This is a genomic window from Cytophaga hutchinsonii ATCC 33406 (assembly GCF_000014145.1).
Classification (GTDB): Bacteria; Bacteroidota; Bacteroidia; order Cytophagales; family Cytophagaceae; genus Cytophaga; species Cytophaga hutchinsonii.
This window is the reverse complement of the sequence record NC_008255.1, coordinates 4,364,529-4,422,199: the sequence shown is the minus strand read 5'-3', so window position 1 is coordinate 4,422,199 and position 57,671 is coordinate 4,364,529. Positions and strand designations below refer to the sequence as shown.

General features: G+C 39.2%; 62 protein-coding genes (2 of these 62 cut by a window edge). 19 read left to right on the top strand and 43 right to left on the bottom strand.

The features are described 5' to 3' along the window. A protein-coding gene (locus tag CHU_RS18635; protein WP_011587174.1) for a DUF4270 family protein crosses the window boundary here: on the bottom strand, positions 1-695 show its 5' portion. The gene continues 679 nt to the left of window position 1, outside the view; the window shows 695 of its 1,374 coding nt (coding positions 1-695); its start codon is at positions 693-695; its stop codon lies off the left edge, out of view. Then, positions 652-1,470: a glycogen/starch synthase gene (locus CHU_RS18630; RefSeq protein ID WP_011587173.1), complete on the bottom strand. Its 819-nt coding sequence runs from the start codon at positions 1,468-1,470 to the stop codon at positions 652-654. The genes CHU_RS18635 and CHU_RS18630 overlap by 44 nt, the downstream gene beginning before the upstream one ends. A gap of 135 nt (positions 1,471-1,605) precedes the next feature. Between CHU_RS18630 and panC the strand changes: the two genes are divergently transcribed. From panC to CHU_RS18595, 7 genes are all read left to right on the top strand, one after another. Then, positions 1,606-2,457, top strand: coding sequence for a pantoate--beta-alanine ligase (gene panC / locus CHU_RS18625; protein ID WP_011587172.1), 852 nt, complete (start codon positions 1,606-1,608; stop codon positions 2,455-2,457). Between the two features lie 22 nt (positions 2,458-2,479). After that, the gene (gene panD, locus CHU_RS18620; protein ID WP_011587171.1) at positions 2,480-2,827 is read left to right on the top strand and encodes an aspartate 1-decarboxylase; all 348 of its coding nucleotides are present in this window, start codon (positions 2,480-2,482) and stop codon (positions 2,825-2,827) included. Between the two features lie 6 nt (positions 2,828-2,833). Continuing rightward, a complete protein-coding gene (locus CHU_RS18615) occupies positions 2,834-3,862 on the top strand; it encodes a lysylphosphatidylglycerol synthase transmembrane domain-containing protein (RefSeq protein WP_011587170.1) in 1,029 nt (342 codons plus the stop codon). Positions 3,863-3,864: 2 nt separating this feature from the next. Next, a complete protein-coding gene (gene rfaE2 / locus CHU_RS18610; protein ID WP_011587169.1) occupies positions 3,865-4,350 on the top strand; it encodes a D-glycero-beta-D-manno-heptose 1-phosphate adenylyltransferase in 486 nt (161 codons plus the stop codon). A 4-nt stretch (positions 4,351-4,354) separates the two neighbouring features. Continuing rightward, a complete protein-coding gene (locus tag CHU_RS18605) occupies positions 4,355-5,053 on the top strand; it encodes a zinc metallopeptidase (protein WP_011587168.1) in 699 nt (232 codons plus the stop codon). A 99-nt stretch (positions 5,054-5,152) separates the two neighbouring features. After that, on the top strand, positions 5,153-5,350 hold the full coding sequence (locus tag CHU_RS18600) for a hypothetical protein (RefSeq protein ID WP_011587167.1): 198 nt from the start codon (positions 5,153-5,155) through the stop codon (positions 5,348-5,350). Between the two features lie 145 nt (positions 5,351-5,495). Next, entirely contained in the window at positions 5,496-5,687 is a 192-nt protein-coding gene (locus CHU_RS18595) for a hypothetical protein (RefSeq protein ID WP_011587166.1), read from the top strand. A 78-nt stretch (positions 5,688-5,765) separates the two neighbouring features. Here the strand turns inward: CHU_RS18595 and CHU_RS18590 are convergent, their stop codons facing one another. Beyond that, positions 5,766-6,194 carry a PRC-barrel domain-containing protein gene (locus CHU_RS18590; protein WP_041932500.1) on the bottom strand — a complete coding sequence of 143 codons (429 nt, stop codon included), beginning with the start codon at positions 6,192-6,194 and terminating at the stop codon, positions 5,766-5,768. A 159-nt stretch (positions 6,195-6,353) separates the two neighbouring features. Between CHU_RS18590 and CHU_RS18585 the strand changes: the two genes are divergently transcribed. Then, positions 6,354-7,493, top strand: a complete 1,140-nt coding sequence (locus CHU_RS18585; protein ID WP_011587164.1) for an acyl-CoA dehydrogenase — start codon at positions 6,354-6,356, stop codon at positions 7,491-7,493. 173 nt (positions 7,494-7,666) lie between these two features. Beyond that, positions 7,667-8,590, top strand: a complete 924-nt coding sequence (locus CHU_RS18580; protein ID WP_011587163.1) for an AraC family transcriptional regulator — start codon at positions 7,667-7,669, stop codon at positions 8,588-8,590. Between the two features lie 69 nt (positions 8,591-8,659). Here the strand turns inward: CHU_RS18580 and CHU_RS18575 are convergent, their stop codons facing one another. The 10 genes from CHU_RS18575 to CHU_RS18530 all read right to left on the bottom strand — a co-directional run bounded on the left by CHU_RS18575 (position 8,660) and on the right by CHU_RS18530 (position 17,764). Next, positions 8,660-9,424: a geranylgeranylglyceryl/heptaprenylglyceryl phosphate synthase gene (locus tag CHU_RS18575; protein WP_011587162.1), complete on the bottom strand. Its 765-nt coding sequence runs from the start codon at positions 9,422-9,424 to the stop codon at positions 8,660-8,662. Next, positions 9,425-9,799 carry a phage holin family protein gene (locus CHU_RS18570; RefSeq protein WP_011587161.1) on the bottom strand — a complete coding sequence of 125 codons (375 nt, stop codon included), beginning with the start codon at positions 9,797-9,799 and terminating at the stop codon, positions 9,425-9,427. Positions 9,800-9,869: 70 nt separating this feature from the next. Further along, positions 9,870-10,715, bottom strand: a complete 846-nt coding sequence (locus CHU_RS18565) for a hypothetical protein (RefSeq protein WP_011587160.1) — start codon at positions 10,713-10,715, stop codon at positions 9,870-9,872. Positions 10,716-10,799: 84 nt separating this feature from the next. After that, positions 10,800-11,471: a phosphate signaling complex protein PhoU gene (phoU, locus tag CHU_RS18560; protein ID WP_011587159.1), complete on the bottom strand. Its 672-nt coding sequence runs from the start codon at positions 11,469-11,471 to the stop codon at positions 10,800-10,802. A gap of 60 nt (positions 11,472-11,531) precedes the next feature. Further along, a complete protein-coding gene (gene pstB / locus CHU_RS18555; RefSeq protein WP_011587158.1) occupies positions 11,532-12,281 on the bottom strand; it encodes a phosphate ABC transporter ATP-binding protein PstB in 750 nt (249 codons plus the stop codon). A gap of 97 nt (positions 12,282-12,378) precedes the next feature. Continuing rightward, positions 12,379-13,275: a phosphate ABC transporter permease PstA gene (pstA, locus tag CHU_RS18550; protein ID WP_143144069.1), complete on the bottom strand. Its 897-nt coding sequence runs from the start codon at positions 13,273-13,275 to the stop codon at positions 12,379-12,381. Positions 13,276-13,280: 5 nt separating this feature from the next. Beyond that, positions 13,281-14,168: a phosphate ABC transporter permease subunit PstC gene (gene pstC / locus CHU_RS18545; RefSeq protein WP_011587156.1), complete on the bottom strand. Its 888-nt coding sequence runs from the start codon at positions 14,166-14,168 to the stop codon at positions 13,281-13,283. Positions 14,169-14,183: 15 nt separating this feature from the next. Then, entirely contained in the window at positions 14,184-15,206 is a 1,023-nt protein-coding gene (locus CHU_RS18540) for a PstS family phosphate ABC transporter substrate-binding protein (RefSeq protein WP_011587155.1), read from the bottom strand. A 111-nt stretch (positions 15,207-15,317) separates the two neighbouring features. Further along, on the bottom strand, positions 15,318-16,613 hold the full coding sequence (locus CHU_RS18535) for a porin (RefSeq protein WP_041932499.1): 1,296 nt from the start codon (positions 16,611-16,613) through the stop codon (positions 15,318-15,320). Positions 16,614-16,750: 137 nt separating this feature from the next. After that, positions 16,751-17,764: a DUF2490 domain-containing protein gene (locus tag CHU_RS18530; RefSeq protein ID WP_011587153.1), complete on the bottom strand. Its 1,014-nt coding sequence runs from the start codon at positions 17,762-17,764 to the stop codon at positions 16,751-16,753. Positions 17,765-17,968: 204 nt separating this feature from the next. Between CHU_RS18530 and CHU_RS18525 the strand changes: the two genes are divergently transcribed. Then, positions 17,969-18,211: a T9SS type A sorting domain-containing protein gene (locus CHU_RS18525; RefSeq protein WP_011587152.1), complete on the top strand. Its 243-nt coding sequence runs from the start codon at positions 17,969-17,971 to the stop codon at positions 18,209-18,211. Here the strand turns inward: CHU_RS18525 and CHU_RS18520 are convergent. Together CHU_RS18520 and CHU_RS18515 are read right to left on the bottom strand one after the other, a co-directional pair. Continuing rightward, positions 18,203-18,526, bottom strand: coding sequence for a hypothetical protein (locus CHU_RS18520; protein WP_011587151.1), 324 nt, complete (start codon positions 18,524-18,526; stop codon positions 18,203-18,205). The two genes, CHU_RS18525 and CHU_RS18520, sit on opposite strands and share 9 nt — an antisense overlap. A gap of 1 nt (position 18,527) precedes the next feature. Further along, complete coding sequence (locus CHU_RS18515; RefSeq protein ID WP_011587150.1) at positions 18,528-19,424, bottom strand: UDP-2,3-diacylglucosamine diphosphatase; 897 nt, start codon at positions 19,422-19,424, stop codon at positions 18,528-18,530. Positions 19,425-19,771: 347 nt separating this feature from the next. Between CHU_RS18515 and CHU_RS18510 the strand changes: the two genes are divergently transcribed. From CHU_RS18510 to CHU_RS18490, 5 genes are all read left to right on the top strand, one after another. Next, the gene (locus tag CHU_RS18510; protein WP_011587149.1) at positions 19,772-20,812 is read left to right on the top strand and encodes a glycosyltransferase family protein; all 1,041 of its coding nucleotides are present in this window, start codon (positions 19,772-19,774) and stop codon (positions 20,810-20,812) included. 2 nt (positions 20,813-20,814) lie between these two features. Next, on the top strand, positions 20,815-22,203 hold the full coding sequence (locus CHU_RS18505; protein WP_011587148.1) for a GH1 family beta-glucosidase: 1,389 nt from the start codon (positions 20,815-20,817) through the stop codon (positions 22,201-22,203). Positions 22,204-22,418: 215 nt separating this feature from the next. Further along, positions 22,419-24,404 carry an amylo-alpha-1,6-glucosidase gene (locus tag CHU_RS18500; protein ID WP_011587147.1) on the top strand — a complete coding sequence of 662 codons (1,986 nt, stop codon included), beginning with the start codon at positions 22,419-22,421 and terminating at the stop codon, positions 24,402-24,404. A 293-nt stretch (positions 24,405-24,697) separates the two neighbouring features. After that, positions 24,698-25,594 carry a DMT family transporter gene (locus tag CHU_RS18495; RefSeq protein ID WP_011587146.1) on the top strand — a complete coding sequence of 299 codons (897 nt, stop codon included), beginning with the start codon at positions 24,698-24,700 and terminating at the stop codon, positions 25,592-25,594. 71 nt (positions 25,595-25,665) lie between these two features. After that, positions 25,666-26,274 (top strand): DUF2306 domain-containing protein, encoded by a 609-nt coding sequence (locus CHU_RS18490; protein WP_238379316.1) that lies wholly within the window; start codon positions 25,666-25,668, stop codon positions 26,272-26,274. A gap of 228 nt (positions 26,275-26,502) precedes the next feature. On the opposite strand, the gene CHU_RS18485 is transcribed toward CHU_RS18490, so the two are convergent. From CHU_RS18485 to CHU_RS18465, 5 genes are all read right to left on the bottom strand, one after another. After that, positions 26,503-26,712 carry a hypothetical protein gene (locus CHU_RS18485; RefSeq protein ID WP_011587143.1) on the bottom strand — a complete coding sequence of 70 codons (210 nt, stop codon included), beginning with the start codon at positions 26,710-26,712 and terminating at the stop codon, positions 26,503-26,505. A 6-nt stretch (positions 26,713-26,718) separates the two neighbouring features. Beyond that, positions 26,719-28,263, bottom strand: coding sequence for a hypothetical protein (locus CHU_RS18480; RefSeq protein ID WP_041932498.1), 1,545 nt, complete (start codon positions 28,261-28,263; stop codon positions 26,719-26,721). An 83-nt stretch (positions 28,264-28,346) separates the two neighbouring features. After that, on the bottom strand, positions 28,347-28,640 hold the full coding sequence (locus CHU_RS18475; protein WP_011587141.1) for a chaperone modulator CbpM: 294 nt from the start codon (positions 28,638-28,640) through the stop codon (positions 28,347-28,349). Further along, the gene (locus tag CHU_RS18470; protein ID WP_011587140.1) at positions 28,637-29,518 is read right to left on the bottom strand and encodes a DnaJ C-terminal domain-containing protein; all 882 of its coding nucleotides are present in this window, start codon (positions 29,516-29,518) and stop codon (positions 28,637-28,639) included. Before CHU_RS18470 ends, CHU_RS18475 begins: the two co-directional genes overlap by 4 nt. Before the next feature lie 153 nt (positions 29,519-29,671). After that, positions 29,672-32,062, bottom strand: coding sequence for a M6 family metalloprotease domain-containing protein (locus CHU_RS18465; protein WP_081428671.1), 2,391 nt, complete (start codon positions 32,060-32,062; stop codon positions 29,672-29,674). Positions 32,063-32,674: 612 nt separating this feature from the next. Here CHU_RS18465 and CHU_RS19640 point away from each other — a divergent pair. Continuing rightward, a complete protein-coding gene (locus tag CHU_RS19640; protein WP_011587138.1) occupies positions 32,675-32,848 on the top strand; it encodes a hypothetical protein in 174 nt (57 codons plus the stop codon). Positions 32,849-32,866: 18 nt separating this feature from the next. On the opposite strand, the gene CHU_RS18460 is transcribed toward CHU_RS19640, so the two are convergent. From CHU_RS18460 to CHU_RS18400, 13 genes are all read right to left on the bottom strand, one after another. Beyond that, the gene (locus tag CHU_RS18460; RefSeq protein ID WP_011587137.1) at positions 32,867-33,469 is read right to left on the bottom strand and encodes an alpha-ketoglutarate-dependent dioxygenase AlkB family protein; all 603 of its coding nucleotides are present in this window, start codon (positions 33,467-33,469) and stop codon (positions 32,867-32,869) included. Then, positions 33,469-34,317, bottom strand: a complete 849-nt coding sequence (locus CHU_RS18455) for a methylated-DNA--[protein]-cysteine S-methyltransferase (protein ID WP_011587136.1) — start codon at positions 34,315-34,317, stop codon at positions 33,469-33,471. Before CHU_RS18455 ends, CHU_RS18460 begins: the two co-directional genes overlap by 1 nt. Before the next feature lie 113 nt (positions 34,318-34,430). Continuing rightward, positions 34,431-34,820 (bottom strand): DUF1398 domain-containing protein, encoded by a 390-nt coding sequence (locus CHU_RS18450; RefSeq protein WP_011587135.1) that lies wholly within the window; start codon positions 34,818-34,820, stop codon positions 34,431-34,433. A gap of 81 nt (positions 34,821-34,901) precedes the next feature. Further along, a complete protein-coding gene (locus CHU_RS18445; RefSeq protein ID WP_011587134.1) occupies positions 34,902-35,675 on the bottom strand; it encodes a helix-turn-helix domain-containing protein in 774 nt (257 codons plus the stop codon). A 47-nt stretch (positions 35,676-35,722) separates the two neighbouring features. Beyond that, positions 35,723-36,856 carry an NAD(P)/FAD-dependent oxidoreductase gene (locus CHU_RS18440; RefSeq protein ID WP_011587133.1) on the bottom strand — a complete coding sequence of 378 codons (1,134 nt, stop codon included), beginning with the start codon at positions 36,854-36,856 and terminating at the stop codon, positions 35,723-35,725. Continuing rightward, complete coding sequence (locus CHU_RS18435) at positions 36,843-37,535, bottom strand: methyltransferase domain-containing protein (RefSeq protein ID WP_011587132.1); 693 nt, start codon at positions 37,533-37,535, stop codon at positions 36,843-36,845. Before CHU_RS18435 ends, CHU_RS18440 begins: the two co-directional genes overlap by 14 nt. After that, the gene (locus CHU_RS18430) at positions 37,528-38,616 is read right to left on the bottom strand and encodes a type III polyketide synthase (RefSeq protein ID WP_011587131.1); all 1,089 of its coding nucleotides are present in this window, start codon (positions 38,614-38,616) and stop codon (positions 37,528-37,530) included. Before CHU_RS18430 ends, CHU_RS18435 begins: the two co-directional genes overlap by 8 nt. A 10-nt stretch (positions 38,617-38,626) precedes the next feature. Then, positions 38,627-39,502, bottom strand: a complete 876-nt coding sequence (locus CHU_RS18425) for a UbiA family prenyltransferase (RefSeq protein ID WP_011587130.1) — start codon at positions 39,500-39,502, stop codon at positions 38,627-38,629. 124 nt (positions 39,503-39,626) lie between these two features. Next, on the bottom strand, positions 39,627-39,845 hold the full coding sequence (locus CHU_RS18420; RefSeq protein ID WP_011587129.1) for a hypothetical protein: 219 nt from the start codon (positions 39,843-39,845) through the stop codon (positions 39,627-39,629). 1 nt (position 39,846) lies between these two features. Continuing rightward, entirely contained in the window at positions 39,847-40,371 is a 525-nt protein-coding gene (locus CHU_RS18415) for an SRPBCC family protein (protein ID WP_011587128.1), read from the bottom strand. A 30-nt stretch (positions 40,372-40,401) separates the two neighbouring features. Continuing rightward, positions 40,402-40,932 carry an SRPBCC family protein gene (locus CHU_RS18410; protein ID WP_011587127.1) on the bottom strand — a complete coding sequence of 177 codons (531 nt, stop codon included), beginning with the start codon at positions 40,930-40,932 and terminating at the stop codon, positions 40,402-40,404. Positions 40,933-40,955: 23 nt separating this feature from the next. After that, the gene (locus CHU_RS18405; RefSeq protein WP_011587126.1) at positions 40,956-41,369 is read right to left on the bottom strand and encodes an SRPBCC family protein; all 414 of its coding nucleotides are present in this window, start codon (positions 41,367-41,369) and stop codon (positions 40,956-40,958) included. A gap of 31 nt (positions 41,370-41,400) precedes the next feature. Further along, positions 41,401-41,736: a nuclear transport factor 2 family protein gene (locus CHU_RS18400; protein WP_011587125.1), complete on the bottom strand. Its 336-nt coding sequence runs from the start codon at positions 41,734-41,736 to the stop codon at positions 41,401-41,403. Between the two features lie 115 nt (positions 41,737-41,851). On the opposite strand from CHU_RS18400, the gene CHU_RS18395 reads away from it, so the two are divergent. After that, positions 41,852-42,817 carry a GlxA family transcriptional regulator gene (locus CHU_RS18395; RefSeq protein WP_011587124.1) on the top strand — a complete coding sequence of 322 codons (966 nt, stop codon included), beginning with the start codon at positions 41,852-41,854 and terminating at the stop codon, positions 42,815-42,817. Between the two features lie 154 nt (positions 42,818-42,971). On the opposite strand, the gene CHU_RS18390 is transcribed toward CHU_RS18395, so the two are convergent. From CHU_RS18390 to CHU_RS19055, 8 genes are all read right to left on the bottom strand, one after another. Then, a complete protein-coding gene (locus CHU_RS18390; RefSeq protein ID WP_011587123.1) occupies positions 42,972-43,925 on the bottom strand; it encodes a hypothetical protein in 954 nt (317 codons plus the stop codon). Between the two features lie 67 nt (positions 43,926-43,992). Continuing rightward, a complete protein-coding gene (locus tag CHU_RS18385) occupies positions 43,993-44,340 on the bottom strand; it encodes a tRNA-binding protein (protein WP_011587122.1) in 348 nt (115 codons plus the stop codon). Between the two features lie 11 nt (positions 44,341-44,351). Continuing rightward, positions 44,352-46,589, bottom strand: a complete 2,238-nt coding sequence (gene bglX, locus CHU_RS18380) for a beta-glucosidase BglX (protein ID WP_011587121.1) — start codon at positions 46,587-46,589, stop codon at positions 44,352-44,354. A gap of 37 nt (positions 46,590-46,626) precedes the next feature. Beyond that, the gene (locus CHU_RS18375) at positions 46,627-47,088 is read right to left on the bottom strand and encodes an SRPBCC domain-containing protein (protein ID WP_011587120.1); all 462 of its coding nucleotides are present in this window, start codon (positions 47,086-47,088) and stop codon (positions 46,627-46,629) included. A 28-nt stretch (positions 47,089-47,116) separates the two neighbouring features. Beyond that, positions 47,117-47,467, bottom strand: a complete 351-nt coding sequence (locus CHU_RS18370; RefSeq protein ID WP_011587119.1) for a hypothetical protein — start codon at positions 47,465-47,467, stop codon at positions 47,117-47,119. A gap of 57 nt (positions 47,468-47,524) precedes the next feature. Next, a complete protein-coding gene (locus CHU_RS18365) occupies positions 47,525-48,817 on the bottom strand; it encodes a type II toxin-antitoxin system HipA family toxin (protein ID WP_011587118.1) in 1,293 nt (430 codons plus the stop codon). Beyond that, on the bottom strand, positions 48,811-49,179 hold the full coding sequence (locus CHU_RS18360; protein WP_011587117.1) for a helix-turn-helix domain-containing protein: 369 nt from the start codon (positions 49,177-49,179) through the stop codon (positions 48,811-48,813). Before CHU_RS18360 ends, CHU_RS18365 begins: the two co-directional genes overlap by 7 nt. Before the next feature lie 169 nt (positions 49,180-49,348). Further along, the gene (locus CHU_RS19055; protein ID WP_011587116.1) at positions 49,349-49,954 is read right to left on the bottom strand and encodes a hypothetical protein; all 606 of its coding nucleotides are present in this window, start codon (positions 49,952-49,954) and stop codon (positions 49,349-49,351) included. A 334-nt stretch (positions 49,955-50,288) separates the two neighbouring features. Between CHU_RS19055 and CHU_RS18350 the strand changes: the two genes are divergently transcribed. Beyond that, positions 50,289-50,618, top strand: a complete 330-nt coding sequence (locus CHU_RS18350; protein WP_041932497.1) for a helix-turn-helix transcriptional regulator — start codon at positions 50,289-50,291, stop codon at positions 50,616-50,618. Positions 50,619-50,709: 91 nt separating this feature from the next. Here the strand turns inward: CHU_RS18350 and CHU_RS18345 are convergent, their stop codons facing one another. Together CHU_RS18345 and gltB are read right to left on the bottom strand one after the other, a co-directional pair. After that, complete coding sequence (locus tag CHU_RS18345) at positions 50,710-52,212, bottom strand: glutamate synthase subunit beta (protein ID WP_011587114.1); 1,503 nt, start codon at positions 52,210-52,212, stop codon at positions 50,710-50,712. Then, positions 52,205-56,743, bottom strand: coding sequence for a glutamate synthase large subunit (gene gltB, locus CHU_RS18340; protein ID WP_011587113.1), 4,539 nt, complete (start codon positions 56,741-56,743; stop codon positions 52,205-52,207). Before gltB ends, CHU_RS18345 begins: the two co-directional genes overlap by 8 nt. A 435-nt stretch (positions 56,744-57,178) precedes the next feature. On the opposite strand from gltB, the gene CHU_RS18335 reads away from it, so the two are divergent. Then, on the top strand, positions 57,179-57,671 hold the 5' portion of the coding sequence (locus CHU_RS18335) for a CHAT domain-containing protein (RefSeq protein ID WP_011587112.1). Its footprint extends 2,321 nt past the window's final position; 493 of the gene's 2,814 nt are visible here — the first part of the coding sequence; the start codon lies at positions 57,179-57,181; its stop codon lies off the right edge, out of view.

The window sequence follows — 57,671 nt, the reverse complement described above, 5'->3', positions numbered from 1 at the left end:
TCAGAAACAATTACACTTCCGGTTGAAGCACTTTTAGGTTTTATCATTACGCCATAAAAGTTGCTTTGGAAATCTGTATTCCCTCTGTCATCTGCCTGCAACAACAAGGTGGAGGCGAATGCATTTGTCAATGGAATACGTATGGTGGAATGATTTCCAAAATTATACGGACGTGCCACAACTCCGGATACTTCGCCGGCTACCGCAGGGTTGTAGGTAACAAAGTTTGATGTTGTTTGATAGGGAATGGAATTGTCGAGCTGCGTAGTTATCTGATGTACTTCAAAATCCTGTGCAGACAACGTATCTCCGTAGGTACGGGCATAATACATGTATAAATTTGCTGAATCTACAACCGTACCTGAATAATCTACATTGCCTGTATACAAACTTAAGGTGCAGTATGTTTCAACCAGTGTTTTGCCTGTAAAAGAAGCGTCGTTGTAACCGCCAAAAGATAAATACGGCGGTCCTGTGCTAACCAGGGAATCGTTGATAAGAAAGGTATTGTTTAATAAGGTGCAGGTATCTGTAAATTGAATACCGATACCACTATCCTGAGGTTTTCCGGAGATATTAAAGTCTCCTTCTTTTTTACAGGAAATGCTTATTAGCGAAATGAAAGTTAAAAGAAAAGCTGGTGAGCTTCGTTTAGCCCACCAGTTGATTGTAAAAATTATAATATTTCTCTTCATCCAACGTATCGTCTGTTGCCGCTAATAATTCTACCTTTTTCTGCTTTTCCGTTTCAAGGAAAAGTTTATTAATGCTTTCTGTGTAATCTGATTCGGTCTTAATTACAGCATCCGCATATTGTAATCCCATTTTTATGAAGCCTTCGTAATCTGCTGAACCTAAATGAGACAACATGTTGTCTTCAATGTCAAGCATTTTTACTTTGCTGAATAAATCTTTGCCAAATTTAAATTTGATTGGATTATTATGCACTGTAAATACAGATTTGGCATCTTTAAATACCGGATCAAGCTTATAACGTGTTTTTAGATATAATGGTATGAGGCTTGTCATCCAATCATTACAATGAACAATATCCGGAGCCCAGCCTAATTTTTTGACTGTTTCCATAACTCCTTTGCAGAAGAAAATGGCTCTTTCATCATTATCATCATAAAATTTGTTTGCTTTATCATGGAAAACGTATTTTCTTTGGAAATAGTCTTCATTGTCGATAAAGTAAACCTGCAATTTTGCATTAGGGATAGAAGCAACTTTGATTATTAATGGCTTCTCTTCTTCACCTACAGAAATATTGATGCCTGAAAGGCGCACAACTTCATGTAAGCGGTTTTTACGTTCGTTGATCAATCCGAAACGCGGGATCAGGATTCGCACCTCGAGACCACGTTCTTGCATAGCTTGAGGAAGTTTGCGTAACATTTTTCCTACTTCAGAATACTGTAAAAAAGGGTTGATTTCACTGGCAACATAAAGGATTCTCAATTTAGACATATACCCTTTTTTAAATGGAAAATAAAACCGGACATATTACGGCAGGTCAAAATTACAAAAAATATATGTCTTTTTCAAGTCTATTACAATAGACCGCCTTGATTTTTACATTAAATTGCGCAGTTTTGCAGGCTAATGATTTCTATCACATCTATTCAGCAACTTCGTCTTCATTTAGCCGAAGAAAAGAGAAAAAACCACTCTGTTGGCTTTGTTCCCACTATGGGGGCCTTGCATCGTGGCCATATTTCGCTTATTAAGCAGGCAAAAGCAGAAAATACGGTATGCGTTGCCAGTATTTTTGTAAATCCACTGCAGTTCAATAATCCGGAAGATTTTAATAAATACCCTATTCAACGTGAATCTGACATGAAATTAATGTCTGAAGCAGGTTGTGATATTTTATTTATGCCAGATGTGGCGGAATTTTATCCGACACGACCTAACATGAAGATCGATATAGGCCTGCTGGACCAAATACTGGAAGGAGCGCACCGTCCGGGTCATTTCAGCGGCGTAGCCATTGTTGTTTCGAAACTGTTTCACATAATTGAACCCGGAAAAGCGTATTTCGGACAAAAAGATATTCAGCAGGTTGCCGTTATCAGGCAATTGGTATCCGAATTAAATTTTCCGATAGAAATTATTGCCTGCCCGATTATCCGTGAAGAAAGCGGCCTGGCAATGTCTTCGCGCAATATGCGTTTAAGTGCGCAAGGGAAAGCTGTTGCCGCCAATATTTATAAAGCATTGTCTGTAATTGAAAAACAGATTAAACAAGACAAGGTAACTGTTTCGGATGCGCAACATGCAGGAAAAAACTATTTGAATCAATTTAAGGAAATTGAGGTTGAGTATCTGGAGATTGTTGCAGCAGACACACTCGAAGCAATAACTGAATATGCGGATCAGACAAAAATAGCTGTATGTATAGCTGCTTACGTTGAAGGTGTCAGGCTTATCGATAATCTAGTTATTATTTTATAATTTTGACCGTTAAATCATTCTCATGAATATTGAAGTACTAAAATCGAAAATCCATCGCGTTAAGGTTACACAGGCGGAATTACATTATGTTGGAAGCATTACAATTGACGAAGCGTTGATGGAGGCGTCCAATATTATTGAAAACGAAAAAGTTCAGATCGTTAACATCAACAACGGTGAACGTTTTGAAACATACGTGATCAAAGGCGAAAAAAACACCGGTGTAATTTGTTTAAACGGCCCGGCAGCCCGTAAGGTAGCTGTGGGTGATATCGTAATCGTTATCGCATACGCGTCCATGGATTTTGAAGAGGCAAAAAAATGGAAACCTACCTTGATTTTTCCGGATGCCAATAACAGACTTATTTAAAACTATATGAATAAAACATTAAAAGATGCCACCAAGTACGTACTCATGTTCGGACTTGGTGGTTTGTTGTTTTGGTACGTAATTAAAGATCAGGACCCCAATAAAATTGCCGAAGATTTTAGAAATGCAAATTATTTCTGGATCGCTATGTCAATTCTTGCATCGCTTGTAGCGTACTGGTCAAGATCTGTACGGTGGAATTTATTGCTGGAGCCGCTGGACATAAAACCTCCGGTATATAAAACATTTCTGGCGCTAATGTCAGGCTATTTTGCAAATGTACTCTTACCAAGAGCCGGCGAGGTGGCACGTTGTCTTATGCTTAATAAAATGAGCAAAGCACCGTTTAACGCTACCTTCGGCAGTGTTGTTGCTGAACGTGTATTTGACCTTATAGCGCTGTTAACACTCATCGGTGTAACGTTCGTTATTGAATTTGACCGCATAAGTACATTTTTGTCTGAGATTTTCATTGAAAAATTTCAAAACCTCTTTTCAAGCTTACAGCAAATGTATATTTATCTGGTGGTTTTTGCTTTCCTGGGTATTGGTCTGTGTGCGATGTTGTGGTTTCTCAGACATGAGATCCGTAAAAACAGCACTTACCAAAAAGTGTCTGTATTCTTAAGCGGCGTATGGGAAGGTGTTATCAGTATCCGCAAACTTGAAAAAAAGTGGCTGTTTTTATTTCATACTTTATTGATCTGGTTCTGTTATTATCTGATGACATACCTGGTCTTCTTCGCTTTCGAACCTACGGCGCATTTAGGTGTTAACGCCGGACTCGTATTGCTTGTGGTTGGCGGTATCGGAATGTCTGCCCCGGTGCAGGGCGGTATCGGCATCTTTCATATTCTGGTTTCTTCTGCGTTGGTTATTTATGGCGTTACAAAAGAAGATGGAATTTCTTATGCCTTTCTTCTGCATACTTCTCAAACCTTAACAGTAATTATTATAGGTGGAATTAGTTTTACCCTTTCATTGTTACTGGGAAGAAATAAAAAGACGGAAGACACCACATTAGAAACAGTATAGATATGGCACATGCTGATAAAATTGTCACGGTAGCGGAAGGTGCTAAATTAGTTGAAAAATGGAAACAGGAAGGTGAAGTTGTTTTTACAAACGGCTGTTTCGACATTCTTCACTTAGGCCACATTGACTATCTGGAAAAGGCAAAACAGCTGGGAAGCCGGCTTGTTGTCGGATTAAATACAGACGCGTCTGTAAAACGTTTAAAGGGTCCGGAACGGCCGTTAAATAATGAGTATGCCCGCGCACGTATGCTGGCGGCATTAGCTTGTACAGATGCTGTCATTTTGTTCGATGAAGCAACTCCTTTAGAACTTATTACTGACATAAAGCCTGACGTTTTGGTAAAAGGCAGTGATTATACAATAGATAAAATAGTTGGCGCAGATTTTGTAATTGAACAGGGAGGTTCCGTAAAAACAATAGACCTTGTAAACGGCTATTCAACGACGGGAATCATTGATAAAATCAAACACAGTCTAAACCAATAAGTATATGATTTTCGTTATTGCGATTGTAACCATGCTCGCGAGCTGGTATGTAAGTAATAAGTTAAAGCGTAAATTTGAAGAATATTCCAGATATGAACTTCTATCGGGAATGTCGGGGAAAGAAGTGGCGGAACAAATGCTGCGTGACAACAGGATTTATGATGTAAAAGTCATTTCTGTTGAAGGCAGGCTTACGGACCACTACAATCCGGCTGACAAAACAGTAAATTTAAGTACGGATGTATATAACGGCCGCAGCGCTGCTTCGGCTGCCGTTGCTGCACACGAATGCGGCCACGCATTACAGCATGCACAGGCATACAGCATGCTTGAACTTCGTTCAACATTAGTGCCTGTGCAAAACATCAGCGCTGGCATTTTAAATGTGTTAATGATGGTAATGATCTTTGGTGGTATGTTTCTGGTTGGTCCGCAAACGTTACCTTATGTTTTACTGATCATCATTGCATGTAACTTAATACTTACCGTGTTTGCCCTTATTACATTACCGGTAGAATTTGATGCCAGTAACCGTGCACTGGCCTGGATGGAGTCCCGTGGTGTTACAAATACAGAAGAACACGCGATGGCAAAAGATGCTTTAAAATGGGCTGCCAGAACATACGTTGTAGTTGCGGTTGGTGCATTTGCACAATTGCTGTATTATGTAATGATGTTTTTAGGCATGAGCAGAGATGACTAATTGCACTTTTATATAAAATGATTACAAAAAAGCCATGTCAGCTTGACATGGCTTTTTTGTTTGTGTACATTAATTACATAACTAAAAACAATCATTACTATGAAACGTATTTATGTAATTCTATTTACTGCTGCATTAAGTGCATCTGTTTTTTCATGTGAGAAAAAAGCTGACTCTAACGTTCATGATAAAATAGAAAATACCGAACAGGACATTAAAGAAAAAGCTGCAGACGTTAAAGAAGATATGAAAGAAGAGACGCAAAAAACAACGAAAAATGGCAGTGATGCCCATTAAACAAATACGATGCTGCAGCAGAAGTTAGCTTCGTTACTTGTAAGATTATAAAAAATGATTGCAAAAAAACCATATCCTGCAGATATGGTTTTTTTATTTGTTCATAGATTGCGTAAATTAAATCTATAACTAAAAAACAACTACTATGAAACGTATTTATGTACTTTTATTTGCGGCTGCATTAGGCGCATCAGTTTTATCCTGCAAAGAAAAAACGCCTTCTGAAAAAGCTAAAGATCATTTAGAAGATGCTGGCGACAATATTAAAGATGCGGCAGATGATGCCGGTGATGCTACTGAAAAAGAAGCTAAGAAATTAAAGAAAAAAGTAGAGTAGTTTTATTCCCGTCTGTATTAATACAAAAGGCTCCTGCAATAAGGAGCCTTTTGTATTAATGTATGTCTATATTATTTCTTAGAATGAAAACCCTGCGCTTGGTCCCATAAAGTTATCATCCCAGAAACCTTTTGCCTGCGCATACGAATGACTGTTGGTATCCGGCCAGTGTGCTTTATCAAAACCCGGGGCTTTTTTAAGCAATTCAGATCCGTTTGTTAATACAAACGCTTTTCTGCTTTGTCTGATATGCAGGGAAGAAAAAGGGATGGCAAAGAATTTCTCATCAAAACCAAGGAATCCGCTGCATTCAACAACTACATAATCAATAAACCCTCTGCGGATGTCAAGCATAATATCCTTGATTACGCCGATTTTTTCATCTTTTTCATTTAATACATCATCACCAATGATTGATGTTGCTGTAAGCACACGAACCGGCCAGTTTGCGTTTACTCCTGAATGGTTTTTGCCTGTTGTGTTGTCTTTTTCAAATTGAGTGCTCATAAAAGTAATGGTTAAAAGTGACTGATTGTTTTTTGGTTAGATGGTAGTAGTAATAGAATAGTATAATATATATAATATTTTACGTTTAAAATAGCAATTCGTTCAAACTATTGATTTATTTAACCGTACATTATATTACAAAACAATTCTGAAGCGATTATGAATTTTGATTTAACTGAAGAGCAAAAAGCAGTGCAGTTGGCGGCAAGAGATTTTGCACAAACGGAGTTATTGCCTGGGGTGATAGAACGTGATGAACAGCAGAAATTCCCTGCGGAACAGATCAAAAAACTTGGCGCATTGGGATTGATGGGTATCATGACGGCTGAAACCTATGGCGGCGCTGGCATGGATACCGTATCCTATGTATTGGCCATGGAAGAAATATGTAAAGTAGATGCTTCCACAGGAGTTTGTATGTCGGTAAATAATTCACTTGTTTGCTGGGGCCTTGAGCATTTTGGCTCAGAAGCGCAAAAACAAAAATATCTTAAACCATTAGCTTCGGGCGAGCGTATCGGCGCATTCTGTTTATCTGAACCTGAAGCTGGTTCTGATGCTACTTCTCAGCGTACAACAGCTGTAGAACAGGGCGATCATTATATTTTAAACGGCACTAAGAACTGGATCACCAATGGCAATTCAGCTTCTGTTTATTTGGTAATTGCACAAACACACCCGGAATTAAAACATAAAGGCATTAATGTGTTTATTGTTGAAAAAGGGACGCCTGGTTTTGTGGTAGGTAAAAAAGAAAATAAAATGGGGATCCGGGCATCCGATACACACTCTTTAATGTTTACAGATGTAAAAATACCTAAAGAAAACAGGGTCGGTGACGATGGTTTTGGCTTCAAATTCGCTATGCAAACACTTAATGGCGGCCGGATCGGGATTGCGGCACAGGCTTTAGGCATTGCTTCCGGTGCGCTGGAATTATCGCTTGCTTATTCTAAAGAGCGGAAATCTTTCGGAACAGAAATATTTAACCATCAAGCTATTCAATTTAAACTGGCTGACATGGCAACTAAAATTGATGCGGCCAGATTGTTGGTTTTAAAGGCCGCTTATTTAAAAGATCAGCATAAAGACTATACTGAAGCGGCAGCAATGGCTAAGCTTTTTGCGTCTCAGGTAGCTATGGATACAACCATCGAAGCCGTTCAAATACACGGAGGATATGGTTTTGTGAAGGAATATCATGTTGAGCGCATGATGCGCGATGCCAAAATTACGCAGATTTATGAAGGAACTTCAGAAATACAAAAATTGGTTATCGGCAGGGAATTATTCAAATAATAACATTAATCAATTATTTGAAAAAGCGTCAAAACTTATAAAAGTTTAATTAATAGGTATATTTTTTTTCATTTTTATTGTCTTTCCATGTTTTTTATATTAGTTTCGTACAAATACTAATACTATTTTGTCTGATCTTTTTTCTTGTAATTATCCAAAAATAATGGACTGTCATGGAAGATTATAATAAAATTATTGAATCCTTAGGTGTACGATACATCAAATCTAAATCCATTCGGATTGTTCAATCGCTTACAGTTGATAATTACTACGATGTAAGTAACATGATTGTGTTGCTTCATAAAGGTGAAATTTCTTTTGGTGAGGAACGCACAAAAGTAAAAGAAGGTGAATTGTTATTCATCCCTGGCGGCAGATCTGTTTCCATTTCGTATGGTTCAGGAAATGCTATAAAACTATCTAATGAAGAATTGTTAACGAACAGAGAAAAATTTTTAAACTCTGTTGTTGATCCGTCTCTTATCGGTACAGATCCAAACTCTTTCAGCTACGTTTCTTTTGAAGCAAAAGTATTTGATTCTGTAAACTTCTTTACGTCATTGGATATTCCTCCGTTTATCATTACGGATACGCCTAAATTAAGCCAGTATATTCTTGATACGGTTGAAGAAGACCTTGCCGACGAAGCCGGCAAAGACCGCGTGATCAATATCAATACGGACCGTATTGTTGTAGAGATTATCCGCTTTATTCTTCGGAAGAATTTATTTGTTGAACGTCTGGCAACAAACAGTACATACTTTAAAGATCCGAGATTGCTTGACATCTTTGCATATATTAAAAAATACCTTGGAGGCGATTTATCGAACAAAGTATTGGCCGGTGTTGCCAATGTATCGGAAGATTATGTAGGCCAGTATTTCAAAATGCTTACCGGTATCAATCCACAGGATTACATTGAATACCAGCGTATGGAAAAAGCGGTTGATCTGCTTCGTACATCCAAGAAAAGTATCCGCGAAATTGGTGGTGAAGTCGGGTACAAAGACACGGCGTATTTCTGCCGTCGTTTTAAAATGATGTTTGGTATACCTGCCGGAAAAATGAGACGCAGAGAGTCTCTGATGAATATCTAGAAAGTTTACGTTTAATAGAATACTGTTCAGTTTTAAGAGGCCGTTTAGCAATAAGCGGTCTCTTCTTTTTTAAGCGTTTATGCTTTTACTGTACCCCGCAACTTTATTTGAAATTGCAACCAATAGATTTGGGTCTTTTTCAATGGCAGTACCTACCACAATAACATCTGCGCCTGCCTCTAGTGCGGCAAATGCCTTTTCTTCTGTATTTACCCCCCCCCCAACAATAACCGGGCAATGTACTGCTTTTTTTACTGCAGCAATTGTTTCGGCGCTAACCGGTTTGGCGGCGCCGCTTCCTCCATCCAGGTACATTACTTTCAGTCCAAGCATTTCGCCGGCAAGTGCTGTAGCGGCAGCAATCGAAGGTTTATCATAGGGCAATGGTGTTGTATTACTGATATATGAAGCAGTTGTTTGTTCGCCGCAATCAATTAACATGTATCCGGTTGAAAGAACTTCAAGTTTGCTTTGTTTAACAATCGGTGCGGCAACAACATGCTGTCCAATCAGGAAGTCCGCATTTCTTCCTGAGATAAGAGATAAAAATAAAATAGCATCCGCATTCGGCTCTACCTGCAGGTGGCTTCCCGGGAAAAGCACAACCGGTATGGATGTATATTGTTTTATCGTCTGAACAATTTCAGAGATGTTGTATTTAGATAACAAGCTGCCGCCAACGAAAAAATAGTCGACCCTACACTCCATTGCAAGCATGACAATACTTTTAAGGGAGCGATCGTCCAATTTATCCGGATCCAGCAATACGGCAAATGCTTTTTTACCCTTGCTGCTATTCTCTATCAATTGCTCGTAAACAGAACTCATGAGCATTTACAGTTCATTATGATTGGACTTATTTTGCAGAATGCGCATGACAAGGCCAAATAGTTTTCGTTTCAGGTAGCCGGTACGAATAGTTACAGACATGATCCATGCTGCCAGCAGGAACAACATACCTACAATAAGGAAGCCCTGATACGAGCTTTCCAGTACGATATTTAAATAAAAGCTTAAGCCGAATCCTAAGAATAATAACATCATTAAAAACACAAATGAAATAATAATGATTGAAATAACACTGGCTAATACATCGGATAGTTTTTTATAAAAATCGATTTTATAATTTTCAATTTTTGATTGAAAAAGTGTTTGAACTGTATCTACTACAGTGCCTGTTTTAAAAAGTTGTAACAACAGCTTTATCATATTCCATTTTTTGGTTATGTTAAAGTTAGCAATTTACTGTATTCCAAATGCCCCTTTGAGGCTATTTTTATCATTTCGTATAAAAATAGCTGAAGTTTGCTGTACTTTTTTCAGCCAGATTGTTTGAAAACAACAGCACATTCAGCACAAAACCAGCGGAAGGTGTTATTGCATTTCTCTTATACGGATCTGCTGCCGGAACATATGAAAAATTTGTATCCCTGCATGCATACAATCCTACATAACATACTTTACTAAATAAAAAACCTGCATCTATTCTAAGGTTGGTATAATCAATGAACCGGTTCTTATAAAAAGCAACACCATCCTGCACATAATCAAATTGAATGTATGGACGGTAAGAAAGAAATACGCCAAAATCATGCTGCCCTACCCCGATGTATCTGCCAAGCCCCAGGCCAATACATATTCTCCCTTCGGCAGGCCTTCTGGTTGTGCTGGTGCCACCTGGCGATGTATTGCTTAATGTGTTGTCCACGTAATTAAATTGTTCGTATAAAAATTCTTTCAGAAAAAGCAGCGAACTTATTTTGCCTCTGTGCTGAATATAAATACGTGTGGTATAATTATAAATTCCGCCGTTGTTCGCATTGATCCGTGCGGATGCGCCTACGTGCCATTTTTCTGTTAGCCCCCAATCAAAGCCTGGCCTTATGTTCCAGCGCGTCTGTTCAATGATGGATGCATATACACCATTTGTATTATACAATGTTTCCAGATACAGCGTAACATTAGGTTTGTCAATGACAAGGTCTGCTCTGCCCGATACCTGATAAAGCGTTTGTTGATATTCTTTTTGTACCGGTTCGTTTCCTTGCTTTGTTCCCGGCTGTGCCTGCGCAACCGTTATAAAAACGAACCAGCTGATCCATAAAAAGAAACATTGCTTTTGCATATATACAAGATACACATTGGCTCTATAAAAGAAAAGTCCTGCTGGTGGGCAGGACTTTTCTTTTATAGAATAATAATGCGTGTTTTATTCCTTGTTTTTTTTATGTTTTAAAACTTTCGCTTTTACATAGAAAATAATCTCTTCTGAAATGTTTGTGATGTAATCACCCACGCGTTCTGTCTTACGGATCATCGAAAGCAAGTAAACAGCTTGTAAGACTTTTTCACGATCCTGATTTCCGCTGATGTATTCAGCTAATACGTTATTCGCATTTGAATTGATCTCATCCAGAATTTCATCTTTAGAAAAAACTGTACGTGCTAATTTTGTATTGTCTGTTTCAAATGATTCGCATAATGTATTTAACATTTCAAGTACAATAGAAGTCATTTCTTTGAAACGCATTTTTTCTATCAATACCGGATCGAATGGTTTTTCAGACATCAGCAAAAATTTGCATACGCCTTCTGCATTGTCTCCGATACGTTCCAGGTCTGAAACCATTTTCAATGATGCCACAACGAAGCGCAGATCAATCGCAACCGGATTGAACAAGGCGAGGATGTGTTCGCAACGGCTATCTATTTTTAATTCACTTCCGTTTACTCTTTTTTCATTTTTCATGACTTCTTTTGCAAGGTCATGATCAAACGTATAAAAAGCGGTGATACTTTTTTCCATCTGTTCTTTTACCAGATGTGTCATATCGATCAATTCGCTTTTTAATTCTCCTAATTCTGTTTCTAATAGATTCATATATATGCTTGAATCAAAGGTGTAAAAATACTGTAGTTTATTTTTGAAGGATGTTCGGGATCAACCGAAACGGCCTGTAATATAGTTCTGTGTACGTTTTTTTTTAGGGTTGGTAAATAGTGTACGTGTATCATCGTATTCTACCAGTTCACCCATATAAAAGAATGCGGTTTTATCACTTGTTCTAGAAGCCTGCTGCATGTTGTGTGTTACAATCATGATCGTGTAAGAAGCTTTCAGGTTGTAGATCAGTTCTTCGATTTTAGACGTAGAGATCGGATCAAGTGCGGATGCAGGTTCATCCATTAACAGAATGGATGGCTCAACGGCAAGTGCACGTGCAATACACAAACGCTGCTGCTGACCGCCGGATAATGCTAATGCGGATTTTTTCAGTTTATCTTTTACTTCATCCCAAAGTGCTGCCTGCTTTAACGACCATTCCACTTTATCGTTGATGTATTCTTTATTCGATACGCCGTTTACACGAAGTCCGTAAGCAACGTTTTCAAAGATTGATTTCGGAAACGGGTTTGGTTTTTGAAAAACCATACCTACTGCTTTACGCAATTCATTTGTATTCACTGAAGGTGAATTAATATCCACGCCGTCAATTAAAATATTTCCTTTAACCTGGCAATTATCTATCAGGTCATTCATCCGGTTCATGCAACGCAGAAACGTTGATTTTCCGCAACCAGAGGGACCAATTAAGGCAGTAACCGTATTTTTTTTTACACTTAGTGACACACCTTTCAGCGTGTGGTCTAAGCCATAATATACGTGTACGTCGTTCGCTTCAATTTTCATCTTTTTGCTATTTTAGCCTGATGTAGTTTAGTTTATTAAACTTCTGCCATCAAACATATGCTCGTGTAATTTTATTCAATAAATATCTAATCAGTGTTTACCACTTGATTTTTTTCTGCCACCGGTAGCGTAAATATACAGCAGCTCCATTCATTATGAATGTGATTGCCAATAATATGATGATCGCTGCTGCAGCGTTCACCTGGAAATCGTGCTGCGGTTTACCGATCCAATAGAATATCTGTATCGGCAACACGGTAAAGGATTCGTTTGGCCAGCTTGGCACAGAAGTGATATACGTAGCTGCACCGATAACGATCAATGGAGCTGTTTCGCCGATTGCTCTTGAGATTGCAAGGATCGCGCCGGTAACAATACCCGGAATAGATGCCGGCAGAATCTGGTACCAGATCGTTTGCCATTTTGTAGCCCCTAATGCAAGAGAAGCTTCGCGTAAATTATACGGAACTGTTTTTAATGCTTCGCGCGTAGAAACAATTATGATCGGCAGAATCAATAATGATAAGGTAAGCGCGCCAGTAATGGCCGTGTCGCCTAACATCAGCGTACGTGAAAAAATCTCCAGCCCTAATAAACCATAAATGATGGATGGTATACCTGCCAGGTTGGAAATATTAATTTCCAGCAGATTTGACATACGTCCTTTGGTGTTGTATTCTTCCAGATAGATACCGGCTCCGATACCTATCGGGAATGCGATAAGCGTTGTTAATGCCATGATCCATAAGGTACCTCCGAGTGCCGCGTAGATGCCGGCATTTTTTGCTTTACGTGAAGATGAATCCATCAGGAATTTCAGATCAATACGGCTGAAACCATCTGAAAAAACATCCCATAATAAAACCACCAGTACCAATATGCCAATCCCGGTTGCAGCCAGTGCGATGAATTTATATGATTTATCCTGATACTCGTACCACTTATTTTTGCGCACTTGTTTTTGGCGCATTCTTTTGCCTAACTTCTTCGCCATATCAATTACTTATAAACTTGTTGGTAGCGTTTTTTCAGCCAGAAACTGATGTTATTCAAAAGCAAGGTGATTACAAATAAACTCATCCCAACGGCATAAATGGTTTTGTATTCAATGGAATCATTTGCGACATCTCCGTTTACCGTTTGTACAATATAGGTTGTTGCTGTCTGAACCTGATTAAGCGGATTAAATGTTAAGGTTGGTTTGTTACCTGCGGCAATAGCAACGATCATGGTTTCACCAACGGCTCTTGATAAGGCCAGAATGATTGAAACCGCGATACCGGATAAGGCGGCAGGAATAATTACTTTAAAAGCTGTTTGAAATTTAGTAGCACCCATTGCATATGAACCTTCCCGTAATGTTCTTGGTACGGCATATAAGGCATCTTCACTTAAAGAAGAAACCAGCGGCAGGATCATGATACCCATGATAATACCTGGCGCTAATGCATTGAAATTGCTTAGTTCCAGACCTGGAAAAAGATGCTGTATTAATGGGGTGACAAATGCGAGTGCAAAATAACCATATACAATGGTTGGAATAGATGCCAGGATCTCTAAAACAGGTTTTACAATCTGTCTCACTCTGGAACTTGCGTATTCACTTAAATATACAGCAATGGTAATTCCTAAGGGAACTGCTACTGCCATAGCAATGAATGTTGTTAAGAATGTACCTGCCAATAAGGGCATGATACCGAAATGCTGCTGTTCTTTAGCAAAAGATGGGGACCATTCTGTGTCTGTAAGGAAATCCCAGATGGATACAACCTGAAAAAACCGCGCTGTTTCGAATAAAAGAACGGATATAATGCCTGCAGTTGTTAATATAGTTAACAGACTGCAGGCAAATAAGAATGATTCTATAACTTTTTCTGAACGTTTCATTCAAGGATTCAGCGATTACTGCTGAGGTGTTTGTAATATTTCTTCTAACTTAACTCCCACTGTAGTCTTCAAAGTTAAGAAAAGTGAGCCAGTTGTACCAGTTTCAAAGCGGGCTTTTACCAATTTATATGCTTCCGGAGATAAGGCTACATAACCTGTTTCAGGAACAAGTGTTTGCGCATTATCAATATAGTAGTTTACAAATTTCTTTACTTCAGGTCTTTCTGAAGATACTTTATTAATGTAAATCAGTAACGGACGTGAAAGAGGCTGGTATGTTCCGTTTACAATTGTCTCTATTGTAGGCAATACAGCACCTTTTCCGTTTGCTTCATCGGCATCATCAATGGCAACCAATTTCAATTTATCCTGATTTTCAAAGAAATAAGCATAGCCAAAATAACCCAAAGAATATTTGTCACCGGCAACTCCGCTTACTAAACCGTTATCGTCTTCACTTGCTGTATAATCTGTTCTGCAGGATCTTGCTTCACCAACAATTGCTTCTGTGAAATAATCAAATGTGCCGGATTCTGTACCTGCACCATATAAATTAATTTTTTCATGCGGCCAGCCTGCACGAACCTGATCCCAGTGTGTAATTGTTCCTTTAGCTGCCGGCTCCCATATTTTTTTCAATTCTGCTACCGTAAGGTTGTCTGCCCACGTATTTTCTTTGCTTACAACAATAGCTAAACCATCGTATGCAATCGGAATTTCAAGATATTGAATATTGTTTGCTGCGCAGTCTTTATCTTCAGATGCTTTGATCGGTCTTGAAGCGCCCGTTACATCAATTTCATTACGGATAAATTTCTTAAACCCTGCTCCTGTTCCGGAAGCATTTGCTGTGATCTGAACCGTTGGGTTTTCAATTTCAAACTCTTCCGAAACCGCTTCTGAAATCGGGAAAACCGTAGATGAACCATCTACTTTAATAGAGGTTTTTTCAGAGGCGCCAGCATTTTCAGTTTTAGCACCACCGCCACAACTGCTTAAAAAAGCAGCAACAAAGACAATAAAGATTAATTTTTTCATTTTTACTTTTAAGAATTAGTGTGATACATTTTATAGTACCTACCCACACAACTTCGCTGCAAGTTAAGGACTATATTTTAACTTTATATATTATTTAATTGTAACATTCCATCAGAAATTGAGCTGCAGCTGCATTCTCATAAAATTACCCTTCTGGTGATTAACCGGATTACGGGAATCTTCAAATACGCGATCAGAAATCGTATATGCAAGGGTTACTTCTAATTGCTTAATGATCTGAAATTCAATACCCATTTCAAGTTCTTTAACAATATGGCGACGGGCATCCAATTCCGGCTTTTTCCCGCCAAAAAAATACTGCCCTCTTGTATAAGGGGTTACCGTCATGTTTTTAATTTTTCTCATATACATAATCTGCAGATAACCGCCTTCGTTTCTACCGGTAATAATTTCATGCATTACGGCCGCCATTGGTCCGTTATATTGATATACCGGCCCTCTGCCATACATATATTCTGCCTGTACCCCGAAAGGCTGCGGATACAACGTTACCGAAGCGGCCACACGTTGATCGGTGTAATCCTGATTGTTGCCTTCCAGCGCTACGTTTGCAGGGGAAACAGCCTCTCCTACATGGAACAACCCTGAATATCCCTGTATGCCTAATTCCAGTATTTGTTTCTCATTTACTTGAAAGGGATAGGTAGCACGCATCACTGTATGCAGCGAGTTGTTCAGCTCACTTCTGTTTGCTGTTTGTCCATTGTACATTCCAAAACCAAACACACCATAATCGCCTGTCCCTTTTAGTCCCGAATCTACCAGGTATTTGAACCGTTCCTTTATTTTGTCCGGTGTAAAATAAAAAAACACACCCAGGTCGCGCTCATTGTACACAGAGCTGTTCATACCATCTGTACGGTCAAATGCAACTCTGTTTTGAGACGACTGCAGGTTTTCAAAACCAAACGGCACCTTACTGATACCAACTCGTGCCCGTAATTTCCGGTCTTTGGTTAAATAAATATCGCCGTAGAAATCTCTGATCTGAAGGTAATTTAACCCAAGCGTAGAGCCCGCTGTAGCATTTGTTGCTACGTCTGTCTGAATGTATATAAAAACCCGTTCGTGAATATTTCCGCTGAATACAAGGCGTGCTCTGCGAAAGAAAAAGCCACCGTTGTTCCCGATACTTTTATCACATTGATCACACTTAAGGTCTGAATTTGTTTCCAGCAACCGGTTATAACGAAATTGCGCATACCCTCTTAAACTTATCACTTCATACCAATTTTTCTTTTTCGTTTCAGCAGGTTTTGTGTCTGAAGCTGTAATAGAAGAAGTGGTTGGTGTAGCAATAACAGAATCCTTTGCCGCAAGCGATTGTGCCTGCGCACAAACCATACCTGCAATCCACAACACTGCTGCTCCAATAATCTTTTTCATTGTTAGGGTTAATTCAAATAGTAATTAAAAACTTAGTAATTAAAAACTGACATCAGATGATTGTGAGTATAAAATATGTAGTAAAAAGAACTGTTTTGTACCTGTTGCTGCACAAAACAGTTCTTTTTACTGAATGACTATCTTTCAGCAGGGTGCGGGAACTTAGGTTCATCCTGAGGTTTTCTTCCATTCTTTTTAAACAACGTATGAAACTCATCAAAGATCACATAGATTGTATATGCTGTGTTTGCTTCAACGTTCCTTTTGTTGTATGAAATATCCGGCTGCGTAGGCACTACATCAATGTTGTACAGATAGTTTACCTGATAGGTAATACCTGCTTCAATACGGATCGGGTATTGTGTAGGCAGCTTCCAGCCAAACAACGCAACGGTTCTGTTTTGATTCAGCATTTTGTTGAAGTCAACGTGCTTCCCTGTTCCTATAAACAATTCATTCCATGCATTTATATAGACGGTGTTCTTTTGCATTTTAGAACTGTTGAGTAATAACTGCGCACGTATCTGCCAACGTAACCTGCCCTGGTGGCTGCTGCCGTTTCCTGAACCGATAGCATTCGGGTAAAAGCTGAAACCATCACCCAGATCATCCATAAAATTTGTGGATTGTGTTCTGTTACCGATGTATCTGAATTCGTACCTGTAGCGGTTTGAAAATAATAACCGCCCTAACTGACTGTTTACGGTTATCTGCGGACAGATTCTGAATTCAGGAAATACTGCCTGTCCCTTATCCTGGCCGTCAATCTTATAAGCACTGCCTTCCTGCGGCGGAGTCCATGTGATCCAGTATCCAATAGGAGATAAAGAGAAACGAAGTTTTTTAGGAATTACCCAGTAGTGAATCCACGGTCTTAATACCTGCTGATATGGATTTTTAAAAATGTTTCCCTGATCACCATCTTTGATGTAGCTGGCATCAGCCATTCTGCGGTATTGATAATCTACCTGGTACTGCCATCTTTGCAATGAATCGATTGATCCGTTGATGTTGTACTCGGTCCAGAACGAGTTTCTATGCGTATAGGCCCGGGGATGGTCTGCAAAGCTTTGTGATGGAGCTGGGGTTTGCGCGTAAGCACATAGTAATCCTGCGATTGACAGGGCTACTGTTACAATAAGTTTTTTCATTTTAATACGAGCTATTCGGGTGCAAAGCAACACTTCTATTGTTACCTCAGTATCACTCCAATGTTACCAAATTGTTACGCCCATATGCATGCATGTAAGATTCTGCCGTAAACTATTCACTTACACATAATAAGAGCATAATTATGTGATAATGTAGTACGTGTATCTTTGTAGAGATCAACAACCGCTCAACCAGCTTTTATTATGTCAATTTCAACTTCGCTAGGACATTTCATTGATTTACAACTTTTTGCTAACAGCTATCAATTGGTCAACATTAAAGTCTATAATCTGATAGGCGAAAAAAAATTATCTCTTTGGGAAGAATTGAACAAAGGTGAGAATAAGATCTCTATTGATGTTTCCGGGTTATCAAAAGGAACCTACCGGATCACTATTTCTTATTTAAATGAGAAATTAAAAGAAGAACGCTTTACGTTATATTGATTCAGCGCCGTTAACAAGAACGTTCATAGGTTCGTTTAAAAACAAGTAGTTTGCCGTAGCTGTTTCAAGTTCTTTAACTTCTTCCAGATTAAAGTGTGCATACACAGGCTCGCGCTCTTCGCGGATATAGCTGTATTCTTCCTGCATCGTCATTCCTTTTAATTCATTTGAATGGATGTCAAATTCGAATAAGCGGAATGATTTCAATAAAATATTGCCGTTAAGCAAGGTTATATCCAATGCAATATGATGCATTTTTGTTTCCTGCTTTTTTACAATATCAAGGAGCTTTACTTTAATTTCTGATTGCGTCATATTATTGATTGTTTGTAGCCAGGTTGTCGGCCGGGTTCATACCATTAAAAGCTGAATATCTGGGTTTGTAAATGGTTACATCTTTTGAAAAACGTGCCATGTTTTCAAACACAAACAATGGGTCATCTGCATCTTCTGTACTATCACGGTCTTCATCAAACGCCTGGTTGTAATAAATCAACTTCCATTCTCCATGGATCGTTTCAACCAGTGCAGAAAGTGTTTCTACCCAGTCACCTGAATTGAGATATTCAATACCGTTATATTCTTTAATCGCCGGCTGGTGAATGTGTCCGCAGATTACACCGTCACACTTTCTTGAGCGTGCCAGATCTGCCAGCTGCATTTCAAAATCGGATATATATGAAACTGCCGTTTTAACTTTTTGTTTTACGGCCTGTGATAAGGAATAATATGGAAGGCCACGCTTAACGCGGTAGTTATTATAGTGTTTGTTCAGCCACAATAAAAATGTATAGCCTACATCGCCCAGTTTTGCAATCCATTTTAACTGTGAAGTTACCGTATCAAATACATCTCCATGCACAACGTAATACATTTTACCTGTTGCACCCTGGTGAATGTATTCCCGGTCAATATGAATGTTGCCGAAAGATAAAGGCAGGATGGTATCTAAAAAATCATCGTGATTGCCGCGCAGGTAATATACTTTCGTTTTATTCTGTTCGGTCATTTTAATCACCCTACGGAAAAAACGCGTATGTGATTTTTTCCATTTGCCATACTTCTGCAATTGCCAGCCATCAATGATGTCTCCATTAAGCAATAACGTATCACACGTGTGGTTTTTTAAAAAATTAGATACTTCTTTCGCCTTCGAACTCGAAGTTCCTAAATGTATATCTGAAAGCACTATGGTTCTGTAATGTGTTTTCATACGCGTTTTTTTTATCTAAGAGGTATGATGCAAGCCTTGTACATCTGCATTTCTGAAGGCTTAGCAAATTAACAAAAGAGTTGTAAGCATTAGATTAGGCTTTTGTTATGCTTCTGTTAATAAAGCCTGAATTGAATAATAGTATGGTAACATTGCCGTAATCGTCAGGATATATTGAAGACGTATTTTTATACCAGTAGAAGTTTAACAAACCACACACTGTTATGTTGAAGCCCGCAAAAAAGCTATCGAACTTTTTTTATCAGGTGATTGAAAATTATCTGATCAGCAAATGGGTTGAATTCTATTCCCCATTCCGAATAAGAAGTTCATCAAGCCTGTAACGAATGAAAATACTGTACGCCATACAAGGCACGGGAAATGGCCATTTGAGCCGTTCAATGGACATCGTTCCTTTATTACAAAAAAAAGGTGATGTCGATATTTTAGTAAGCGGTGTTCAGGGAGACCTTGCACTACCTTTTCCGGTAAAATATCAGTTTAAGGGATTAAGTTTTATTTTCGGCAAAAAAGGAGGTGTTGACATGTTCAAGACCTTTATGAAATTAAAATCGAAACGCCTTTACAACGAAATAAAACAATTACCCATTCACGAATACGATCTGGTGATCAATGATTTTGAACCCGTAAGTGCCTGGGCATGTTATGGCGCAGACAAGCCCTGCATTTCCTTAAGTCACCAGGCTGCTGTATTAAATGCAAAATCTCCAAAGCCTTCAAATTTTGATCTTCTTGGCCAGACAATTCTGCGGTATTATGCGCCTACCACACACCAGTATGGGTTTCATTTTGAACGCTACGATAAAAATATTTTTACGCCTGTTATCCGCCAGCAGATACGCGCGGCACACATTGAAAACCTTGGTCACTACACCGTCTATCTGCCTTCTTATGACGATGAACGCTTAATAAAAAGTTTATCCCGGTTTAAACATATTCAATGGCAGGTATTTTCAAAACACAATACCACACCTGTTACTGAAAAAAATGTGCACATTCTTCCTATCCAGAATGAACTGTTCATTAAAAGTATGTCAACCGCTGAAGGCGTTATCTGCGGTGCAGGTTTTGAAACACCTGCCGAAGCTCTGTTTATGGGGAAAAAACTGTTAGTCATTCCAATGAAAGGGCAGTACGAACAACATTGCAATGCAGCCGCATTGGCAGAGATGGGCGTGCCTGTTATTAAAAGTTTGAAAAAGAAACACTACGCCGTAATAGAACAGTGGCTCGAAAACGATTCACGCATTGAAGTGGATTATCCCGATATCACCGAACGTATTATTGAACAGATCTTCACAAAATTCAATCCCGCGGCAAGTATATTAGACATTGCACAGAAATGGGAAAAAGAGCTTGACCTTTAACTATGATACTTTCTGAGCCTAAAGCATCTTTAGAAAAAGATGCTTCGACTTTATATGCGTATAAAAAACAACTGGATGCTTCTTTCGTTTGGGGCGTATCTGCCTCAGCGTATCAAACAGAAGGAGCCTATAACATAGATGGTAAAGGTCCTTCCATATGGGATACCTTTACAAATGAAAATAAAAATAAGATCAAGGACAGAAAAAACGCAAACATTGCCTGCGATTTTTATTCCCGTTATGAAGATGATCTGAAACTCATGCAATCGCTGGGCATCAATCATTTTCGTTTTTCAATTTCCTGGTCGCGCATCCTGCCTTCGGGCACGGGTGAGATTAATCCGGCAGGCATTGCTTTTTACGATCGTTTAATTGATACCTGTCTGCGTTACGGCATCACACCCTGGGTAACCCTTTATCACTGGGACTTACCGCAGGCGCTGGAAAAGCGTGGCGGCTGGACGAACAGAGAAGTTGTAAACTGGTTTACCGGATATGTTGCCATATGCGTCAAACACTTTGGTGACCGCGTGCAGCACTGGATGGTAATGAATGAACCGATGGTGTTTGTTGGTGCAGGTTATTTTTTAGGCTTACATGCACCCGGCCGCAGAGGCATGAAAAATTTTCTTCCCGCTATCCACCATGCCGTATTAAGTATGTGCGAAGGTGCACGTGCTATCAAATCCATTTATCCCAATGCTACAGTAGGTACTACATTTTCCTGCTCACACATTGAGCCTTACCGCAATATTGAGAAAGATCACCTGGCTGCGTATAAAGTAGATGCGCTGTTAAACCGTATGTTCATTGAACCAACGCTTGGTATGGGCTATCCGATTGATACCTTAAAACCCCTGCAGAATATTCATCAGTATATTCTGCCCGGCGATGAGTATAAGATGAAATATGATTTTGATTTTATTGGTGTTCAGAATTATACACGTGAATTTGTAAAACATTCCTGGTTTACGCCTTACCTGAATGCGCGCCTTATCACGGCCCCAAACCGGAAGGTGCCGCATACCTTAATGAACTGGGAAGTTTATCCGGAATCTATTTATCATATGATCAGAAAATTTGATGCGTATCCTGGCATTAAAAAAATCCTGATCACAGAGAATGGCGCTGCCTTTGAAGACACACATCACGAGAGTCTAATATCCGATCATTTACGGACCACGTATTTGCAGGATCATATTGAACAGGTTTTACGTGCGCGGGCCGAAGGCTCAAAAGTTGATGGGTATTTTGTCTGGACCTGGACAGATAATTTTGAATGGGCGGAAGGCTATCATCCGCGCTTTGGCTTGATATACACCGACTTTAAAAATCAAAACAGAATTGTAAAAGAATCAGGTCTCTGGTATGGTTCTTTTATTCGGGAATAATAGCTTCTTAATGAAGCATATCCTGAACACAAACAAGCTTAAACCTTTGTTAACACTATTTTGAAAATAGCCGTTAATATTGGTAAAAACGCAGATTTTTTAAGTTTTAATGTGTGGGATTATTAAAATATAGGTTAACTTCGTAAGGGTATCCTCCTTTTATTACAGATGGGGAAACCTCCAATAAAATTCATTCCTACCTTTTGCAAATTGCTATGTTACGATTAGATAAGACAGCCATTCAAACAGATGTTCACAAACTTTTTTATGGCTCTTCTTCAGGAAAGCTATGGGAAGGTTCCGAATGGCTTGAAACCAATGGTTTGGGCGGATGGGCCGGGAGTTCATTAAGCGGCTGTAATACCCGGAGATATCACGGTATCCTGGTTGCTGCTACCAAACCACCTACTGAGCGTACCGTATTGGTTAATAAATTAGATGAGATCATTGTTTTAAATGACGAATGGTTTCACTTAAGCACCAACAAATACAGAGAATCGCTTTCTCCTCAGGGCTATGTACACATGGCTGAATTTAAAAAAGAATTTTTTCCTGAATTTACGTTTGAAGTAAACGGTGTTGTGATCCGCAAAACAGTTGTTATGCTGCATGGCGAAAATACAACCGTAATCATTTACAATGTACTTCAGGCGCCCACAACATTTACATTTAAATTACTTCCTCTTATTTCCGGCAGAGATTATCATTCCCTTCATAAAGCAAATGATGTGTTTGATCCTGCCTGCACGTTTGAGAACGGCGTATTCAGGACACAACCTTATCCAACTTCACCGGAAATATTTATTTCCATACCCAATGCGTCGTTACGCAACGACCCGAACTGGTTCTATCAGTTTGATTATGCGGTTGACCGTTACAGAGGTTTAGAATGTGAAGAAGATCTGTTCAATCACGGTACCTTCTCCCTGTCACTTAATGCCGGCGATTCATTTGGTGTTATTCTTTCAACGAACGATCCTGCAGGCAGAAATGCTTTTGACTTATATGAGCAGGAAAGAGTGCGCAGAATGGGGCTTCTTAACGGCAGGACAGTTAATTCAACGATTGAACAATTAACGTTATCTGCCAATCAATTTGTCGTGCAGCGTTCTGAATCGTTAAAAACTGTAATAGCCGGTTACCACTGGTTTACAGATTGGGGCAGAGATACAATGATTGCATTGCCTGGGCTGTGTTTAACCACCGGCCGCTTTGATGATGCAAAAAGAATTATAAAAGCATTTGCAGAAAGCGTTCAGAATGGGATGGTGCCAAACCGTTTTAAAGATGGCGATGAAGCGCCGGAATACAACAACGTTGATGGTACGCTATGGTTCTTTGTAGCAGTATACCGTTACCTGCAAACTACTCAGGACCGCAACTTTGTTCTGAATGAGATTCTTCCTGTTTTAAAAGATATTGTTGATCATCATTTCAAAGGAACATTATACAACATTAAAGTTGCTGAAGATGGCCTGTTATTCGCGGGAGAAACCGGCCAGCAATTAACCTGGATGGATGCCAAGGTTGGCGACTGGGTTGTTACGCCACGTATGGGTAAGCCCGTTGAGATCCAGGCATTATGGTATAATACGTTAAAAATATTCGCGTATTTATTAGATACCAATAATCAGGCACACGATGCTGTGGCTATTGAAGCATCGGCACAGAAAGTAAAAGACGCGTTCTTGTCGCGCTTCTGGAACCAGGATGGCAATTATTTGTATGACCTGATTGATGAAAACGATCAGCCAAATCCATCTATCCGGCCGAATCAGCTTTTCGCTATCAGCCTTCCGTTCCAGCTTCTTGAAGCTGACAAGGCTCAGGCTGTTTTCTATTGTGTGGAAGAGCACTTATATACGCCTGTTGGTTTGCGGAGCTTAAGTCCGCACGACCATAATTATTATGGTATTTATCAGGGCGACTGGAGAAGGCGTGATGCATCGTATCACCAGGGAACTGTTTGGAGCTGGCTGCTTGGGCCATACGTTGATGTAATGATGCGTGTAAGCGGCGATCATGCACACCGTTTAAGCCAGAAAGTAATTTATAATTTTGCTTATCACCTGGAAGAAAGCTGCATCGGCAGTGTTTCTGAAATCTTTGACGGAGACGCGCCGCACTACCCGCGCGGCTGTGTAGCTCAAGCCTGGGGTGTTGCAGAAGTATTAAGGGTTATTGAAGAATACAATTTATAAGTAATAGGTTTTAGGTAATACGCTTTAAGATAGTAGTACATATGAAAGCACCCGTGAAACACGGGTGCTTTTTTTATATAATCCCTTATCAAACGTTGTTGAGGTTAAAAGATCGGCTCCGTTTGATAAGGGATCGATCACCCCGGTGCGCCAAGCCGGTGTAAAATAAGATACACTGCGCTTAATTGCCCTTACATACATGTGACCGGGCGTTTGAGAAAACGGTTTTAATTTGAACTACATTGAATAATAAGTAGTATTTTTAATCAACCGTATTTCTAATCATTACCGCATTGACTGCTCAGGAAAACAAATCAGAGAAATTACTTTTTACAGGTATTGTAGTGAGCATGTTTTTCTGGGGCTTAAGCTGGCCTTCCGGTAAAGTGGCGGCTTCTTATGGCTCTCCTGTTACTATTGTTCTGATCCGGTATATCGTTGTATTCGCAGGCTTCTTACCTGTATTCTTTTTTATGAAGGCACCGCTGACCATTCATAGAAAAGGCATTCCTTCATTACTGGCAGCCGGATTGTTATTGTCTGCTTACACCTATTTGTTTTTTTACGGATTGAAAAATGGCTTGGCCGGAGCAGGCGGTGTATTGGTTACAACGATGAATCCGATCATGGCTTATAGTATCGGATTGGTATTGAATAGAAAAAAGCCGTCACGGAATGAAACGATCGGATTGGTGCTGGGTTTAGTTGCCGGTGCAACCTTATTGAAAATATGGGGTAGTCTGGATGAACTCTTTGCATCCGGCAATATCTATTTTTTGCTGGCTGCCTTTGTATGGGCAGTGATGAGCCGGATCACGTCGAAAGCATCTACTTATGGCTCTTCTATGAGCTTCAGTTTATGGATGTACCTGGCAACAGTTTTAATTATGATTCCGTTTGTAAACCTTACAGACTTGAATAATATACTTCATAACGCGGATCAGTATTTCTGGTGGAACATTTTATTCAGCGGTATCTTTGCAACATCACTTGCTACGAGCTATTATTTTTACGCTACAACAACTCTCGGTCCGGAGAAAGCAAGCAGTTTTATTTTTTTAGTACCGGTTTCTGCAGCGGTGTCTTCTTGGGTATTCCTAAACGAAACATTATTGCTGCATACTATTATTGGCGGCGTGTTAGGCATTGCGGCAGTATATATGATCAATAGAAAAAAAGAAATTATGTGATGCGGGCATTTGTGCTTGATATACTGAAAACAATTATTATCTATACCCTTCTCTGTATAGCAACCTTTCTTATGTCACTAACGATTCTGCAATACAGCAGCTTCGATGAACACGTGGCTTTTCTGCAATACAAACAGGAATACATGCACATTGTCCGCTGGAAAATTGCTTTTTATATTCATGTCTTCACAAGTATTTTTTGTCTGATTGCAGGTTTTACACAATTCTCAAAACATCTACAGACAGGCTATCCCGCTATTCACAGGTTCATCGGTAAGGTGTATGTATTCAACATACTTGTAATCAATTTTCCTGCAGCACTTATTATGGCTTATTACGCAAACGGAGGCTTTCCAACTAAAACAGCTTTTATGATACTGGATTGCCTTTGGTTCTGGTTTACGCTGAAAGCATTTCTTGATATTAAAAATAAAAATTTCAGGAGCCATGAAAACTATATGATCCGTAGTTATGCACTTACTTTTTCTGCCATTACGTTACGCAGCTGGAAAATGATTTTAAGTGCTGCCACGACCATAGATCCGGATTCGCTTTATATGATCAATGCCTGGCTTGGCTTTGTACCCAACCTGCTTTTAGCGGAATATTATATCCGGATGAAAAAAAACTTTATATTATCTTCTGCTGAATCCGTCTCCAAAAACGATCCAGGCAAATAGTAAAGCCACCCAGATAAGTACACAGCTGACAACAAAGCTCATTACCGCAAAGAAAACTGCATATTGCTTTCCTCTGCTACGTAGTGCTTTATATGCTTTCCAGGAAATTAAAAAAGAACTTATAAGTATTACAGCAAGTCCAATCAAAGGTGTTAATTCCATATGCATTTATTTATAAATCCGTACTGATTTTTTATCTACTCATACATTTTTTTACTGTCCGGTTGATCATCTTCTGCTGAATCCGCCGGTCAACTCAGCCCAAACAAATAAAACAATAACACCTAAGCCGATTAAGCTTACAACAAAAGCTATAATTGAGGCGAGTGCAGCTAACTTATTTCCTCTGCTGTTTAGTGTTGCATATACATTAAACGAAATATAAAAAGCGCTTATTAACACCGCTATAAACCCTATAAAAAAAACAATTATGGCCATATGTATTTATTTAGAAAGTAACGAAACAAAATATTTTTTCATTGCATCAAACGTACGTGCAGATACACGATTATACGTTTCCGGATCTTCTTCCACATACTGATCGTTCCACGAACCCATACCGCCAAAGTGATCCGCATTATTAACTGCAAACAAACCAAGAATGGTTTCCGTATCGAATTTCATTTTATGCCATTCTTCCAGATAGAGAAAATTATTTACCAATATCTGAATCGCACGTTCTGAGAATCCTTTTGCCTCCAGATCTTTTGAAATGATTTCAAGATGGGGCGGATCATAATTGCCGGCCGGGACAGCTGCGCTTAAAAAGTACCCAGCAAACCGGAAAGCTTCCTGGTAAGAAGACTGGATTTTTTTAGCAAACCCTTCAATTTCTGAAAGCGCCTGCGCAAATTCCTGCTTTGCTTTTTTCAAATCAATTTCAGGTTCTAATAAAGTAGTAATGTCTACCGGTTCAAAATAACAGATCTCCCAGGGCTTTTCATTCGATTTCAAATACCATCTGTCTTTTACATTGCCGCGTGCAAGTGCTTTGTCGTATTCCTTTTTATCCGGACCAAAAACATCTTTTAATGCTTCAGGGATCGCAGGGCGTACATGATGTTGTTCACTTAGTGTACGTATTGCAACACATATTATGTTGGCAATACCATTTTGATTGAGCGCTTCTGTTGTTTGACTTTTAATATATGCTTCAAATTCTGAAGCAGCTAATACGGGTATGCCTTCCCGCGGATACTCTTTTAATTCTTTCTCACACTGCGCCCAGATATCTGCAGCAAATGGCTGTCCCTGCACAAGCATCAGTAACTCTTCTGCTGAACATGCTTTCAGTGTATATAGAAACGCAATCTCTCTATCAGCACCATCATAAAATGAAAAATCCGATTGATAAAACAAGTGCTGCAGGTGTTGCGGAAAAATAAATGGCGATTGTGTTACCACACATTCAATCTGCATTTCTTCCGATAATTTTGATGCAAGAAAATTAAATTCTTCTTTACCTTCCCGGCTATTCAGATATTCTTTTACAACACTTTTATCTACAGTTTTGCGGCCATTCAGTTCATTCGATTCTGTTATCAGTTCCGCAACCAGTTGCCACAATGCCGCACTGTTGGTTTGCGCATCCGTTAATTCCGTGAATAATTCTGTAGTAATTGCGTACTGCGGAGAATAAATTGATCTTATCACATAGCAGTGTGCCGTTTTTTCAGTGATTACTTCAAACAGATATTCCTGTGCACCGGCAAAGGCTGCGGCAATATGCGCGGGAAGTTTTTCAGCTTCCTGTGCCGAAGAACGTAGCACACATTTTTTAACTTTTTCAACACGAAGTGCTTTTACCCAATCGGTAAATGAACCATCTTTCCCATTTTCCAAACCTGCTGCCAGTACAACAAATCCTGGCTTCTGCATTTCTTTTAATTCAAAAATGGCACTGAAATATTCTATTAATCCTGCTGTAATTTCTTCCGGTGCTTCTAAAATTCCTTTTGTAATGGTAAGAATGTAATCCGTACGATTCATGTTGGCTATAACTGGTTAGAACGTTTTATTCTACGGATTAACCGCAATGGGGGTTATGAAAACATATACGCTCAGTACGCTTTTCAACCTTCGTACATTTTCAATCTGTTTCTTGTACCTTTTAACTCCTGTTGCAACGCTTCAATTTTATTCAATAAATTAAATACAACATCAATTCCTTCAATATTAACATCCAGATCATGGTGCATGCGGATCATTTTTTCAATGCTTCCAATCTGATCCATATGAATATAACCAATCTCTTCAACCGTATTTATTTCAATCAGTCCAATTTCCCCTAATCCATTTAAAAAGGAAACTTCTACCTGATAGTATGTGCAGATTTTGTGTACCGGAATAAAGTTTTCTATATTCATGCGTTCCTGAGTTTAGAGAGTTCCGTGAATAATTCTTTTTCTTTTTCAGTAAGATTGGTTGGAAGGGAAATGTTATATGTGATGTACAGATCTCCGAACACACCTTCTTTTTTATATACCGGCAATCCCTTGCCTTTGAGTTTTACTTTGGTTCCGTTTTGTGTTTCGGGAGCAACTTTTAATTTTGCCTTTCCATCAAACGTATCTACGATCAGGTCCCCGCCTAATAGTGCCTTATATAAATCCAGTTCTACCGTGTTATGCAAGTCGTTGTTGTCTATTTTAAATTTTGTGTTATTCGTAACAGATATTTCAATCTGTAAATCGCCTTTCGGGCCGCCATTTAAACCGTCACCACCGTAGCCCGCAATTTTGATTGTTTGTCCGTCCTTAATCCCCGCAGGAATTGTAATGCGGATGTTTTTACCGTTTACATTCAGCTCTCTTTTATGGGTAACAAAAACTTCTTTAAGATCTAACTGTAGTTCTGCAAACAGGTCTGCCCCTTTAAATTTTGTGCCGCCCCGGCCACCTCTTGCTCCACCTGCTCCAAACATCGATCCGAAGAAGTCTGAAAAATCGCCGTCAAACGGATTGCCGCCTCCGCCCTGATTCGGAGGGCGCTGATAACGCTGCTGATCAGCATTCGCATAGGCATTTCCCTGTTTCCAGTTCTCGCCATAGGCATCATACTTTTTCCGGTTTTCTGCATTGCTTAATACTTCATTCGCTTCATTAACTTCCTTGAATTTTTGTTCGGCCACTTTATCATTGGGATTCAAATCCGGATGGTATTTGCGGGCCATCTTCCGATAGGCTTTTTTAATATCGGCTTCTGTAGCATTTTTTTCAATGCCCAAAATTTTATAATAATCCATACACGTTATTAGAGACTTTTAATTCCTATAAGTTCATCATTTTGTTTTATTAAATCAAGTGGGTTTAAATGAGAATAAAAAAGTCCCGGCAACAACCTGCTGCCGGGACTTTAACTTAATACAAAATGTATTGTTTACTGTTTGAAAAGGCGTTTATTTTATTTTCACCACGCGAATATTTTCTGTTGTGTTATCTGTATACACAACAGAAAGCATATAAATTCCTGTAAGCAGATCATTGCCAAATTCAACCGTTCCTTCCGCACCAGACAGTTGTTTTACAGCCGTACCTTTTGAATCCATTATCGTGATCAACGCCGATGGCTTTTTCAACGTTATTGTAAAGCTTTCAACAGATGGGTTTGGCGAAACTACTGTTGTGGTTTGTTCTGTTTCATCTACTCTGAACGCATTAATGTTTGATGGACAAGCAGAAAGATTTTTACAGAATTGTTTGTACCACGGAGCAGCACTATAGTTTACACCTACACACAACTGACCACCGGAGAACGCCGAACCATATGTCATTACTGCGTTATAAGGCTGATTCACAACAGGTGTTAAGGATTGCTTGTTTCCTGTATACCACCAGTTATATCCGGTAGCATTTGTACGGTTAGAGGCATTCAGGCTATATGTAGCCGTGCCGCCATTCTGTCCGCATGCATTTCCGATAATATCTTCCAGTGAAGCACCTGGCTGTACTGTTATTGTTACAGATGTAGTAGCGGTTGCACCTCCATTATCTGTAGCTTTAGCAATTATTGTATAGGTACCTGCTGCAACATTTTGCCAGTAGAAGCTATATGGTATTGAAGTAACTGTTCCTAATAATGTTGTTCCGTTGAAAAATTCTACCTTTGCAATACTTCCATCTGCGTCACTTGCATTGGCAACAATTACAAACGATGCCGGAGCAGTAAGTGTTGATGTGCTTTTAGGATTTGTAATTTGAACAACAGGAAGTTTATTTCCTGTATCTCCACCCATATAATCAAAGCTTATAACATCACCCAGTACAGATACATTTGTAATGCCATAAAAAGCAGGTAAGCCTCCCGGTGTTCCGTCTGTAAGAAAACATGCCGGATTGGTATAATCATCGAAACGTGTCCTGCTGTTTGTTTGAGAAAAGGCTGCCTGATACAAACTTCCATTTACACTGTTTGTTCCATCCGGTCTGAAGATATATAATTCTTCCGGACCATTATTTGCATTCCCTTCAATATTCGGATTGACTCTATAGATGATTAAACCTTCCTGTCCGCTTAGTGCGGATTCATAGCGGCCTTCTTTTTTTCTGTATTCTAACATTAAGAACTGATCTGTATCAGGCAGGTTGATTCTGTAAGCTGCATAAGGAGAACGTGACAACGGAGCCAGGCTATATCTTCCTGCTGCAGTAAGTGTTGGTACGCTGGCGACCCAATGCGCATAACGTTGTTTAAAATGTACGGTCATATGTCTTGGTGTATTCCAGTCGCCGCTTGCCATTAAATCCCAATCACCCACCGGATCATGCGGATAATCGGTATAATGGTATAGATCCGGTGCGCCAAAAGAATGGAACAATTCGTGACAGATCACACCAACGCCTAATGCTTCTGTAAAAATAACATTATAGTCGTATGCTCTTTTCCCATTAATGGAAACTGTTTCAGAGAACAATGACCAACGGTGCGGCCATAACAGATCTGACCAGCCTTCATTGTATCCATTGATTACAAAAACAATATTGTCTATGTTTCCATCATTATCCCCATCGATCAATAAGTTTGCCGGCACCTGATTTTGCACAGCTCTTACTGCATTTGCCAATAAGGTATGCTCGCGTGTTGTTAAATCCGGACTTGTATTGTTGTACCCATCCGGCGCATCTTTTGTATAATAACTTCTTGGATGAGAATCGTGATACGAGATCGGATATGTTCCTGAAGAAACCGGATAAAAACTTGTTACCACATCCAGCTGACTGTTTGAAACTTCTTTGTAAAAATCACGCACAGAATTTATTCCTAATGTATTAAATTTTGGTGTAATCTGCGAAAGCGGCGTTGAAATTTCTGCCTGATCGCTGAAGCTGATAAATATAACAAGGTTGTTATAGATACCTGTAGCCGGGCGTACAGGAGCTGCTGCAGCAGTTCTCAGGTTTGACTGAGGAATTGCTTTTTGAGCTTTCAGTTCCTGTGTCTTTTTAGCTACTTCGGTTTCACTCAGATTGACACCCGGTAAAATACCTTTTGAAGCCGGATCGGTTTTGCCAGCAATAAATGCTGACGGTGCTAATTTTCCATTCACTAAAATTGCATACACATAATATCCCGTAACAGGATTTTTTATAATAGTGAAATTTTTTGCGTCGTGAAGCCAGTTGTGAAATTCATTACCCGTTGCCAGACACGTTAACTCTGTTCCATCAGGTTGCTTTACTTTAACAGGTACATCCTTCATGTAAGATGCCTGCACAGAGAGGGAGAATACGAACATGAAAATAATGCAGGTAAGCGAAACACTCCTCATTTTAGATATTAGTTTTTTCATAATGTAAAATGCTTAAGTTGAAATTTAATACTGCTGTAAAAACGATTGAAAAGATTGTTATTAAAAAGAATACAATACCGGTAGACATATCGTTTTAATACTAAACAGATTGTGTTACAATAACAAATGTCTGTTTTTGATTATTGAATGCATTAAAACGATTCTTTATAAGATTATATATTTTGCTAAAAGAGATTTCATTAGTTAACAAAGGATAAATCTTACGGTGCAGATGGTTTGTAACCGTCAAAGAAAAACATTTCTGACTGTGTTACGTGAAATGCTGGTTTTTCATTTTCTAACTGGGTTTGGTTTAAACTGAATGTAATAATCCTGAGATTGAACGTACGCTTTGTCGAACTTTCTAAACAAAAATATTTAATCGTACACGTATAAAAATGTATAATGATTGAATGGTTGCATTGAAAGGATAACCGGCGTCAAACAACTTATTTAATGGCTGAGCAAATAATAAAAAGTCCGGATAACAGTTGTTATCCGGACTTTAAAAACCATTCCAGCTACGTAATGATTTTTGTTATCTGTTATTGCGTTATAAAAATCAGATCTTCACAACGCGAATAATTTCTGTTGTATTATCTATGTATATAATTGAATTGTATAAATACCTGTAAGAAATTCATCCCAAATTCAAGAGAGCATTCCGAATTTGACCAGCTGCTTTACTACAGCACCTTTGGAGTCCAGACAGCAATACGTGTTGTTGGGTTTTTTAACGTAACATTAAAATCTCCGGAAGAAGGATTTGATGAAATTGTTGCTTAATCAGTCTGTTCCCCTGCATTATTTAATAATTGTCCGGAACGTAAGATTCACACGCGGCAAAAGTACTTTTTTAGTTTTAGGCAGGCAATGCAGCCAATTGGTTTGTGTTGCGCCTTTCATTACCAGCAAACTTCCGTGTTGCAACATTTGAATAACTGTATCGCCGGTTGTTTTATGTTTTAAAGAAAATTTCCGTTCAGCACCAAAACTTAGCGATGCAATACAGGTATTTAAGCCCAATGATTTTTCATCGTCGCTATGCCAGGCCATTCCTTCCTCTCCAGTATGATACAAATTCAACAAGCAGGAATTAAATGTGTCGCCGGTTAGTTTTTCAACTAACTGCTTCAGTTCAAGCAATTCTTTTGTCCATATCAATGCCTGTTTGGTTGTATTTGAATAGGTATAAGAAAAAGCACGATCTCCGTACCACGCAACTTTACGTTTGGTGATAATATGTTTGCCATAAATAATAGCTTCATCATTTTTCCATTCAATATCCTGCAGTAATGTATTTAAATAGTGATCGGCCGTATCACGCTTCATAACCGGACCATAATACTGAACAATGCCATCAAAGGGCAAGAGATTTGCCGTCGGGTCTTGATTAAAAAGGTCCATTATTTCGTGCCCTCAATTTTAGCTGCTTCCCAACCTATTATGGCAGTCTTTCTTGTTGGCCCCCACATATACCCTCCAATATTTCCGCTTGTCTGTATCACCCGGTGACACGGAATTAAAAACGCGATCGGATTACTGCCAATTGCTGTCCCTACGGCTCTGGAAGCTGAAGGCTTATAAATTTTTGAAGCAATATCTCCATAGGTTGTTAATGTACCCACAGGAATTTTTAATAATGCTTCCCAGACTTTTAATTGAAAATCTGTTCCTTTCAAATGCAGTTTTATCTGTTTCAGCTTCGACCAATCCATTGAAAAAATACGCAGCGCATTTTCATGCATTTCATTTACAGCATGTGTATAGCTGGCATTTGAAAAAACAGACTGCAGACGCGTAAGTCCGTCCTGTTCACTTTCAATAAATGTTAACTGACAGATTCCACTAGATGTAGAAGCTACCAGTATTTTTCCGAACGGTGTATCTGAAAAACTATACTGAATAGAAAGATTTTCACCGCTGTTTTTATATTCGCCCGGCGTCATACCTTCTATTTTTATGAACAAGTCATGCAGCCTGCTTGTACTAGACAAACCAACAGTATCTGCAATATCAAACAACGTTGGCTGCGACTGATTTAATAATTCTTTTGCATGCTGAATGCTTATATATTGTAAAAATTTTTTCGGACTTATACCTGCCCATTCTGTAAATATCCGTTGAAAATGAAACGGACTTAAATGAACTTTCTCTGCAACTTCATCAAGACCCGGCTGTTCTTTATAGTGCGCCCGGATGTATTCAATCGCTTCTGCTATACGGCTGTAATTGGTCTGTTCCTGTTCGTTCATTCTACTGATACTTTACACACAAAAGTATTCAGTTTTTAACGATAATAAAATCTGAAACTTGCTGACATTTTTATTAGCCGCTACGAAGCGGCGGAGCGGCTAATTTTCATTATCTATGCAGGGATGTTTTCCGCAAGCATCTCATTTCCGCTTTTATCATAATATATACAGGTCATGTTGTGCATATCAACAATCCATGTTTCAACACCTGCAGCTGCTGCCTGTTCACAAAATGTCATGTAATTCGTGCCGCCCTGCTGGTGTATCCCCAGATCCTGTTTTAGTTTTGCTTTGTCTGCCTTCTCAGCGATAGTAAATGCCGGATATTTTGCTTCTGACTGAATGGTAACATTATCCGTTCCGGAATAAATTGTATGCCCGTCGCTTACAAACTGCGTATATTGCTTCAGGCCTAAGCCTATAAGTTCCTGAATATATGAAGGAAAATCTGCGCCGCTTTTTACTTTGGCATGTGCCGCTTTAATCTGTTCAAGTGTAAACATATAAGTAGTTGTTTGATATCTGATACATTTCTGATACAAATATTTGAAAAGATCTCTTGCCCGAATTGTAAAAAATCGTTTTTACGAATTTTGAGAAGAAAAAAAAATCTCTGGTGTATCTCCGGTAAATTTTTTGAACTCTTTGATAAAATGTGCCTGATCGTAAAAGCCCAGTTCGTAACTTAATTCAGTAAGGGAGTTTGAATGCGTCTGCTGCTGAATAGCATGTTTTAGCCGCACAATGGAAGAAAACTTTTTAGGTGATGCGCCTACTGCCTGCCTGAATCTCTTTTCCAACGGGCTTTGACTGATGTGTAACTGCGCCATCAATTCTGTGATACGGATCATGCCTTTGCTTTTATGAATAAGTGCAAGGGCTGCCAATACTAGTTTATCCGGTTCAATACTACGGATTTTTGAAAGTAAAAACCGTTCTACAACGGAGATCCGCTCAAGGTCTGTTTTCGATTCACCCAGCTGTGCTTCCAGAATCAACAATTCGGATTGAAACATAAAGTTATCCAGTGAAATACTTTCCCTGAATAATTCATGCAACGGCTGTTTGAAAAAATGCGCTGCTCCGGTTTCTGTAAAGAAAACCAGCACGGTACCAATACCCGCCGAGTTTTTAAATATTTTATAGTGATCACTCAGTCCGCTTACACCCGAACGTGCCAGCGGCAATTCATTTGACCCATCTAGATACGCCAGTTTTCCTTTGTATTGAAAACCTAAAACAAGGGCTGTATCCGGAATTACTTTATAAACCTGTTCGTGTTCATTTTCTGAAATAGCCAGACTTTTAACAAATGGCTTTAATGCATCACAAGGTATGTATACTGAAAATCCAGCCATTGATTATGTATCCGATAACGTAACTATAGTATGATTAAATATATAAATCAAAACGGTTTCCCGTGCGTAAGTCCAATAATTTTTTGAGTAAGCCCCGGAAGTTTATCCAGTGTTTTCAAAACAAGATGTGTTGTGTTTTTTTTGCCAAACAGGTGTTGAAGATAATATCCTGTTTGTATGCGTGTATTAAACTGTTTATTCCATTCATGCTGATATGCGGCAATCAGCGGTTTTTTACGGCTGTTTGTTTTATAAAAGGAAATCAACAGTTGCGCCAGAATAAATGATCCGCGTAAGCCCATGCTCATGCCGTTTCCGCAGAGCGGTGTTATCGAACCGGCAGCATCACCTACTAAGAAAATGCCGTTTACATATGTATTTTTTTTATGAAAGGTAACATTGCTGGTAACAACAGGCTGCTGAAACAAAAATTTCGATTCCGTAAAAATTTGTTTCAGGTATTTATTCCGAAACAATATAGTTTCTTCCAGGATTTTTATATCATTATCTGCCTGCTTCAATTGATCTGAAGCAGATAAATAACACAAACAATATGTATTGTTTTCAACTTTTGAAATACCGCAGTAACCGCCTTCAAAATTATGCAATTCAATTTTATTATTTGGGAAATCAGTTTTAATATGATATTTAACGCCTATGTAATTTATAACTTCCTTTTTTGAATTGGTTTCATTTTTGGCAAACGCGGGTGTATATTTTCCATAACTGCCGCAAACAATTTCTGCAGTAAATATTCCGGCAGATGTTGTGATGCATGTTATCTGATCAGCATCGTTTGTAACATGTGTTACTCTGCAATTTTCAATAACCCGGACGCCCTTTGCCTTTGCTAAAAAATACAATTGCTGATCCAGTGTAAAACGGCTTATTCCAAAGCCGCCCAATGCTAACGGTGCCTGAAGCATAAAGCCTTTTTCAGAAGAAATACCTAGTTGTTTTATATGCGGAAGATGCATTTCTGTCAGCGGCAAACCCAATGAAAGCAAAAAATTCCAGCTTTCCATTGAAATATATTCGCCGCAGACTTTATGAAACGGATACGTATTCTTTTCAAATACAATAACATCCAGACCATGGTCCGCAAGCTGAATAGCAAGGCTTAGACCTGCAACACCGCCTCCGATAACAGCACATTTATAGGGTTTGTTATTGATTTCCATAAACAATCACCTGATGGCGGAATGCCCATTTATTTTTAACCGAATACGTTGCAGCTCCTGCCTTTTTCAGAAGCGCTTCCCATTCTTTCTTTTTAAATCCGCGTGCAACAGAAAGCGGCGCATCATTTTTCACCAGATACGAATGAGAAAAAATTGCTGTCAGCCATTTGATGGAATAATATGCGATCGGATTGCGTTCAAGATCATTCACAACCAATGTTGTTTTATTTATTAAAGCAAACTGAATCAGTTCTACAAGTTGTTCTTCTGAAAGGTGATGACAAAATAAACACGCGTGAATAAAATCAATTTTTTCAATATGATTAAACGCCTGTTTATAATCATCGCAGATATACTGAATAGGCAAATCAGCTGTATTTGTTTTTGCATATTCAATACAAACCGGTTTAATATCAATGCCAACCAATGAAAGATTTTTATCCGTTCTTTTGGCCCAGTGATACATATATTTTAATGTATCACCTCCGCCACAGCCTATATCTACAAGCTTATATGCAGCAGCATTTTTAATCAGTTCATCAATGGCAGACAAGCTGATCTTATATCCGCCAAGCAATTTATTTATAGTGTCTAATTCTTTCAGATTTTGAAACAAATCCTTTTCAGGAATTGCGTCTCCATCCAGTAATTCTTTTGTATGACTCCTGAATTTAAGCATATACCAGCGTAAGCGTTTCTATACTCAATCCTGGCCCAAACGCAGCTGTCAATAGGGATTTGCCTTTTGCAGATTCTTTGTTTCCATCAAGCACCTGTTTCAATACAAAAAGGATTGTCGGGGAAGACATATTTCCGTAATTTTTTAATACATCATAAGAAGCTTCCAGCTGACCTTTATCTAATCGCAATGCCTCACAAAAGCCATCAATAATTTTTCTGCCTCCGGGATGTACGGCCCAAAAATTAATGGCATTCGCATCAACATTTATGTCTGCAAGCATCTGTTTAATATTGCCATTGATCAGGTCTGACACATACGTTGTCAAATTCATTCTAAAACCTGTTTCCGATAACTGCCAGGCCATATCATTATAGCCTTTATGTAAAAGCAAGGAGTGAAATTCATTTATTTTAACTAATTGATCCGTTGCATATGCTACCGGATCAGCCGTTACAAGTACAGCAGCACAACCATCTCCGAACAACTGATTTGAGATAATATAGTCATCCGAATAATCTTTTTGAAAATGGATCGAACATAATTCCGTGCATACAATTAGTACGTTTGCATTTCCATTTGCCTTACAGATAACATCCGCCTGCTTCAACGCAAGTATGGCGGCATTACAACCCATAAAATTAATGCTGCTTCTGTTAATGGACGGCTTCAATGCTAATGCCTGGATCAACTGTATATCCAGACCCGGTGCAAATAAACCGGTACACGTTACGGTGATCAGGTGCGTGATTGTATTTTTAATATGATCGAATTCCGGAATCTTTGATATTGTTTTAATGGAAAGCTGAAGAGCTTCTTTGTTAAAGATCTCCATACGTTTTGACAATCCGGGTTCTGGAAGTAATGAAGCATCCTTTGGAAAAAATTCAAAATCTTCCGGCTGAGCATTAAAATCCTTTAGCACCGAATACCGCTTTTCAATTCCTGTTTTAGAAGCAATAATTTTAATCTTCCGCTGAACGTCAACATCCTCTGTGGAATTTGCATAAAAGGTTGTAAACTCTTTTTGTGTATGCATATGCTCCGGCACACTCGTTTCTATCGCTGCAATATAACTCACGGTTCAATTTTTAATTAATGCTGTATAATACAAGAAAGCAGCTGTTCATACAGATTGCTGCAACAAGATTCATGTACATGGTATGTTTAAAATTGGCAGCTTTTGTATCCTGAAGAACTTTTACGAACCAATATATATAATAAGCGACAATGGGAATAAAGAAAATCTGCACGAGATAGAAATTGTTTAATTTTCCTGTCAGATTGAAATAGATAAAATAGCACACATTTGTGATTGTAAACATTATTCCGGTAAAAATAAATGTTCCGGCATATCCAAGCTTATAGCTTATCGTTATAACACCATCTCTCAGGTCTTGTTGATGCTGATAGATCTGCGTTAACGGATACGCCCCTGCAATCTGGAAGGAACCAGCCAGCAACAAAAACAACGCAGGTTTATTCAGCTCCAAGGCATGGCCGGTTATACCTGCATAGCAGGTATAATATGTAAATGCGCCTTGAAAAAAAACTACTACCAGAAAACCAATGTAAGGATACTTTTTTAACCGGATCTCTTTTGAACTGTAAGCTCTTGAAGCCAGCATATACATAAGTATACACAAAGCAAACAACGGACTGACAAGGAAGTATGCCAGCAGTAGTGCAAGTACATCCAGTACAAGGGTGAGATAATATAATTTTTTAGTTGGCATAGGAGGTTTTTCCAGACCGCCAATGCTGTCTTCATCTTTGTCTATATAACTGTTATACCCATTGCTTGATGGATAAACCAGAAAGTGGATAATAAAGAATGATATAAGTACATACACGCTTAAAATATAGACACCAGACTGGCTTAATGCCAATAAAAATAAGGGCATTAAAAAAAGAGAAAAAGGTACCCGTAATAATTTTAAGGTATTTTTATCAATTAACTGTGTCATTCATATACATTTCAAAAAAGAGTATTTTTGAATACATAAGATACGTTATTTAATGTGATTGCAGGCACATTCTCATCAGGAATTTTTGAAATGTATATGAAAAATAGAAAATTATTCCAAAAAATTAAGCCTCCAGTATCTCGCATTTATATCCCCAGCTGATCATATGTTGGGTAACACGTTCAATATGAATTTCGGTACGGCTTTCAATACGCAAAATTTTATCGCAATCGCTAAGGTCAAAATTTATTTTTGATTGAGGCATTTCGATAGAAAGGTCGCTAACAATTTTGTCAGCAACCTCTTTATTTAATACATTCGTTTTAAAAACCTCTACAATCATTTTATTGTTTTTCAATAACAGTTTTTAAATTCCTGGCATTTTCATGCATATCCTTTGTCAGCATTATTTTCAAAAAGGGAATCATTGCGCTCATTGGAAATTCTGTTCGCGTATTGAATGTGGTACGCACTTTTGTCTGTGATGCTGAAACCGATTCCGTTACTGCTTTATAATAGCTCACTCCTTTAAATGGTTTTTCAAAACGCAGTTCTACATCACAGCTTTCTCCGTTTTTAATGGCTGTAATTTCCTGTTCTCCTTTTCCGGCATTATTTGTTTCCCAGGCAGAAATAAATCCTACGGTTGCGTCAACACCCGCATAGCTAAGCTTTACGTCAGGATCAGCCATTATCCATTTGTTATAATACCGTTGATTTTTCAGCTGAATAATGTAATTAAAAACTTCATCCTTTGGCTTATTAATTACAACTTCAGATACAATTACATAATCCTTTTTGATAACCAGTGCGATTAATACAATAACTGCCAGTAATCCGCCGATACTGTATGCTATGTATGCTAACATATACGTTGCTTTTAATGAAGTACTGTACTATTATTTTTCCAGAATGGCTTTCAGGTTGGCCATATTCTGCGTTTGTGCGTCTTTGATAAACATTTTTCCAACAAAACACATTAAGTTTGTAGGGTATGGATTATGTCCGTAAAACTCACTCGTTACCTGTGTTTCATTCGCAGAGACTGCTTTCACAATTGTTGCTGCTTTGGATTGTCCTTCAAACGGGCGTTTGAAACGCAGGTCCACATCTACACGTTCCCCATCAACTTTCGTGATCTCCTGTTCGCCTTCCCCAACATTATCATCTTTGCTATTCCAGTTTGCAATAAAGCCAACCGTGCCATCTGTACCTGTATACGTCATTACTACATTTGTATCCTGCATTACCCAGATGCTGTAGTTTTCCTGATTTTTAATCTGTTTAACATAGTCATATACTTCCTGCTGCGGTTTATGAATAGTCGTTGATACAGATACGGTATAGGTTGTCGGAATAAATACTGCTATAAGCAATAGTAATGCAATGAATACGGCAAGACCGATTAAAATTTTCTTAAGAATTTTCATGTCGAAAAAAGGTTAGGTTAGAATTAATTATTTTCAGTATATGATTTAAAACTATTTAAAATTGCCTGCCAGCCACTTTGCTGCAGCTCTCTTGGATTGGTTTCTTCCGGATCAAAACTTTCAACAATGTTTGTTGTATCTCCTGTATGCGTAAAAACAATTCGTACTTTTCTTCCATCGCCTATCGTATATTCGATCAGATCATTTGTTTTTACCTGATCATACACCCCGCCAAAATCAAAACTCATGCTGCCGTCTTTTGCTGCCATTGTTGTTGTAAATGTACCGCCCGCTTTTAAGTCATTTTGGGCAGCAGGCACATGCCATTCCGGCGATGCCTGGCACCACTTCATGATGTGTGCAGGTTCGTTCCAGTATTTCCATACTTTTTCGATTGCCGCGTATACTGTTACTTCAACAGTTATTTTATTTCCCATGTATCGTTATCATTTATGTTTTAAAATTTATTTATATGCAATAAGAAGTAATTGTTTTTATTGTATCGTTTTCAAACCGGTAAATGTCACAATAACTTACGAACGCTTCTTTTCCTTCCGCATCAAAATAACGACATTTCCCTTCAATTACAATCTGATTTTCATTCTGAATCACATTATCATTTGTTAATACAGCACCTTTCATTTCTGGTAACATTTTATTGCAGAAATCAATTACATCAGCCTTTCCTTTCACTACCTGATTTCCAATAATATTCCATTCTATTATATCATTAAAACAAGCGTAAACTGCCGGAAAATCTCCGCTGGAAAAATGTTGGGCTATTGAATAATGTGTTGTTTCCATGTATTCGTATGCGTTTTGGATAATACAAATGTAAGTGTAATATCCTACTAAAGATCGTGCAAAAACGACAAACTGACGGGTTGATTACGACAAATCTTTTGGCTTACTTTACAGCATGAAACACGTGTCTATTTTAGTTCTTGAAACTGCTGTGCCTGCTGCTATTGTAGATCCGCGGTATATGTTCAGTGCCATAAACGACTTTTTAAAGATTGCTGAGTTGCAACCGGCCTTTTCAGTAAACCTTGTGGGGCTGAATAAAGAAGTAACCCTTCAGGATGGGCTCATTTCTATTCATACAGATGCGACAATAAAAGATATAAAAAAAACAGATCTCATCATTATCCCAGCCTTAAGCGGTAATATGCAGGAGGCAATAAAAAAGAACAGCGCTTACCTGCCATGGATCACAGAGCACTATAAAAAAGGTACAGAAGTTGCGAGCTTATGTGTCGGTGCATTCCTGCTTGCTTCAACGGGTATATTAAAAGGTAAGAGCTGTTCCACGCACTGGTTGTTTGCGAATGAATTCCGGACCATGTTTCCTGACGTTACGCTTACGGATGATAAGATTATCACCGATCAGAATGGCATCTATTCCAGCGGCGGTGCTACCTCATACTGGAACCTGCTGTTATATCTGGTAGAAAAATATACCAACCGCGAAATGGCCATTATGGCATCGAAATTTTTTTTGCTTGAAATGGATCGCAATACGCAGTCGCAGTTTGTCATGTTTAAAGGACAAAAAGATCACGACGACCTGCCGATCATTAAAGCGCAGGAATTTATTGAAAAACATTTTGCAGAAAAAATAACCGTTGACGAACTGGCAGAAAAATTTGGTATAGGGCGCAGAACGTTTGAGCGGCGATTCAAAAAAGCAACCACAAATACAGTTATTGAATACATTCAGCGTGTAAAAATTGAAGCAGCTAAAAAGCAATTGGAATCCGGCCGGAAAACGGTGAACGAAGTGATGTACGACGTTGGCTATACCGATGTGAAAGCGTTTAGAGATGTGTTTAAAAAGGTAGCAGGTATGTCGCCGGTGGATTACAGGAATAAGTATAACAAATAGCTTGGTTGAAATTCTAAATAACAAAACACAAATTCCAAATGGATTTGATTTAATGTATATTTAATTCGTTTGTTTTTTTGTTATTTGTTTTTGGAATTTGCTCTTCAACCGATTCCCAATCCATTCCCACTTTATCCGACACTGGCAACATTGCTTATTTTATCCGTTTTTCTTTCTTACTCTGATCAACATATTTTGTCATAGCAACAATAGTTAAAAACGCGTTAGCACCTAAATAAAAATATAATGCACTGAGCGCATATGCATACCCATCATATGGGACATATGGTTCATAATGCGCTTCAAGAATTATTGGATCTGTATATGGAATGGAATTGTTACTTAACTTTTCTTTTATCAGATCCGCATAAATTTTATTAGACGTTTCTGTGAAATATGTAACATCTTTTTGAGAATGAATTTTTGTTAAATTTTCATACGCTGCATCTTTAATTAATGGATCTTGATAGTTATGTCTAAAATTAAATCTTTTACAAACATTAAAACCAATCCATACTTTTTGTTTCTTCAAATCATATTCTGTTGAAAAATTTACCAACACCGGACAAACTGCATAGGTATTTACTTCTGTTACATACTGATGATGCTTAGAGGTTCCTATATTTACATCCTCTATACGCTCCGTGTAAAAATATTCATCGTATAAAATATTATAATATCCGATGGTATAAACTTCCGTTGAGTCATGAATATTTCTTAATTCATTTATGCTGGTAATTGAATAGCTTCTGATTTTTGCATGATCGATATGTGTATGTATCGCAAAGGAACATATTGCACCTATGAATAAGGGTAAAATAAAAAACGAACTTCGCTGTCCCCATTTTTTCTGATAAAAATCGAATAAAAAAATACCTGTTTTAGCGTAAGCAAAATAAGCGATTACAAGTGTTCCGGTTATAATAAAAATCGTCTGAAATACTATATTCTGATTTAACAACTCCCAATTTGTAATTACATATGCTTGTCTGAAAAAATTACCTATAAAAAATGGATAAAGCGTAATGAACAACGAAACAAGTGCCTGAGGAATCAAATAATATTTGATTTTTAATCGTATGTCTTCCTTTTTCCAAAGTGTTGGCATTGAAACGCAATTTGCTTGATGTATTGTTAACTATACGCATTACTTTTTTAAAGGTTGATAAACACGTTTATCCGATTCTCAATCCATTCTCAACTCCTTTATCCAGGGATAATAGCGTGATTTCTTTATTACCACCAATGGCGCCCAGGATCAGGCATTCGCTTTGTATGTTTGCAATTTGTTTTGGTGGAAAATTTACAACGGCTACAACCTGTTTACCAATCAGCTCTTCGGTTGAATAAAGTACAGTGATTTGTGCCGATGTTTTTTTAATTCCCAACGGACCAAAATCTATGTATAGTTTGTAGGCCGGCTTTTTTGCTTCTGAAAATATTTCTGCCTGTGTAATTGTACCGACACGGATATCTACTTTTTCAAAGTCCTGCCAGGAAAGATTGTTTATTGACTCGCTCATGTTGCGATATGTTATTTTATTTCAAAGGATTGTTTCATGCCGCCTGCAGCATCTTGTGCGACCCACAGATTAAAGGCTCCGGGTTCAATAACATAAATGCCTTCATTGTTATAAAAACCCAACTCCGATACTGCTACTGCAAACCGAACTGTTTTTGTTTCTCCAGCCTTTAATTCAACCTGAGCAAATGCTTTCAACTCTCTAACCGGCCTCACCAGACTTGCTGTTACATCCTGCACATATAGCTGTATTGTTTCTATACCACTGCGGCTACCTGCATTTGAAACCGACAGTGTTACAATCAAACTATCTTTAACTGTAAGTGTATTTTTTTCGATGGAACTGTTTGTACAAACAAATTTTGTGTACGACAAGCCATATCCGAATGGGTATTGCGGTGTATATCCAGCATCCAGGTAATGTGAGTTGTTGCCCAGTGAACTTTGCCACGCTTCAATCGGAATATCTTTTATACCAACAAACGAAACGGAATCGGCCGGCCGGCCGGTATTTGTGTGATTATAATAAATGGGAATCTGCCCTACTGTTTTGGGCCAGGTAACAGGAAGCCTTCCGGAGAAATTTTCTTTTCCGCTCAATACATCTGCAAGCGCGGGTCCCGCCATGGTACCGGGATGCCAGGCCATTACTACGGCAGAAACATTGGGCAGTATATGTTCAATTGTAATCGGCCGGCCGGCCATAATAACCAACACAATCGGCTTGCCTGCTTTATGTAGTTTACGGATTAATCTTTCCTGTGCACCGGGTAAGCGGATATCAGCCCGCGAATGTGCCTCGCCCGAAAGAATTGCTTCTTCACCTGCAAAAAACAAGACTACATCCGACTTCTTTGCCGCCTTATAAGCAGCGTTAAAATCATCATGAGATTCGTCGCGGCTATGGGTTAAACCTTGTACATATTTTATATTTTCCGCACCATACATTTTTTTCAATGCCGCTAACGGTGTTTGTGAATTGGTCTTGTCTCCATCAAAAATCCAGGTGCCTAACTGTTCTTTAGGTGCTTCGGCCAGCGGACCAATAACGGCTATTTTTTTAGTTGCTGCAAGCGGCAAGGTATTGTTGTGATTCTTTAACAGTACAAAACTTTTAACGGCCGATTTTTTTGCAAGCGTCAGTGCTGCTGAATCCAGCAATGTAAATTTTTCTTTTTCTTTAAAATATGGATTTTCAAAAATACCTGCGTATAATTTTATCCGCAGAATATTTTTTACCAGTTCATCCAGTTGCTGTTCCGTAATTTTTTTTTCAGCAATAAGTGTTTTTAAATGATGCGCATATGCCTGACTCGTCATTTCCATATCAAGCCCGGCTGAGAAGGCTTTCAGGGCTGCATCTTTTTCATCGGTACAATATCCGTGCGTAATCATCTCCGTTACCGAATTCCAGTCGCTTACTACAAACCCTGGAAACTTCCATTGGTTCCGCAATACGTCTTTTAATAAATATGCATTACCTGAAGCAGGAACACCGTTAAGATCATTGAAGGAAGTCATGAAGGTAGCAGCTCCTGCCTGTACGGAAGCATGGAATGGCTTCAGATACATGTTCCACAAGGTACTCCGGGACATGCTTACGGTATTGTAATCTCTCCCGCCTTCGGCAGCACCGTAAGCGGCAAAATGTTTGGAACACGCAAGAATACGGCCCGGTTGAGCAGGATTGTTGCCCTGAAAACCGTTGATGTACGCGCGTGCAAGAACAGACGCCAGGTACGGATCTTCTCCCGGCGACTCTGCAATCCTTCCCCAGCGCGCATCACGGCAGATATCGACCATGGGTGCGAATGTCCAGTTGATGCATCTTGAATACGACTCCTGTGCAGCAATCATGGCTGTCTTTTCTACAAGCACTGAATCCCAGCTTGCCGCCAGGCCAAGGGGAATAGGAAAAATTGTTTTATACCCATGGATCACATCGCGGCCAAATAACAACGGGATGTGGTTCGGACTTTCTTCCACTGCAATCCGCTGAATCTGCAACACAAGCGCTGTATCCGTAAGATTCAGAATAGCGCCAACCAGTCCTTTGCGCACCTGCTCTTTTAACTCTTCCGACAAACCCTTGCTTCTGCTTGAGGTTCCTTTCAGGCATGTCTGTCCGATCTTCTCGTCCAGGCTCATTTTTTTAACCAAGGCATGAATTTTATTTTCGATGCTGTCTGTTTGCGCAACGCAGGTAACAGAAAGAAAAAATATTCCGGTGAAAAAATACAGATGCTTCATATATGGATTGTTTTAGGGTGTCTATATACCGTGCGCTTTAATTTTGTATACTTTCAACCAGTGCTTTAATCTGAACCAGAATCGGGTTCCAACCTTCGCCCTTGTTGTTTACATCCTGGTAGCGCTTCTCACCATCAGCGGCACTTTCAAAGCCATCCTGTGTAACCGTTAAAATGGTATCCGGTCCTTGTTCCTCTAACTTATAGGTAACGTTCAGGTAATTTTCGGGAATGTCGGGGTAAGAGGCGAACGGATCAATCACGGTATAAGTAAGAAGCTTGTTCGGCTTGATCGCAAGGATTTTTCCTTTAACAAAAACCATGTCCTCGCCTTCATGCTGTCCACGCCATAATAATTCGCTGCCCACTTTCCAGTCAGAAACGGTTTCACACCCGAACATGTATACTTTTGTTTTTGCCGGATTCACCAATGCATCCCAAACAGTGGCAGTAGTTGCATGGATAGCGATTTTATTGGTTACGTTTTTTTGTGGTTGCATAAGATATTATTGTTAAAACATAAACAGATTATTGCCTCTCAAAAACATATGTTGTCATTAATACATCTGTTGGCGAGCCTATTATTTGCGAACCGGATGAAACAACAACCAACTTATATCCTTTCCCTTTATATTTATCCTGCATATTGTTAATTAATATCTGGTTTGACTCGGCTGCAACCAATGCATTTGTACGCGACAAATCTATTTCCTCTATTTTCTTTCCTTTCTCCGTTACAATTATTTTATTCAACCGCATGTCGATCGATTCAAATGTTTTGATAATTAAAAATCCTTCACTTCCTGTCTGTGCAGATGACTTAATGGACACAAAAGCTGAGGAAATAAATAAAACTGTCAGTACGATTATATTTTTCATATATGTTGTAATTTATTCAATGTAATGTGAATATATAGAATTTCAATCTTACCTATCTTACATTTTCAGCAAATGTGTTTTGCCCAATGCCGTAATTTGATTCTTGGGAACACCTGCTTCCTGTGCATATCCTTCCCAATTACTTACTACCGCTGTTATTTTTTCAATGATCTCTTTCGGCTTTTTAATGTTCATCTGTTTCGCAACCGATAACAGATCTTCACGCATAATATTTTCCCGCTTACCATTTACCGCTAACTGATGTTTGGCGATCCACTTATTTTCCGGGTTGTATGCATAGCTTACGTCATAGGCCGGCGATAAACTCCAGTTTCCCGTTTTGTCCATTAAAAAGGAGATGTTCTTTGTATGATCGTCCTGGTTGCGCGCCACTACATTAAATACCATACGTATGTACAATTGTTCCGCATCGGTATAGGGCAAGCGTAACTGGCGCATGGCCTGAAATGCCTGTTCATATGCATAGGCTTCCGGATTGTTATAATCAAAATGACACAAGCCGCATAAGGTCTGCATGTGCAGCTTTTCATTGTTGACAATGCGGTCAAACCGCTTGGTCATAAAATGTGCGCGGCCACCCTCTTCCAGCAACAGGCTTGGCATCATTATAATATCGGCATCAATAGCCATCTTGTAATACGCGTATTCAATCCTTCCATACCCTTTCGGATCACCGAGCTGTTCATTTGTTACACCATCAAACTTGATCAGCCAATGCTCAAAGCCTGCAGGCGAATGCAATTGTCCGGAGCGCACTTCACCGGTCTGCTCGTTATAGGCAATCACAGCCTTGGCACGTGCCCCACCGGCCGAGGTTCCTACTTTTATAATGTCTGCAAATGTCTCTGCATCTTCCTTTGAAAAGTGACTGTCTAAGGAAGCTTTCATCGACAGCGCTTTTTTTGATAACTCTACCAGCGCGCCGATTTCTAATCCTTTTGAAGGTTCTTTTTCGTTGCGTACGGTCGGTTCAAATTCCAGCGCGCCCATGCCACGCGTCCCCAGGTAACACAGCCGTTCGACAGGACTCATACTTGCTTTATCACGCCCCTGCGATGCCAGCCACAAATCAATCAGCTGATTCCCGAAACGATCAGGCAATGCATCTGACAATAGGCCAGGCAACCCATGAAATGTCTCTTTCGGTAATTGCGCGAACTGAAAAATTTCTCCTTTGCTGACATTTGCTAACGGCATTGTTAGAGGTGCAACATCCAGACCTGACTTTAAAAAGCCTGCTTCAAATTCAAACGTTGCATAACCCTTGTCGTAGTTCCATAACACCGCACCAACATGTTTGCCCCATAACACAACGCTTGCTACTACCATTCGCTTTCTGGTTTATCAGGTTTGCGTTTGTTTGATGCACGCTTGCGCAGCTTCGCCTGCTGTTCGGCAACCAGCAACGGACTGAGTTCTTCTTTTATTACAAAAGCATCTAACAGTTCCAGCTTATCCAATGCACGCAGCAATTGAATCAAACTTAACAGACTCCCCACACGTCCGTTTTCGATTTCACTGATGGTACTGCGGAATAAACCCGAACGGTTTGCTAGTTCCTGCTGGGTAAGATTATTTTTTAGACGCATGCGTTTAAGCTCTTTTCCCAATTGTTCAATAATGGCTGTATCACTCAGCACATACCAATTATTTATGTTGCTTATATACGACATAATATAAATAAAAGACATTTATTGTTGTCTTTATACAACAAATATATGCATTTATTCGAAAAAGTTAAATTTTGTTGTTTATAGGCAACAAAATTCAAAAATAATTACCTTTTTGTTGCGCTGGAGCGATAAAAATAAAGGATGCATTTAAAAAAAGCATCCTTTAAAATTTAATTATTTACAATTACTATTGAGGAAAAACAACTGAAAGAGCAGTCCCGCAGCTTACAGTTCCAGTATACGTTTGATCTGTTGGATAAACAGCATAGCCACTTACCTGTAATACTCGTATGGAATATGAACCTGCTGGAACATAATCTATTTGCTCTGTCGTTTGACCGTTCATGGTAAACACTTCAACATTATTTACAAACACGCGGTAAGGGTTTGTTGATGTATTATTGAACGATAATGTACCTGTGCTTGAAAGAACTGTATTACTTGTATTGGTAACATTAACTGTCAAAGCAGTAGTTGTAGTGACAGCACCATTAGCGTTGTTTTTACAATCTTTTTCTGCGAACCAGTAATATTTAATTGCGGACAAATCTGAGAATGTTACAATACCGGATGCGTCTGAAACCTGTGTTGAACCTACCTGATTTGATTCATTCTCCCAATCTGTTTCTGTAGCATATAACTTAACAATTGATCCGGATACTGCATTACCTAATTCATCTCTGACAGTGATTTGTAAACGTGTGGGGGCAGGTTTAACTTCCTCTTCTTTTGTACAAGAACTGAATGTTACAATAGCTGCAACAATTAAAAGTAAAATGTTGATTTTTTTCATACTATGTTTTTTTAATTCCTACTCGTATGGCTTTTCAGTATCGCCCCGTTTTTGATATGGTTTCTGGACTCCAAGGTAAGTCGATTTTGAAATTTTAAAAGTTGATTTTTAAGCATTTTTATTTTTTACTACCGAGCATTGAGCGTGATGAATTTGGTTGTAAGCTATATTAGATTATTGTATTTCTAATGTCCATATCGTATTGGCAAATTACATATACAACTAACACCTATAAAAATTATACAATTATACATATTTATGAACATTATTTATACACTATAGTATAATATATGCTTCCAAAATTTTGAGAAAGGTTTCTCAATTTTGTATAAATATGGTACACAAAGGCGAAATCATAAAGGAAGCTGTAAATCAAAGCGGTATATCTGTTACACAGGTTGCTAAAAGCTTACAGGTAACCCGCAAAACCGTGTACAATATTTTTGACCGCGTGGATGTAGATAATGACACCATTTTAAAAATCGGCGCAATTATCCATCACGATTTTTCTGAAAATTTTCCCAAGCTTGTTAAAAATAGCACTGAAGATCCGCAGGAAAAATACAACATCAGAGATATGGATCAACTGAAAGCGGATGTGGATTATTGGAAAGGGAAATACATTACGTTGCTTGAAGAATATAATAAGCTGCTGAAAAAATGAACTGCTGAACCTTACAGGTCTGATGAATAAAAAATGCCCCGAATTTCTCCGGGGCATTTTTATTTATATATTATACAATTTTAACTTTTACTTATGCGTAGACCGTATCCAGCATACCGTGATCTTTTGCTTCAAGGCTAGTAGTACCCATTAAGAAAATATCTACATTACGTGCTGCTTCACGGCCTTCTGAGATTGCCCAAACGACCAGTGACTGACCTCTGCGCATATCACCTGCCGTAAATACTTTATCTACGTTTGTCTGATATTTTCCATTTGCTTTGATGTTGCCGCGCTCATCGTATTCTACACCCAATTCATTCAGCATGCCAGCATGCTGCGGATGTAAGAAACCCATTGCCAGCAATGTCAACTCACATGGAATAACACGCTCTGTACCCGGTAATTCCTGGTACTTCGGAAGCTTGCTGTCCGGTGCAGTTACCCAGCCCATCTCAGCAATTTTTAATCCTGTTAAGTTCCCGTCTGCATCACCGATGAATTCTTTTGTAGTGATTGACCACAAACGATCGCAACCTTCTTCGTGTGAAGTAGATGTACGCAGGATCATCGGCCAGTTTGGCCATGGCGTTGTTTCGTTTTTATTTTCAGGTGGTTTTGGCATCAATTCAAATTGCAATACACTCTTCGCACCATGACGGTTTGAAGTACCCACACAATCTGAACCTGTATCACCCCCACCGATTACAACTACGTTTTTAGCGGTAGCTAATAAATCGCCGTTTTTATAGGCTTCGCCTGTATGATCAATTTCAGGTTTGATGTTAGCAACGCGTTTGTTCTGCTGACTCAAAAATTCCATCGCAAAATGCACGCCCTTGAATTGTCTTCCCGGGATCGGCAAATCACGACCAACTGTTGAACCGCCTGTTAATACAACTGCATCAAATTCTTTAACGATATCTTTTGCTTTTACTGTAACACCAACGTTTGTATTCGTTTTGAAGATTACGCCTTCTTCTTCCATCAATTTTACACGACGGTCGATTACCCATTTCTCTAATTTGAAATCCGGAATACCGTAGCGCAACAAACCACCTACCTGATCGGCACGTTCGAATACCGTTACCGTATGACCGGCGCTGTTCAATTGAGCCGCAGCAGCTAAGCCTGCAGGACCTGAACCTACAACCGCAACCGTTTTACCTGTGCGTTTCTTAGGAGGGTTTGGTTTTAAGATACCTTTTTCAAATGCTGTTTCAACAATGCTCTTCTCGATGTTTTCAATCGTTACCGGAGGTTTGTTGATACCAAGCACGCAAGATGCTTCACACGGCGCAGGACAGATTCTTCCTGTAAACTCAGGGAAGTTGTTTGTAGAGAATAAGATCTCTGCAGCTTCTTCCCAATCGTTTCTGTATACCGCATCGTTGAATTCAGGTATGATGTTACCCAGCGGACAACCGCTGTGACAGAACGGTACACCGCAGTTCATGCAGCGTGCCGCCTGATTTTTTATTTGTGTAGCAGAGAAATCTAAATAGAGTTCTTTGTAGTCTTTAAGACGTGCTTGCGGATCTCTTTTTCCTGGCAATTCTCTGCCGAATTCCATGAATCCCGTTGGTTTACCCATTGATTACGGCCTCCTTATTTCCTTGACTTTTTCTTTTTAACAAAACTGCTTTGTAATCTGAAGGCATTACTTTAACAAAATCCTTCACTGCATTATCCCAATTGTTAAGGATAGCCTGCGCTACATCGCTACCTGTATATTTCAAATGATTTTCAATCATTGTTTTTAATGTCTGGTTGTCTTCTGTATCCAATACATCAAATTCAATCATTTCCATGTTGCAGCGTGCCGGGAATGTTCTTGCTTTGTCATACACATAAGCAACACCACCACTCATACCTGCTGCAAAGTTACGGCCTGTTTCTCCTAAGATTACAGCCAAACCACCTGTCATGTATTCGCAACCATGATCACCTACACCTTCAACAACTGCTTTCGCGCCTGAGTTACGAACACAGAAACGCTCACCGGCCTGTCCTCGGATATATGACTCACCGCTTGTAGCTCCGTAGAATGCTACGTTACCAACAATGATGTTTTCACTTGGCTTGAACTTCGCCTGTTTAGATGGATACAGAATCAAACGGCCACCGGATAAACCTTTACCCCAATAATCATTTGCTTCACCTTCTAATTCAAACTGAATACCCGGTGCTAAGAAACCACCAAAACTTTGTCCGGCAGAACCATTGAATTTATATTGAATCGTTGCATCCGGTAAGCCTTGTCCTTTATGTCTTGTAGACACTTCGTACGAAAGCATGGTGCCGGCAGAACGGTCAATGTTTTCAATTTTATATTCGCCTTTAACAACCTCTTTATTATCTAACGCAGCTTTTGCATCTCTCACAAGTGTAAGATCCAGGATGTTATCCATTCCGTGATCCTGTGCTTCTGTTTTGTATAATCCAACTTCCGGACCAGCTTCTTCTTTGTATAAGATTTTACTTAAATCAAGATCTTTGAATTTCCAGTGATTGATGTCCGTACGTTTTTCTAGGTTCTGAACCTGACCAACCATTTCGTCAACTGTTCTGTAACCAAGCTCAGCCATGATCTCTCTCATTTCTTCAGCAAGGAACGTAAACATGTTTACTACGTGTTCAGGCTCACCGCTGAATAATGCACGAAGTTCTTTATTTTGTGTTGCAACACCTACCGGGCATGTATTCAGGTGACACTTACGCATCATAATACAGCCTACAGAAACAAGCGCTGCGGTAGCAACACCAAATTCTTCTGCACCTAATAACGCAGCTACAACTAAATCTTTACCGGTACGGATCTGTCCATCGGACTGGACCGTGATACGGCTTCTTAATTTATTTTTAACCAATGTCTGATGCGCTTCAGCTAAACCAAGTTCCCAGGGTAAACCTGCGTGACGGATCGAACTGATCGGAGAAGCTCCTGTTCCACCATCGTAACCGGCGATCAATACTAAATCAGCGTGTGCTTTACTAACACCCGCCGCGATAGTACCAACCCCTGCTTCAGACACCAGCTTAACACTTACACGCGCTTTTGGATTTGAGTTTTTCAAATCGAAAATCAACTGTGCTAAATCTTCAATAGAATAAATATCGTGGTGCGGAGGAGGAGAAATTAAACCTACACCCGGCGTAGAGTGACGTACACGACCGATCCAGTCATCCACTTTGTGGCCTGGTAACTGACCGCCTTCACCCGGCTTAGCACCTTGTGCCATTTTAATCTGAAGCTCGTCTGCATTCGCTAAGTAATAACTTGTAACACCGAAACGACCTGAAGCTACCTGCTTGATAGCAGAACGTTCCCAATCTCCATTTGGCTTACGGTCAAAACGGATTTCATCTTCACCACCTTCACCGGAGTTTGATTTACCACCGATGCGGTTCATCGCAATGGCAAGTGTAGAGTGCGCTTCGTGAGAAATTGAACCGAATGACATGGCACCAGTTGCAAAACGCTTGTAAATCTCAGTTGCCGGTTCAACTTCGTCAATTGAAATAGACTCACGTGTTTGTTTGAATTTCAATAAACCACGTAGTGTGATTGCTTTCACACTCTGATCATCGATCAGGTTTGAATATTTCTTGAATACCTGGTAATCACCTTTACGGCAAGCCTGCTGTAATAAATGGATTGTTTGCGGATTGAACAAGTGGAATTCACCACGACGTTTCCACTGATAGATACCACCCACTTCCAGTTTCGGACGTGGTACCGGTACTTTCGGATACGCCTGCTCATGCTTGATCAACGCTTCTTTCGCAATGCCATCTAACGATAAGCCGCCAATTCTTGAAACGGTATTGGTAAAATACTTATCTATTACTTCAGAACTGATACCTAATGCTTCAAAGATCTGTGCACCTTGGTACGACTGAAGTGTAGAGATTCCCATTTTAGAGAATACTTTCAACAAACCGTTATCAATTGCTTTGATGTAATTGTAAATCAATTTCTCTTCAGCTAACTCCGTTTGAAGTTCGCCGCTGCGTTTCATTCCGATTACTGTTTCGAACGCTAAGTATGGATTGATAGCAGATGCACCGTAACCGATTAATGTTGCGAAATGATGTACTTCCCAGGCGTCACCGCATTCTACCACAATACCCACCTTACCGCGTTGTCCTTCACGGATTAAATGGTGGTGTACCGCTGCAGTAGCCAGTAATGAAGGAATCGGCGTGTGTCCGCTGTCAACTTTACGATCGGTTAATAATATAATCGAGTAGCCGTCATTAACTGCGTCTGAAGCATACTTACAGATGCGGGTCAATGCCTTTTCTAAGCTGCCCGGCATTTCGTCTGCCTTGAATGTTATTTCCAATGCTTTTGTCTGGAAATGCTTATCATCAATCTGACGAAGTTTTTCTAAATCATTATTTGTTAAAACCGGCTGGTGCAATTCAACCATACGACAATGGTATGGAGACTCATCCAACAGGTTTAATGAACCGCCTACATACGATACAAGCGACATAACCATGCGCTCACGTATCGGGTCAATCGGCGGATTGGTTACCTGCGCAAACAATTGTTTGAAGTACGCAGATAAATGCATTGCCTGATCAGACAGGATTGCAAGCGGTGTATCTATACCCATTGAACCAAGCGGTTCGTAAGCAGTAGTTGCAATTTCACCGATGATCAAACGTAAATCTTCTGATGTATAACCGAACACCTGCTGCTTTTTCAACAAGGCTGCTGCATCCGGTTGATTATAGATTACCTGAGGTTCCGGCTGTTCGCTTAATTTGATTTTGTTTTTCAGCCACTCACCATAAGGCTTACGTGTACAGATATCATTTTTAAGTTCTTCATCCGAAATAATACGTCCTTGCTCTAAATCAGCCACGAACATTTTACCTGGCTGCAGACGTCCTTTTGTAACAACTTTTGAAGGATCAACATCAATAACGCCAACTTCCGATGCCATGATCACCGTATCATCTTCCAGTAAACACCAACGGGAAGGACGAAGACCATTACGATCTAACGTTGCGCCTACAATTTTACCGTTTGTGAATGAAATAGAAGCCGGGCCATCCCAAGGTTCCATCATTGCAGCGTGGTATTCGTAGAACGCATGTTTTACTTCAGACATGGCTTCGTTTCCGTCCCATGCTTCCGGTACAAGCATCATCATTACGTGTGGTAAATAACGACCGCTTAATACAAGTAATTCAATTACGTTATCTAAGTGTGCTGAATCTGAGTTCCCCGGATCGCAGATCGGTAACAGCATTTCAATTTCTTCTTTTGTAAATACAGTAGAAGTTAACAATGCTTCCTGCGCACGGATCCAGTTTACGTTACCTTTTACCGTGTTGATCTCACCATTGTGTGCGATGTAACGGAAAGGCTGCGCCAATTTGAATGACGGGAATGTGTTGGTAGAGAAACGGGAGTGAACAACCGCTAATGCAGAAACCATTTCCGGTCTTTGTAAATCAAGATAGAATTGTTTTACCTGCGCGGTCATCAGCTGACCTTTATAGATAATAGTTCTGGAAGAGAATGACGCGAAATAAAAACGCTGATTCACTTCTTCATTATTCAATGTTTCTTTAACAATACGTGTAGAGTAGTTGCGAAGTACGTATAGTTTACGTTCGAATGTTTCCACATCCTTCACGCTATCCGGCCGCTTCACAAAGAATTGCTCAACAGAAGGTTCAACAGCAATCGCGCTATCGCCGATCATTGAATCATCTGTAGGAACAAGTCTGTAGCCTAAAACTGCCAGACCCAGCTTCTCGGCCTGGCGACTTAATATCTTCTTACACTCTTCCTTCAGCTTCTCATCCTTCGGAAGGAATAACATACCGACACCATACTCGCCAAAGGCTGGCAATTTAATGCCAATCTTGACACATTCATCCACGAAAAATTCATGGGGAACCTGAAGAAGGATACCAGCACCATCGCCGGTATTAGTCTCACAACCGCACGCGCCACGGTGTTCCATACGCTCAAGCATATGTAGGGCATTTGCAACTGTTTCATGAGATTTTCTACCTTTCAGGTTGGCTACGAAACCAATTCCGCATGAATCATGCTCGAAACTAGAATCATACAGACCGGTTTGATTGTTCTCTCTCATCTACACTTTGTTATTATAATAATTACTAGAACAGATACTATTACTTGGGTACTTGGGGTGTTTGTTGTTTATGCTATCAAAACCTCTAACAAATTTTATTCAGATTCTGTTCTTCAAATATTTGTACTGACTTTAGGTCGGTTTTCAAAATATTTCGTTTTTGATTCAGAATCGAGTTTTTTTCTAAAACTTCTATAGATTATTCTTAGAATAGTACCAGAATAAATTGTTTTAGTAGGTTTAAAGCACAAATCGACTTTAAATTTACATATTATTTCTGAAAAAAATAAACTCATTCGCCGAAAATAGTTTGAAAATGAGCAGAATGTAATGTTATGCCTGATTTCATTAATTTTTTGATGCCAAAAAGGGCTTTTTTCTACCTTTTCCGTTCATTACCTGTTAAATTTAGATTGAATCTAAATTTAACAGGTAATGAACAAGCTATTTGTACTTTTCTTTTTACTGGCTCCGGTTACAGCATTTTCCCAGCTTCCTAAAATCCCGGGGTCAATTGGCGGCGTTTCCACCTCTGCTATTCTTACTAAAACAAAAAATGCACTCGTTACGCAATTAGATAAAAGCAAAGCCGAATACGACACCACTAGTTTTAATTATGCCATTTCACTCAGCGACAATGCGGGTTTATATGAAAACGAAGAAAAATGGCTGCGCAATCAAAAGATGTTTTCAGATGTGTTAAGGCAAAGTGATGGATCTTCCTTAACGCCTTTACAAAAAGCGGAAGAAAACAATGAAGTTGGGGAAATGATGTACGCTTCCAACAAATTCAATGCGGCCGAAAATACTTTTTTAAGTTCAAAGCTCATTTATGAAAGTAATGGACTAACCGCTGAAGCAGGCTACAGCAAAGTACTTGCAAATATCGGCTTGTTGTATCATACCATGGGCCGGTATTCGAAAGCAG

Coding starts and splice junctions, on each gene's coding strand:
- CHU_RS18370 (WP_011587119.1), bottom strand. CDS start 47,467: ATGAAAAATATAATCGTACTGACAGTTTTATTTATTTCCTCAGCTTTT.
- panC (WP_011587172.1), top strand. CDS start 1,606: ATGATTTCTATCACATCTATTCAGCAACTTCGTCTTCATTTAGCCGAA.
- CHU_RS18475 (WP_011587141.1), bottom strand. CDS start 28,640: ATGAATATAGAAAACTTTATTCCGGTACACAAAATCTGCACATACTAT.
- phoU (WP_011587159.1), bottom strand. CDS start 11,471: ATGAATCTATTAGAAACAGAATTAGGAGAATTAAAAAGCGAATTGATC.
- CHU_RS18540 (WP_011587155.1), bottom strand. CDS start 15,206: ATGAAAAAATTAATCTTTATTGTCTTTGTTGCTGCTTTTTTAAGCAGT.
- CHU_RS18445 (WP_011587134.1), bottom strand. CDS start 35,675: ATGGCTGGATTTTCAGTATACATACCTTGTGATGCATTAAAGCCATTT.
- panD (WP_011587171.1), top strand. CDS start 2,480: ATGAATATTGAAGTACTAAAATCGAAAATCCATCGCGTTAAGGTTACA.
- CHU_RS18425 (WP_011587130.1), bottom strand. CDS start 39,502: ATGACACAGTTAATTGATAAAAATACCTTAAAATTATTACGGGTACCT.
- CHU_RS18350 (WP_041932497.1), top strand. CDS start 50,289: ATGGTACACAAAGGCGAAATCATAAAGGAAGCTGTAAATCAAAGCGGT.
- CHU_RS18470 (WP_011587140.1), bottom strand. CDS start 29,518: ATGGATTATTATAAAATTTTGGGCATTGAAAAAAATGCTACAGAAGCC.
- pstB (WP_011587158.1), bottom strand. CDS start 12,281: ATGAAAATTGAAGCGAACGACGTACACGTATATTATGGCTTAGACCAC.
- CHU_RS18570 (WP_011587161.1), bottom strand. CDS start 9,799: ATGATAAAGCTGTTGTTACAACTTTTTAAAACAGGCACTGTAGTAGAT.
- CHU_RS18520 (WP_011587151.1), bottom strand. CDS start 18,526: ATGACGCAATCAGAAATTAAAGTAAAGCTCCTTGATATTGTAAAAAAG.
- CHU_RS18500 (WP_011587147.1), top strand. CDS start 22,419: ATGTTACGATTAGATAAGACAGCCATTCAAACAGATGTTCACAAACTT.
- CHU_RS18415 (WP_011587128.1), bottom strand. CDS start 40,371: ATGTTAGCATACATAGCATACAGTATCGGCGGATTACTGGCAGTTATT.
- CHU_RS18345 (WP_011587114.1), bottom strand. CDS start 52,212: ATGGGTAAACCAACGGGATTCATGGAATTCGGCAGAGAATTGCCAGGA.
- CHU_RS18615 (WP_011587170.1), top strand. CDS start 2,834: ATGAATAAAACATTAAAAGATGCCACCAAGTACGTACTCATGTTCGGA.
- CHU_RS18435 (WP_011587132.1), bottom strand. CDS start 37,535: ATGCTTAAATTCAGGAGTCATACAAAAGAATTACTGGATGGAGACGCA.
- CHU_RS18525 (WP_011587152.1), top strand. CDS start 17,969: ATGTCAATTTCAACTTCGCTAGGACATTTCATTGATTTACAACTTTTT.
- CHU_RS18490 (WP_238379316.1), top strand. CDS start 25,666: ATGTCACTAACGATTCTGCAATACAGCAGCTTCGATGAACACGTGGCT.
- CHU_RS18420 (WP_011587129.1), bottom strand. CDS start 39,845: ATGATTGTAGAGGTTTTTAAAACGAATGTATTAAATAAAGAGGTTGCT.
- CHU_RS18390 (WP_011587123.1), bottom strand. CDS start 43,925: ATGCCAACACTTTGGAAAAAGGAAGACATACGATTAAAAATCAAATAT.
- CHU_RS19055 (WP_011587116.1), bottom strand. CDS start 49,954: ATGAAAAAAATCAACATTTTACTTTTAATTGTTGCAGCTATTGTAACA.
- CHU_RS18375 (WP_011587120.1), bottom strand. CDS start 47,088: ATGCAACCACAAAAAAACGTAACCAATAAAATCGCTATCCATGCAACT.
- CHU_RS18605 (WP_011587168.1), top strand. CDS start 4,355: ATGATTTTCGTTATTGCGATTGTAACCATGCTCGCGAGCTGGTATGTA.
- CHU_RS18485 (WP_011587143.1), bottom strand. CDS start 26,712: ATGGCCATAATTGTTTTTTTTATAGGGTTTATAGCGGTGTTAATAAGC.
- CHU_RS18580 (WP_011587163.1), top strand. CDS start 7,667: ATGGAAGATTATAATAAAATTATTGAATCCTTAGGTGTACGATACATC.
- CHU_RS18400 (WP_011587125.1), bottom strand. CDS start 41,736: ATGGAAACAACACATTATTCAATAGCCCAACATTTTTCCAGCGGAGAT.
- CHU_RS18565 (WP_011587160.1), bottom strand. CDS start 10,715: ATGCAAAAGCAATGTTTCTTTTTATGGATCAGCTGGTTCGTTTTTATA.
- CHU_RS18450 (WP_011587135.1), bottom strand. CDS start 34,820: ATGTTTACACTTGAACAGATTAAAGCGGCACATGCCAAAGTAAAAAGC.
- CHU_RS18455 (WP_011587136.1), bottom strand. CDS start 34,317: ATGAACGAACAGGAACAGACCAATTACAGCCGTATAGCAGAAGCGATT.
- CHU_RS18590 (WP_041932500.1), bottom strand. CDS start 6,194: ATGAGCACTCAATTTGAAAAAGACAACACAACAGGCAAAAACCATTCA.
- pstA (WP_143144069.1), bottom strand. CDS start 13,275: ATGGCGAAGAAGTTAGGCAAAAGAATGCGCCAAAAACAAGTGCGCAAA.
- CHU_RS18405 (WP_011587126.1), bottom strand. CDS start 41,369: ATGGGAAATAAAATAACTGTTGAAGTAACAGTATACGCGGCAATCGAA.
- CHU_RS18515 (WP_011587150.1), bottom strand. CDS start 19,424: ATGAAAACACATTACAGAACCATAGTGCTTTCAGATATACATTTAGGA.
- CHU_RS18440 (WP_011587133.1), bottom strand. CDS start 36,856: ATGGAAATCAATAACAAACCCTATAAATGTGCTGTTATCGGAGGCGGT.
- CHU_RS18505 (WP_011587148.1), top strand. CDS start 20,815: ATGATACTTTCTGAGCCTAAAGCATCTTTAGAAAAAGATGCTTCGACT.
- CHU_RS18360 (WP_011587117.1), bottom strand. CDS start 49,179: ATGTCTTTTATTTATATTATGTCGTATATAAGCAACATAAATAATTGG.
- CHU_RS18510 (WP_011587149.1), top strand. CDS start 19,772: ATGAAAATACTGTACGCCATACAAGGCACGGGAAATGGCCATTTGAGC.
- CHU_RS18460 (WP_011587137.1), bottom strand. CDS start 33,469: ATGGACCTTTTTAATCAAGACCCGACGGCAAATCTCTTGCCCTTTGAT.
- CHU_RS18385 (WP_011587122.1), bottom strand. CDS start 44,340: ATGAGCGAGTCAATAAACAATCTTTCCTGGCAGGACTTTGAAAAAGTA.
- CHU_RS18630 (WP_011587173.1), bottom strand. CDS start 1,470: ATGTCTAAATTGAGAATCCTTTATGTTGCCAGTGAAATCAACCCTTTT.
- CHU_RS18585 (WP_011587164.1), top strand. CDS start 6,354: ATGAATTTTGATTTAACTGAAGAGCAAAAAGCAGTGCAGTTGGCGGCA.
- rfaE2 (WP_011587169.1), top strand. CDS start 3,865: ATGGCACATGCTGATAAAATTGTCACGGTAGCGGAAGGTGCTAAATTA.
- CHU_RS18595 (WP_011587166.1), top strand. CDS start 5,496: ATGAAACGTATTTATGTACTTTTATTTGCGGCTGCATTAGGCGCATCA.
- CHU_RS18395 (WP_011587124.1), top strand. CDS start 41,852: ATGAAACACGTGTCTATTTTAGTTCTTGAAACTGCTGTGCCTGCTGCT.
- CHU_RS18480 (WP_041932498.1), bottom strand. CDS start 28,263: ATGAATCGTACGGATTACATTCTTACCATTACAAAAGGAATTTTAGAA.
- CHU_RS18575 (WP_011587162.1), bottom strand. CDS start 9,424: ATGCTCATGAGTTCTGTTTACGAGCAATTGATAGAGAATAGCAGCAAG.
- pstC (WP_011587156.1), bottom strand. CDS start 14,168: ATGAAACGTTCAGAAAAAGTTATAGAATCATTCTTATTTGCCTGCAGT.
- CHU_RS18410 (WP_011587127.1), bottom strand. CDS start 40,932: ATGAAAATTCTTAAGAAAATTTTAATCGGTCTTGCCGTATTCATTGCA.
- CHU_RS18365 (WP_011587118.1), bottom strand. CDS start 48,817: ATGGTAGTAGCAAGCGTTGTGTTATGGGGCAAACATGTTGGTGCGGTG.
- CHU_RS18530 (WP_011587153.1), bottom strand. CDS start 17,764: ATGAAAAAACTTATTGTAACAGTAGCCCTGTCAATCGCAGGATTACTA.
- CHU_RS18600 (WP_011587167.1), top strand. CDS start 5,153: ATGAAACGTATTTATGTAATTCTATTTACTGCTGCATTAAGTGCATCT.
- CHU_RS18535 (WP_041932499.1), bottom strand. CDS start 16,613: ATGAAAAAGATTATTGGAGCAGCAGTGTTGTGGATTGCAGGTATGGTT.
- gltB (WP_011587113.1), bottom strand. CDS start 56,743: ATGAGAGAGAACAATCAAACCGGTCTGTATGATTCTAGTTTCGAGCAT.
- bglX (WP_011587121.1), bottom strand. CDS start 46,589: ATGAAGCATCTGTATTTTTTCACCGGAATATTTTTTCTTTCTGTTACC.
- CHU_RS18465 (WP_081428671.1), bottom strand. CDS start 32,062: ATGAAAAAACTAATATCTAAAATGAGGAGTGTTTCGCTTACCTGCATT.